Annotated in this window: 48 protein-coding genes and 1 pseudogene; 19 read left to right on the forward strand and 30 right to left on the reverse strand. The window is 67.2% G+C overall.

The annotated features are described in order from the left end of the window. Both msrA and Q7T84_RS05560 read left to right on the forward strand, forming a co-directional pair. Nucleotides 1-314 (forward strand): peptide-methionine (S)-S-oxide reductase MsrA (gene msrA / locus Q7T84_RS05555; protein WP_304806754.1); only part of this gene is annotated, 314 nt, incomplete at its 5' end. A 40-nt stretch (nucleotides 315-354) separates the two neighbouring features. Beyond that, entirely contained in the window at nucleotides 355-693 is a 339-nt protein-coding gene (locus Q7T84_RS05560) for an MmcQ/YjbR family DNA-binding protein (RefSeq protein WP_304806755.1), read from the forward strand. Here Q7T84_RS05560 and Q7T84_RS05565 read toward each other — a convergent pair. The 4 genes from Q7T84_RS05565 to Q7T84_RS05580 form a co-directional block, all read right to left on the reverse strand. Beyond that, nucleotides 690-1,397, reverse strand: a complete 708-nt coding sequence (locus tag Q7T84_RS05565) for a DUF599 domain-containing protein (protein WP_304806756.1) — start codon at nucleotides 1,395-1,397, stop codon at nucleotides 690-692. The two genes, Q7T84_RS05560 and Q7T84_RS05565, sit on opposite strands and share 4 nt — an antisense overlap. 4 nt (nucleotides 1,398-1,401) lie before the next feature. Beyond that, the gene (locus Q7T84_RS05570) at nucleotides 1,402-2,736 is read right to left on the reverse strand and encodes an MFS transporter (RefSeq protein WP_304806757.1); all 1,335 of its coding nucleotides are present in this window, start codon (nucleotides 2,734-2,736) and stop codon (nucleotides 1,402-1,404) included. Nucleotides 2,737-2,788: 52 nt separating this feature from the next. Further along, nucleotides 2,789-2,947: a DUF3309 family protein gene (locus Q7T84_RS05575; protein WP_304806758.1), complete on the reverse strand. Its 159-nt coding sequence runs from the start codon at nucleotides 2,945-2,947 to the stop codon at nucleotides 2,789-2,791. 86 nt (nucleotides 2,948-3,033) lie between these two features. Continuing rightward, complete coding sequence (locus Q7T84_RS05580; RefSeq protein ID WP_304806759.1) at nucleotides 3,034-3,411, reverse strand: DUF983 domain-containing protein; 378 nt, start codon at nucleotides 3,409-3,411, stop codon at nucleotides 3,034-3,036. 147 nt (nucleotides 3,412-3,558) lie between these two features. On the opposite strand from Q7T84_RS05580, the gene Q7T84_RS05585 reads away from it, so the two are divergent. Then, nucleotides 3,559-3,717: a hypothetical protein gene (locus Q7T84_RS05585; protein ID WP_304806760.1), complete on the forward strand. Its 159-nt coding sequence runs from the start codon at nucleotides 3,559-3,561 to the stop codon at nucleotides 3,715-3,717. Here the strand turns inward: Q7T84_RS05585 and Q7T84_RS05590 are convergent. Further along, a complete protein-coding gene (locus Q7T84_RS05590; RefSeq protein ID WP_304806761.1) occupies nucleotides 3,714-3,851 on the reverse strand; it encodes an entericidin EcnA/B family protein in 138 nt (45 codons plus the stop codon). The two genes, Q7T84_RS05585 and Q7T84_RS05590, sit on opposite strands and share 4 nt — an antisense overlap. Nucleotides 3,852-3,976: 125 nt before the next feature. Between Q7T84_RS05590 and Q7T84_RS05595 the strand changes: the two genes are divergently transcribed. Further along, a complete protein-coding gene (locus Q7T84_RS05595) occupies nucleotides 3,977-4,375 on the forward strand; it encodes a DUF2784 domain-containing protein (RefSeq protein WP_304806762.1) in 399 nt (132 codons plus the stop codon). On the opposite strand, the gene lepA is transcribed toward Q7T84_RS05595, so the two are convergent. After that, entirely contained in the window at nucleotides 4,344-6,149 is a 1,806-nt protein-coding gene (lepA, locus tag Q7T84_RS05600; protein ID WP_304806763.1) for a translation elongation factor 4, read from the reverse strand. The genes Q7T84_RS05595 and lepA overlap by 32 nt on opposite strands. A gap of 171 nt (nucleotides 6,150-6,320) precedes the next feature. Between lepA and Q7T84_RS05605 the strand changes: the two genes are divergently transcribed. Beyond that, nucleotides 6,321-6,947: a DUF1134 domain-containing protein gene (locus tag Q7T84_RS05605; RefSeq protein ID WP_304806764.1), complete on the forward strand. Its 627-nt coding sequence runs from the start codon at nucleotides 6,321-6,323 to the stop codon at nucleotides 6,945-6,947. Between the two features lie 99 nt (nucleotides 6,948-7,046). On the opposite strand, the gene pheT is transcribed toward Q7T84_RS05605, so the two are convergent. From pheT to rpmI, 5 genes are all read right to left on the reverse strand, one after another. After that, nucleotides 7,047-9,422 carry a phenylalanine--tRNA ligase subunit beta gene (pheT, locus tag Q7T84_RS05610; RefSeq protein ID WP_304806765.1) on the reverse strand — a complete coding sequence of 792 codons (2,376 nt, stop codon included), beginning with the start codon at nucleotides 9,420-9,422 and terminating at the stop codon, nucleotides 7,047-7,049. Beyond that, on the reverse strand, nucleotides 9,419-9,766 hold the full coding sequence (locus tag Q7T84_RS05615; protein WP_304806766.1) for an ASCH domain-containing protein: 348 nt from the start codon (nucleotides 9,764-9,766) through the stop codon (nucleotides 9,419-9,421). Before Q7T84_RS05615 ends, pheT begins: the two co-directional genes overlap by 4 nt. Before the next feature lie 59 nt (nucleotides 9,767-9,825). Beyond that, entirely contained in the window at nucleotides 9,826-10,929 is a 1,104-nt protein-coding gene (pheS, locus tag Q7T84_RS05620; RefSeq protein ID WP_304806767.1) for a phenylalanine--tRNA ligase subunit alpha, read from the reverse strand. A 117-nt stretch (nucleotides 10,930-11,046) separates the two neighbouring features. After that, the gene (rplT, locus tag Q7T84_RS05625) at nucleotides 11,047-11,403 is read right to left on the reverse strand and encodes a 50S ribosomal protein L20 (protein ID WP_304806768.1); all 357 of its coding nucleotides are present in this window, start codon (nucleotides 11,401-11,403) and stop codon (nucleotides 11,047-11,049) included. Between the two features lie 15 nt (nucleotides 11,404-11,418). Next, complete coding sequence (gene rpmI, locus Q7T84_RS05630) at nucleotides 11,419-11,619, reverse strand: 50S ribosomal protein L35 (RefSeq protein WP_304806769.1); 201 nt, start codon at nucleotides 11,617-11,619, stop codon at nucleotides 11,419-11,421. Between the two features lie 192 nt (nucleotides 11,620-11,811). Between rpmI and Q7T84_RS05635 the strand changes: the two genes are divergently transcribed. Beyond that, nucleotides 11,812-12,522 carry a DUF1345 domain-containing protein gene (locus tag Q7T84_RS05635; RefSeq protein WP_304806770.1) on the forward strand — a complete coding sequence of 237 codons (711 nt, stop codon included), beginning with the start codon at nucleotides 11,812-11,814 and terminating at the stop codon, nucleotides 12,520-12,522. Nucleotides 12,523-12,528: 6 nt separating this feature from the next. Here the strand turns inward: Q7T84_RS05635 and Q7T84_RS05640 are convergent, their stop codons facing one another. From Q7T84_RS05640 to Q7T84_RS05660, 5 genes are all read right to left on the reverse strand, one after another. Further along, a complete protein-coding gene (locus Q7T84_RS05640) occupies nucleotides 12,529-13,740 on the reverse strand; it encodes an MFS transporter (protein WP_304806771.1) in 1,212 nt (403 codons plus the stop codon). Continuing rightward, complete coding sequence (locus Q7T84_RS05645) at nucleotides 13,737-14,975, reverse strand: MFS transporter (RefSeq protein WP_304806772.1); 1,239 nt, start codon at nucleotides 14,973-14,975, stop codon at nucleotides 13,737-13,739. The genes Q7T84_RS05640 and Q7T84_RS05645 overlap by 4 nt, the downstream gene beginning before the upstream one ends. 165 nt (nucleotides 14,976-15,140) lie before the next feature. After that, on the reverse strand, nucleotides 15,141-15,662 hold the full coding sequence (gene infC / locus Q7T84_RS05650; RefSeq protein ID WP_304806773.1) for a translation initiation factor IF-3: 522 nt from the start codon (nucleotides 15,660-15,662) through the stop codon (nucleotides 15,141-15,143). 142 nt (nucleotides 15,663-15,804) lie between these two features. Continuing rightward, the gene (locus Q7T84_RS05655; protein ID WP_304806774.1) at nucleotides 15,805-16,779 is read right to left on the reverse strand and encodes a glycosyltransferase family 9 protein; all 975 of its coding nucleotides are present in this window, start codon (nucleotides 16,777-16,779) and stop codon (nucleotides 15,805-15,807) included. Continuing rightward, nucleotides 16,779-17,957, reverse strand: coding sequence for a glycosyltransferase family 4 protein (locus Q7T84_RS05660; protein WP_304806775.1), 1,179 nt, complete (start codon nucleotides 17,955-17,957; stop codon nucleotides 16,779-16,781). Before Q7T84_RS05660 ends, Q7T84_RS05655 begins: the two co-directional genes overlap by 1 nt. A gap of 84 nt (nucleotides 17,958-18,041) precedes the next feature. Between Q7T84_RS05660 and Q7T84_RS05665 the strand changes: the two genes are divergently transcribed. Together Q7T84_RS05665 and chrA are read left to right on the forward strand one after the other, a co-directional pair. Next, nucleotides 18,042-18,797 (forward strand): alpha/beta fold hydrolase, encoded by a 756-nt coding sequence (locus Q7T84_RS05665; protein WP_304806776.1) that lies wholly within the window; start codon nucleotides 18,042-18,044, stop codon nucleotides 18,795-18,797. 11 nt (nucleotides 18,798-18,808) lie between these two features. Then, the gene (gene chrA, locus Q7T84_RS05670; protein ID WP_304806777.1) at nucleotides 18,809-20,140 is read left to right on the forward strand and encodes a chromate efflux transporter; all 1,332 of its coding nucleotides are present in this window, start codon (nucleotides 18,809-18,811) and stop codon (nucleotides 20,138-20,140) included. Here the strand turns inward: chrA and Q7T84_RS05675 are convergent. Beyond that, nucleotides 20,128-20,994 (reverse strand): SDR family oxidoreductase, encoded by an 867-nt coding sequence (locus Q7T84_RS05675; protein ID WP_304806778.1) that lies wholly within the window; start codon nucleotides 20,992-20,994, stop codon nucleotides 20,128-20,130. The two genes, chrA and Q7T84_RS05675, sit on opposite strands and share 13 nt — an antisense overlap. A gap of 8 nt (nucleotides 20,995-21,002) precedes the next feature. Further along, nucleotides 21,003-21,872, reverse strand: a complete 870-nt coding sequence (locus Q7T84_RS05680) for a UTP--glucose-1-phosphate uridylyltransferase (RefSeq protein ID WP_304806779.1) — start codon at nucleotides 21,870-21,872, stop codon at nucleotides 21,003-21,005. Between the two features lie 193 nt (nucleotides 21,873-22,065). Between Q7T84_RS05680 and Q7T84_RS05685 the strand changes: the two genes are divergently transcribed. Then, on the forward strand, nucleotides 22,066-22,389 hold the full coding sequence (locus tag Q7T84_RS05685; protein ID WP_304806780.1) for a hypothetical protein: 324 nt from the start codon (nucleotides 22,066-22,068) through the stop codon (nucleotides 22,387-22,389). A 3-nt stretch (nucleotides 22,390-22,392) separates the two neighbouring features. Here the strand turns inward: Q7T84_RS05685 and glmS are convergent, their stop codons facing one another. Further along, nucleotides 22,393-24,210, reverse strand: a complete 1,818-nt coding sequence (gene glmS, locus Q7T84_RS05690; RefSeq protein WP_304806799.1) for a glutamine--fructose-6-phosphate transaminase (isomerizing) — start codon at nucleotides 24,208-24,210, stop codon at nucleotides 22,393-22,395. Nucleotides 24,211-24,320: 110 nt separating this feature from the next. Between glmS and glmM the strand changes: the two genes are divergently transcribed. Next, nucleotides 24,321-25,673: a phosphoglucosamine mutase gene (gene glmM, locus Q7T84_RS05695; RefSeq protein ID WP_304806781.1), complete on the forward strand. Its 1,353-nt coding sequence runs from the start codon at nucleotides 24,321-24,323 to the stop codon at nucleotides 25,671-25,673. A gap of 4 nt (nucleotides 25,674-25,677) precedes the next feature. Beyond that, a complete protein-coding gene (locus Q7T84_RS05700) occupies nucleotides 25,678-26,694 on the forward strand; it encodes an adenosine deaminase (protein WP_304806800.1) in 1,017 nt (338 codons plus the stop codon). A gap of 41 nt (nucleotides 26,695-26,735) precedes the next feature. Here the strand turns inward: Q7T84_RS05700 and Q7T84_RS05705 are convergent, their stop codons facing one another. From Q7T84_RS05705 to Q7T84_RS05725, 5 genes are all read right to left on the reverse strand, one after another. Continuing rightward, nucleotides 26,736-27,206: a hypothetical protein gene (locus Q7T84_RS05705; protein WP_304806782.1), complete on the reverse strand. Its 471-nt coding sequence runs from the start codon at nucleotides 27,204-27,206 to the stop codon at nucleotides 26,736-26,738. A gap of 66 nt (nucleotides 27,207-27,272) precedes the next feature. Beyond that, nucleotides 27,273-27,632, reverse strand: coding sequence for a hypothetical protein (locus Q7T84_RS05710; protein WP_304806783.1), 360 nt, complete (start codon nucleotides 27,630-27,632; stop codon nucleotides 27,273-27,275). A 398-nt stretch (nucleotides 27,633-28,030) separates the two neighbouring features. Then, a complete protein-coding gene (gene fabF, locus Q7T84_RS05715; protein ID WP_304806784.1) occupies nucleotides 28,031-29,299 on the reverse strand; it encodes a beta-ketoacyl-ACP synthase II in 1,269 nt (422 codons plus the stop codon). 5 nt (nucleotides 29,300-29,304) lie between these two features. Next, nucleotides 29,305-29,754, reverse strand: coding sequence for a helix-turn-helix domain-containing protein (locus tag Q7T84_RS05720; RefSeq protein WP_304806785.1), 450 nt, complete (start codon nucleotides 29,752-29,754; stop codon nucleotides 29,305-29,307). A gap of 76 nt (nucleotides 29,755-29,830) precedes the next feature. Continuing rightward, complete coding sequence (locus Q7T84_RS05725) at nucleotides 29,831-30,640, reverse strand: LytTR family DNA-binding domain-containing protein (RefSeq protein ID WP_304806786.1); 810 nt, start codon at nucleotides 30,638-30,640, stop codon at nucleotides 29,831-29,833. Between the two features lie 110 nt (nucleotides 30,641-30,750). Between Q7T84_RS05725 and Q7T84_RS05730 the strand changes: the two genes are divergently transcribed. The 4 genes from Q7T84_RS05730 to Q7T84_RS05745 all read left to right on the forward strand — a co-directional run bounded on the left by Q7T84_RS05730 (nucleotide 30,751) and on the right by Q7T84_RS05745 (nucleotide 34,206). Further along, complete coding sequence (locus Q7T84_RS05730; protein ID WP_304806787.1) at nucleotides 30,751-31,977, forward strand: acyltransferase family protein; 1,227 nt, start codon at nucleotides 30,751-30,753, stop codon at nucleotides 31,975-31,977. A gap of 101 nt (nucleotides 31,978-32,078) precedes the next feature. Beyond that, nucleotides 32,079-32,702, forward strand: coding sequence for a LemA family protein (locus Q7T84_RS05735; RefSeq protein WP_304806801.1), 624 nt, complete (start codon nucleotides 32,079-32,081; stop codon nucleotides 32,700-32,702). After that, nucleotides 32,699-33,511: a YgcG family protein gene (locus Q7T84_RS05740; RefSeq protein WP_304806788.1), complete on the forward strand. Its 813-nt coding sequence runs from the start codon at nucleotides 32,699-32,701 to the stop codon at nucleotides 33,509-33,511. Before Q7T84_RS05735 ends, Q7T84_RS05740 begins: the two co-directional genes overlap by 4 nt. Before the next feature lie 2 nt (nucleotides 33,512-33,513). Beyond that, a complete protein-coding gene (locus tag Q7T84_RS05745; protein WP_304806789.1) occupies nucleotides 33,514-34,206 on the forward strand; it encodes a TPM domain-containing protein in 693 nt (230 codons plus the stop codon). Nucleotides 34,207-34,341: 135 nt separating this feature from the next. On the opposite strand, the gene Q7T84_RS05750 is transcribed toward Q7T84_RS05745, so the two are convergent. Together Q7T84_RS05750 and gloB are read right to left on the reverse strand one after the other, a co-directional pair. Next, nucleotides 34,342-35,970 carry a Na+/H+ antiporter gene (locus tag Q7T84_RS05750; protein ID WP_304806790.1) on the reverse strand — a complete coding sequence of 543 codons (1,629 nt, stop codon included), beginning with the start codon at nucleotides 35,968-35,970 and terminating at the stop codon, nucleotides 34,342-34,344. Between the two features lie 27 nt (nucleotides 35,971-35,997). Further along, entirely contained in the window at nucleotides 35,998-36,762 is a 765-nt protein-coding gene (gloB, locus tag Q7T84_RS05755) for a hydroxyacylglutathione hydrolase (protein WP_304806791.1), read from the reverse strand. A gap of 78 nt (nucleotides 36,763-36,840) precedes the next feature. Here gloB and Q7T84_RS05760 point away from each other — a divergent pair, with 78 nt between their 5' ends. Next, entirely contained in the window at nucleotides 36,841-37,596 is a 756-nt protein-coding gene (locus Q7T84_RS05760) for a class I SAM-dependent methyltransferase (RefSeq protein ID WP_304806792.1), read from the forward strand. Between the two features lie 84 nt (nucleotides 37,597-37,680). Continuing rightward, nucleotides 37,681-38,025: a P-II family nitrogen regulator gene (locus Q7T84_RS05765; RefSeq protein WP_304806793.1), complete on the forward strand. Its 345-nt coding sequence runs from the start codon at nucleotides 37,681-37,683 to the stop codon at nucleotides 38,023-38,025. On the opposite strand, the gene Q7T84_RS05770 is transcribed toward Q7T84_RS05765, so the two are convergent. Next, nucleotides 38,022-39,353: a hypothetical protein gene (locus Q7T84_RS05770; protein WP_304806794.1), complete on the reverse strand. Its 1,332-nt coding sequence runs from the start codon at nucleotides 39,351-39,353 to the stop codon at nucleotides 38,022-38,024. The genes Q7T84_RS05765 and Q7T84_RS05770 overlap by 4 nt on opposite strands. 15 nt (nucleotides 39,354-39,368) lie before the next feature. Beyond that, nucleotides 39,369-39,710, reverse strand: coding sequence for a helix-turn-helix domain-containing protein (locus Q7T84_RS05775; protein ID WP_304806795.1), 342 nt, complete (start codon nucleotides 39,708-39,710; stop codon nucleotides 39,369-39,371). 175 nt (nucleotides 39,711-39,885) lie between these two features. Here Q7T84_RS05775 and Q7T84_RS05780 point away from each other — a divergent pair, with 175 nt between their 5' ends. Together Q7T84_RS05780 and Q7T84_RS05785 are read left to right on the forward strand one after the other, a co-directional pair. Then, nucleotides 39,886-43,017 carry an autotransporter domain-containing protein gene (locus Q7T84_RS05780; RefSeq protein ID WP_304806796.1) on the forward strand — a complete coding sequence of 1,044 codons (3,132 nt, stop codon included), beginning with the start codon at nucleotides 39,886-39,888 and terminating at the stop codon, nucleotides 43,015-43,017. A gap of 14 nt (nucleotides 43,018-43,031) precedes the next feature. Further along, nucleotides 43,032-43,310 carry a hypothetical protein gene (locus Q7T84_RS05785; RefSeq protein ID WP_304806797.1) on the forward strand — a complete coding sequence of 93 codons (279 nt, stop codon included), beginning with the start codon at nucleotides 43,032-43,034 and terminating at the stop codon, nucleotides 43,308-43,310. A gap of 37 nt (nucleotides 43,311-43,347) precedes the next feature. Here the strand turns inward: Q7T84_RS05785 and metW are convergent, their stop codons facing one another. Both metW and metX read right to left on the reverse strand, forming a co-directional pair. Next, a complete protein-coding gene (metW, locus tag Q7T84_RS05790; protein ID WP_370653622.1) occupies nucleotides 43,348-43,995 on the reverse strand; it encodes a methionine biosynthesis protein MetW in 648 nt (215 codons plus the stop codon). Nucleotides 43,996-44,003: 8 nt separating this feature from the next. Next, nucleotides 44,004-44,307 (reverse strand): annotated as a pseudogene (gene metX, locus Q7T84_RS05795) (homoserine O-acetyltransferase); the annotation flags it as partial.

Below are 44,307 nucleotides of genomic sequence, written 5' to 3' on the forward strand. Positions count from 1 at the left end.
TGAAGGTGTTCTGGGAGAACCACGACCCGACCCAGGGCATGCGCCAGGGCAACGACATCGGCACCCAGTACCGCTCGGGCATCTATGTCCACAACGACGCCCAGGCCTCCGCCGCCGTGGCCTCGCTGCAGGCCTATCAGCAGGCGCTGTCGGACAAGGGCTATGGCGCGGTCACCACCGAGATCGCCGAGGCGCCGGAGTTCTACTTCGCCGAGGACTATCACCAGCAGTACCTGGCCAAGAACCCGAACGGCTATTGCGGGATCGGCGGCACGGGCGTGACCTGCCCGATCGGCGTGGGCGTCCAGGCTTGATGCCGGGGAAGCTGCGCCGACGCGCGCCTAGCGGCCCGGCATGACCCGCGAAGAGGTGGAGGCCACGGCCTTGGCGCTGCCGGCCGTGACGAAGGTCGTCCAGTGGGGCGGCGCCGACGTTTACAAGGTGGGCGGCAAGGTGTTCGCGATCTGCGGCCTGGCTGGCGGCTTGTCGTTCAAGGTGACCGAGATCGGGTTCATGGTGCTGACCGATGACGGCCCGGGCCGTCAGGCGCCCTATCTGGCCAAGGGGAGTTGGGTGGTCGTGGATCTTGAAGACTTGCAGGCCGACGAGGTGGTCGGCTGGCTGACGACGTCTCACGAACTGATCGCGGGAAAGCTCACCCGCAAGCTGCGGGCGGAGCTCGGGCTCGCCTAGAGCTTCTCGATCATCCGCCGCAGGTCGCCGACGGCCTTGGCTGAGGGCGATTTGCGCTGCCGCGTGAATAACAAAGTCAGAGCGGCCAGGGTGGTGGCGATAAAGGCGCCAGGGCCAAACAGCCACGCGGCGGCGGCGAGCGCGAAGTAGTAACCCCTGACGCCTCGGTTGAATGACGACAACGCCGGGTTCAGCAGCCGGGCGGTGGTGTCGCCATAGGCGCGCTGGAGCGACTTGTCCTCGGTGTCGGGCGCGGCCCCGATGGCGGCCAGGCAATAGTTCATTTGGCGGATCGCCCAGATGAAATCGAGCAGGCCGCGCGCAAGCGCCAGCAGGACCAGGGCGATCTGGGCCTCGAACAAGAGGCGCGAGGAGGTCTTCAGCACCATCAGGCTGGAGGCGCTGCGAAAGGCGCCTTCGCCGCCGAACAGCACGCCCGCGGCGCCCGCGATCAGGATCAGGTTGGACGAGGCGAAGAACGAGGCCGAGTTCAGGGTGTGGCCGAGCAGTTGGCCGTCCATGAACTTGTTCTCGCGCCCGGCCATGTTCCGCATCCATGCGGCGCGGATCACGGTCATGTCGGTGTTGATCACACCCTTTCCTCTGGCGACCGCCTTCAGCATCGGCTCGTAGGCCGTCCAGGCGAGGATGAAGATCGCCAGGGCGATGATGTCGAGGGCGGTGAGGGCTTGGAGGAATTTCATGGCCTCAGTCCTCGGTGATCAAGCTTTCGCGGTTCGTATTGCGCAGGCGCAGCGCCACAACGAACGCTACGGCCATGATCGCCGAAACATAGATGTAGGAACTGCTTTCCATACCCTGCTGCTTGAACCACAGCGCAACATATTCCGCCGTGCCGCCGAACAGGGCGTTGGCGATCGCATAGGGTAGGGCGACGCCCAGGGCGCGCACGTGAGCGGGGAACAGTTCGGCCTTCACCAGGGCGCTGACCGAGGTGTAGCCGGACAGGACGACCAGCAGCAGGGTCATCAGGCCAAAGGCGACGAGGGCGTTGTCGGTCCCGGCGATGGCGCTCATGGCTGGATAGGTGAGCAAGGCGCCGGCGCCGAACGCGAAGGCGATGGTCCGATGCCGGCCGAGATGGTCCGACAGGTAGCCGAACAGCGGCTGGCAGCACATGAAGATGAAGAGCGCCGCGGCGGTGATCGTGGTCGCTGTGTTCTTGGAGAAGCCCGAGGTGTTGATCAGGAATTTCTGCATGTAGGTCGTGTAGGCGTAGAAGGCGAGCGAGCCGCCGGCGGTCAGGCAGAAGATGATCGCGCTCTCACGCGGGTGGTTCAGGAACAGCAGCATGGTGGTTGAGCGCGGCGCGCCGCTCTCCTTGGCCGCCAGGAACGAGGGGCTTTCGTCGAGGCTGCTGCGGATCCAGAACACCACCACCGCCAGCACCGCTCCGATGACGAACGGGATACGCCAGCCCCAGGCCATGAGGTCGGCCTTGTCCATCGTGTTTTGCAGGACGATCAGCACCGCCAGGGCTAGGAGCTGGCCCATGATCAGCGTCACGTACTGGAAGCTGGACCAGAAACCCCGGCGGGCGCGGCCGGCCATCTCCGACATGTAGGTGGCGCTGGCGCCGTACTCGCCGCCGACCGATAGCCCTTGAAGCAGACGCGCCATCAGCAGGATCACGGGCGCGGCGGCGCCTACCATGGCGTAGCTGGGGGCGACCGCGATGATCAGCGAGCCGGCGCACATCATCGCCACCGCCAATGAGAGCGCCGCCTTGCGGCCCACCCGGTCGGCATAGAGGCCCATCATCCAGGCGCCCAAGGGCCTGGCCAGGAAGCCGACCGCGAAGATCGCCGCCGCCTGCAGCAATTGGGCGGTCAGGTCGCCCTTCGGGAAGAAGTGATGCGCGAAGTAGAGCGTGAACGAGGAATAGGCGAACCAGTCGTACCACTCGACGAGATTGCCGGCCGAGCCTCCGAGGATCGCGCGCAGACGCTGCACGGGCGTGAGGCCCGGCGTTAGAATGTCACTCGGCGCCTGAGCGTCGACCCCCGTTTCCGCGGCCGTCATGCAATTCCCCCCGATATTTTGCGGGGATGCTAGGGGCCGTCGCGACAGAAGGCTAGATGCGTCCCATCAGCACCAGGATGAGCACGATCACCAGGACCAGGCCAAGGCCGCCGGAGGGAAAGTAACCCCACGAGCGTGAGTGGCCCCAGGTCGGCAAAGCGCCGATCAACAGCAGGACCAGGATGATGAGCAGGATTGTCCCAACGCCCATAATGGTTCGTCTCCCTTAGGAGGCCGGCGCCGTGTGGCCGGCCAGGCGAAACGAACGATCCGCCCTGCAGGCGGTTCCCTGCGGCCCTAGTCGGCGATGTCAGACGTGTGGATGGCCGCGTCGTTGTTCTTGATTTTCAGGGCGTAGAGCAGGCCGATGAACCAGCCCTTCACGACCGGCAGCAAAAGCAGGGTGGCGATCGCCAGCGGGATCAGCGTGGCCGGCAGCACGATCGCGGTCGGCGCCTCCCAGATGATCGGGAAAAACAACAGCGGGCCGACGATCAGGTGGCCGACGATGAGGATGGTGAAATAGGCCGGGCCGTCGTCGGCGGGGTATTTCGCCAGGTCATGGCCGCATTCGCCGCACCGCGGTTCAACCTTGAGGTAGCGCCAGAACAGCTTGCCCTCGCCGCAGGCGGGGCACCGACCCTTCAGGCCACGAAGCATAGAGCGGATAAACATCTATAGGGCGCCTGAAACCTGACCCGGTTCGTATGCGCCCTGGCGTGCGCCGAGGAAAGGGGGCTTGCCGTCGCAGGACTAGCAGCAACCCGGCGCGGGAACGCTCGGGCGACCTTAAGCCTTTCCTTTAGAACAAGGAACTTGGCCATGACCGACGAACGCCCGCCTCTGGAAAAGCTCCCTCATGGCCGCCTCGGCCCCACGACGCCGGCCGAGGAGAGTTCGCGAGACGCCGACCCGGCTGTAGTGCCGCCGAGCGAGAAGGCCAAGATCGCCGAGGCCGCGTCGCGCGAGGAGGACGCCTAGCGCTTCATGTCGTTGGCTACGCCGGACACCGCCGCGCCAGCGGCCTGGGCGTCGCGACCGATGCCGGCCACCGTGTTGCAGGCCGCCGTCAGCAGGGCGGCGGCGGTCACGGTGAGGATGATGATCTTGCGCATGGTGGTTCCCCCGAATGGTTCAGCCGCCTGATGGCCAAGCTTCACGGCGCTTTTTAGGCAGTTACAATAGGCCGATCAATCGGTTGCAGTCGTGCCGGCAAGGGTGCGACCTCTAGGCTAGGCCTATGAACCAAGTGCTTCTCGGCGGTGGGGTGTTGGCCGCGCACCTTGCGGTGATCGCCTTCAACCTATTTGGCCTAGTGGCCATCCCCCTCGGAGCGTGGCGGGGATGGAGCTTCGTGCGGCTGCGCTGGTGGCGGCTTTTGCACCTGGCCTCGCTCGCGGTCGTCGCGTTGCAGGCGCTCATGGGCCGCGCCTGCTTCCTGACCATCTGGCAGGACGAACTCTTCGGCGGCGCGAGCGGTGAGCCGTTGATCATGCGCATCGTCAACGACCTGATCTATTGGCCGCTGCCGATATGGGCGTTCACCGCGGCCTATGTCGCGGTGTTCGCCTACGTGTTGGCGCTGTGGCGGTTCGTGCCGCCTAGGCCTAGTCGGCGTCCATCTTCAGGGCGGCGATGAAGGCTTCCTGCGGGATCTCGACCTTGCCGAACTGGCGCATGCGCTTCTTGCCGGCCTTCTGCTTGTCCAGCAGCTTGCGCTTGCGGCTCATGTCGCCGCCGTAGCACTTGGCCGTCACGTCCTTGCGCAGGGCGCGGATGGTTTCACGGGCCACGATCCGGCCGCCGATCGCCGCCTGCAGCGGAATCTGGAACTGGTGCGGACTGATGAGGTCCTTCATCTTCTCGACCATGCCGCGGCCACGGGTCTCGGCGCGGTCACGGTGGACCAGCATCGAGAGCGCGTCCACCGGCTCGGAATTGACCAGGATCGACATCTTCACCAGGTCGCCGACCCGGTAGCCTTCGATGGCGTAGTCGAAGGAGGCGTAACCCTTCGAGACGCTCTTCAGGCGGTCGTAGAAGTCGAAGACCACTTCGTTCAGCGGCAGGTCGTAGACGACCAGGGCGCGGGAGCCGACATACGACAGCTCGCGCTGTTCGCCGCGCCGGTCCTGGCAGAGCTTGATGACCGAGCCCAGATACTCGTCCGGCGTCAGGATCGTCGCCTTGATCCAGGGTTCGCTGATGCTCTCGATCTTTACCGGGTCCGGCATGTCGGCCGGATTGTGCAGCTCGATCTCCGAACCGTCGTTCATGTGGATCTTGTAGACGACGCTGGGCGCGGTCGCGATCAGGTCGAGGTCGAACTCGCGGCTGAGGCGCTCCTGGATGATTTCCAGGTGCAGCAGTCCCAGGAACCCGCAGCGGAAGCCGAAGCCCAGCGCGGCGCTGGTTTCCATCTCGTAGGTGAAGGAGGCGTCGTTCAGGCGCAGCCGGCCGATGGCGGCGCGCAGGTCTTCGAAGTCGGCCGCGTCCACCGGGAACAGGCCGCAGAACACCACCGACTGGGCGACGCGGAAGCCCGCTAGGGCCTTTTCGGTCTGCCGCTTTTCCTCGGTGATCGTATCGCCGACGGCGGCGTCGGCGACCTGCTTGATCTGGGCGGTGATGTAGCCGATCTCGCCCGGACCCAGTTCGGCGACCTCGGTCTGCTTAGGGGTGAAGACGCCGATCTTGTCCACCTGGTGGGTGGCGCCGGCGTTCATCATCCGGACCTTCATGCCCGAGCGCAGGACACCGTCGAGCACGCGGACCAGGACCACGACGCCGAGATAGGGGTCGTACCAGGCGTCGACCAACAGCGCCTTGAGAGGCGCTTCGCGGTCGCCCTTGGGCGGCGGCAATCTGGCGATCACCGCTTCCAGCACCTCAGCGATGCCTTCGCCGGTCTTGGCCGAGCAGAGCACGGCTTCGGAGGCGTCGATGCCGATTACGTCCTCGATCTGCTGACGCACCCGTTCCGGCTCGGCGGCGGGCAGGTCGATCTTGTTGAGGACCGGGACGATCTCGTGATTGTTGTCGATCGCCTGATAGACGTTGGCCAAGGTCTGGGCCTCGACGCCTTGCGAGGAGTCGACGACCAGGATCGAGCCTTCGCAGGCGGCCAGCGAACGGCTGACCTCATAGGCGAAGTCGACGTGGCCGGGGGTGTCCATCAGGTTCAGGACATAGGTCTCGCCGTCCTTGGCCTTGTATTCGAGGCGGACGGTCTGGGCCTGGATGGTGATGCCGCGCTCGCGCTCGATCTCCATGTTGTCCAGCACCTGTTCGGTCATCTCACGCTTGGTGAGGCCGCCGGTTTCCTGGATCAGGCGATCGGATAGGGTCGATTTCCCATGGTCGATGTGCGCGACGATGGAGAAATTGCGGATGTGGGACAGAGGCGTCGTCATGGTCCGCTGCGTCTAGCACATTCACGCAAGATCGCGAGCGTGCGTCTTTTCCTCCATTCCCCAAGTGAGCGTCGTCATGAGCGCATGGTTAATCCGGCGTTAAGCCAGACCGCCGCATTCATGCCGCTTGGGGATGTGAGGCTTGTTCTAGCTTCAAGGATTTTGCGACACATGGATCGCCGTACGCTCATCGTTTCGGGAATAGCCACGCTTGGCGTAGCGGGCTGCGCCTCTGCTCAGCCGGCCGGTCCCGGTTCACCGCCATCGCCGACGCCCACCGCCACGGCCAATCCGAGCTATTCGGCCGGCAAGGCCGAAACCTATAACCGCGACGAGATCGTCAACAACGTCTCGGACTTCCTAGGCGTGGGCGCCGAGGCCGCGGGCGGCGCTATCGAGCGTGTGTTCCAGGACAACGGCAAACCCACCGCCTACATCGCCGGCGAAGAGGCCTCAGGCGCCTTTGTGGGCGGCGCGCGCTACGGCCGTGGTCTGCTCTATATGAAGAACCGCGAACCCATCGAGGTCTTCTGGCAGGGCCCGTCGATCGGGTGGGATTTCGGCGGCAACGCTAGCCGGGTCTTCACCCTTTGCTACAATCTCCAGTACCCGGAAGTGATCTTCCAGCGGTTCCCGGGCGTCGAGGGCGCGGCCTATTTCATCGCCGGCCTGGGGGTGAATTACCTGCGCTCCGACGAGGTCACCATCGCGCCGATCCGCACCGGCGTCGGTCTGCGCCTGGGCGCCAATGTCGGCTATCTCGGCTTCAGCCGTAAGCAGCGGATGCTGCCGTTCTAGCAACGCAACGCGCCTAGCCTCCCCGAGCGGTCGGGGAGCAGCGGCGCCTAGCGCACGGGATCGGCCTCTCCTCATTGGGGGCCGATCCCATGTCTGCGATCAAGTCCGGAGCTTGGCGCTCACGGCCTTTTCAGCGGCCGCCACGACCTTGGCCGACAGAGCCTCGATCTCGGCCTCGGTCAGGGTCTTCTCGCGCGGCTGCAGCACCACCTCGACGGCCACCGACTTGAAGCCCTCGGCCACGCCGGGGCCTTGATAGACGTCGAACACCCGGGCCTGGGTGATCAGCGCCTTGTCGGCGCCGGCCACGGCCTTGATCAGGTCCGCGGCGGCGACATCGACGGCGACCACGAAGGCGAAGTCGCGCGACAGCGGCATCAGAGCCGAGAGCTCCAGCGCCGGCTTGGTCTTGGTCGCCTTCTTCTTGGGCTCGGGCAGCGCGTCGACAATCAGTTCGAAGGCCAGGATCGGACCCTCGACATCCAGGGCCTTCAGGATGCGCGGATGGATTTCACCGAACTCGACGAGAGTGTTCTTGCCGAGACGAAGAGCGGCCGAGCGGCCCGGATGCCACCAGTCCGATTGACCGGACTGAGCGACCTGCAGCGACGTCGTCGGCGCCCCGAGATCGTCCAGCAGCGACATCAGGTCGGCCTTCAGCTCGAACAGGGCGTCGGGCTTGGCGCCGTCCCAGCGACGCGGGGCGTGCGGGGCGATGATGGCGGCGATGCTGGTCAGTTGGTCGGCCGGCTGGTCGCCCTTGTAGAGGGGGCCGATCTCGAACAGCGCCACGTCGGGGAAGCCGCGACGGGCGTTGCGGCCGGCGGCCTCGATCAGGTTCGGCAGGATCGAGGGACGCATGCAGTCCAGATCCGAAGCGATCGGATTGGTGACGACCAACTCGTCCTGGCCGCCGCCGAACAGGCGGGCGGTGTCACGCTTGGTGAAGCTCCAGGTGATGGTCTCGGCATAGCCCTTGGCGGCCATGGCGCGGCGGCCGGCGCGGATGCGCGACTGGCGCGCGGTCAGCACGCCGCCGGCGGTGGGCGGCATCTCCGGCAGCGGCAGGGCGGGCAGGGCGTCATAACCCTCGATACGCGCCACCTCTTCCACCAGGTCGGCCTTGCCCTCCACGTCACGGCGCCAGGACGGCGGCGCGACGACGTCGCCCTCGATCACGAAGCCGAGGTCGCGCAGAATATCGTCGATCCGCTTCGGCTGCAGGTCGAGGCCCGCCAGCTTCTTGACGTAGGCGCGGTCGAAGTCGATGGGCGCGGGCCGCGGCAGGGCCTCGCCGGTCACCGAGATTTCCGACGGCTCGCCGCCGCACAGCTCCAGGATCAGCTTGGTCGCCAGCTCCAGGCCCGGAACCAGGCTCTCGGGATCGACGCCGCGCGCGAAGCGGTACTGAGCGTCGGAATTGATGCCGGTGGCCCGGCCGGTCTGGGCGGTCTGGATTGGGTCGAACCAGGCGCTCTCGACGAAGACGTCGTTGGTGTCATCCGAACTGCCCGTGCTCAAGCCGCCCATCACGCCGCCCAGGCCGATGACGCCCGAGGCGTCGGCGATGACGGTCATGTCCGGGGTGATCGCATAGGTCTTGCCGTCGAGAGCTTCGAAGCTTTCGCCCTCGCGGCCGAGGCGCGCCTCGATGAAGCCGCCGCTTAGCTTGCTGGCGTCATAGACGTGCAGCGGCCGGGCGCGGTCGTAGGTGATCAGGTTGGTGACATCGACCAGGGCGTTGATGGGGCGCAGGCCGATCGAGAGCAGCTTCTGTTGCAGCCAGGCCGGGGAGGGGCCGTTCTTCACGCCCCGGATCAGCCGGCCGGAGAACTGGCGGCAAGCGCCGACGCCGTCCAGGCGGATCTCGACAGGGTTGGGGAACTTGCCCGGGACCTGCGCGACGCCGACGTTCTTCAGGGTTCCGAGGCCCGCTGCGGCCAGGTCGCGGGCGATGCCGACGACGCCCAGCCAGTCGGGGCGGTTGGGGGTAACTTCGAAGTCGATGACTGCTTCGAGGCCGAGCGCCTCGGCGGCCGGGGTCCCGACGGCCAGATCGTCCGGCAACTCCATGATGCCGTCTGATTCCGAGGCGGTCTCAAGCTCGGAGGCCGAGCAGAGCATGCCGTTGGAGACCACCCCGCGCACCGGCTTCTCGACCAGGGTGACGCCCAGGCCTGGCACATAGGCGCCGATTGGGGCGTAGATGGTGGTCAGGCCCACCCGCGCGTTCGGTGCGCCGCAGACGATCTCCTTGCGGCCGTCCCGCGTCTCGACCTGGCAGACGCGCAGGCGGTCGGCGTTGGGATGCTGGACCGCCTCGACAATCTTGGCGACCGAGAAGGCCGCCAGCTTGGTCGCGGGATCGTCCACGTGCTCGACCTCAAGGCCGGCCATGGTCATGGCGTCGACCAACTGTTGAGCGGTGGCGGTGGTGTCCAGGTGATCCCGGAGCCAGGAGAGCGTGAATTTCATTGATCGGCTCCTTCGCCGATAATCTCGACCAGGCGGAAGCGCTCGCACCAGAGCAGCATGTCGGGCGCGTAGGTGCCTTCGCGTGTGAAACAGTCTTCGTGAACGGTGGCCCAATGAGCCCGGCTGAGATCGCCTTCGCCTTCCTCGGCGGCGAAGGTGGGATCGACCTCATCGAAGCGGCGCTGGACCAGTTCGGTGGATTCGATGACGGCGCGGGGCTTGGCGGCCCCATCGAGCACGACATAACGCGCGCCGAGTTCGCTGCCTTTCAGGCCCTGGACCGCCGCCCAGCAGGTCGCGGTCTTCTTGCCCTCGAGAACCAGAGCGAGGAGCGCGTCGGCCATGGCCGGGCTGTCGCCGAAAGCAAAGTGCTCGAGCGATGCGTGGGCGGCGGACCCGCCCATCAGCTCAGACCCGTCGCCGGGCTCGGGGTGGCGTAGGGGCCAAAGCCGTAGTGTTCCAGCCAGCGGACGTCGCTGGCGAACATGTCGCGCAGGTCGGGCATGCCGTACTTCAGCACGCCGAGGCGGTCGACGCCGCAGCCGAAGGCGAAGCCCTGCCAGACGTCGGGATCAAGCCCGACGTTGCGCAGCACATTGGGGTGAACCATCCCGCAGCCGAGGATCTCCAGCCAGTCAGTTCCCTGGCCGATCTTCACCTCGCCGCCGGAACGGTCGCACTGGACGTCCATCTCGGCGCTGGGCTCGGTGAACGGGAAGTGGTGCGGCCGGAAGCGCGTCGTCACTTCCGAGGTCTCGAAGAAGCGGGCGATGAAGGTTTCCAGGGTCCACTTCAGGTGGCCCATGTGGATGGCCTTGTCGATCACCAGGCCTTCGATTTGGTGGAACATCGGCGTGTGGGTCTGGTCGCTGTCCTTGCGGAACGTCCGGCCGGGCACGATCACGCGGATCGGCGGCTCCTGGCCGTTGGCGATCCAGCCAGGCAGCTTCTCGTTCACCCGGTGCATGACGCGTACCTGGACCGGGCTGGTGTGGGTGCGCAGGACCTTGCGCTCGCCGTTGGCGTCCTCCGGCAGGAAGAAGGTGTCGTGCATTTCCCGCGCCGGGTGCTTGGGCGGGAAGTTCAGGGCGGTGAAGTTGTTGAAGTCGGTCTCGATGTCCGGGCCTTCGGCGACGGAAAAACCCATCTCGGCGAAGACGGCGATCATCTCATCCATGACCTGCATGGTCGGGTGGATCGAGCCGCGGCGGCGCGGCGGCGCCGGCAGCGAGAGATCGACACGTTCGGCCGCCAGCTTGGCGTCGAGTTCGGCGGCTTCCAGGGCGGCCTTCTTCTCGGCGATCGCGGCGGCGATCCGGTCGCGTAGGCCGTTGATCTGCGGGCCGCGCTCGCGGCGCTCGTCGGGGCTCATCGACCCCAGCGACTTCAACAGGTCAGAGACAGAGCCGGACTTGCCAAGCGCGGCGATGCGCACGGCTTCCAGCGCCGGCCCGTCGGTGGCGGCGTCGATGGCGGTGGTGATTTCGGCTTCGAGTTGGGCGGTCATGACGGGCTCGTCTAAGGGAACGGACGGGACGCGTGAAGAGGGCAGCAAATAGCCCTCCGGCGGTTCTCACCGGAGGGCTTCTCGAATGCTCAGTTAAGTCGTCGGACTCAAATGGCCTCAAGCCAGCGCGGTGCGAACCTTGTCGGCGATGGCCTTGAACCCGACCGGATCGTTGCCCGCGATGTCCGAGAGGACTTTACGGTCGATTTCGATCCCGGCCTTATCAAGGCCGTAGATAAACTGGGAGTAGGTGAAGCCTTCGAGGCGGGCCGCAGCGTTGATGCGCTGGATCCACAGCGAGCGGAAGTTACGCTTGCGGACCTTGCGGTCGCGGTAGGCGTACTGGCCGGCCTTGTCCACGGCGGCCTTGGCCGCGCGGATGGTGTTCTTGCGGCGGCCATAGAAACCGTTGGCCTGCTCGAGTACTTTTTTGTCCTTCGCGTGGGCGGTGACGCCCCGTTTAACGCGAGCCATGTGTCAGCGCTCCAATCAAAGGCCGTAGGGCAGGTAGGATTTGATCGTCTTCGAGTCCGAAGCGCTCATCACCTTGGTGCCGCGGTTTTGACGGATGTACTTAGCGTTGTGGCTGAGCAGCCGGTGACGCTTGCCCGCGACGCCAGCCTTAAGCTTGCCGGTCGCGGTCAGTTTGAAGCGCTTTTTGGCGCCTGACTTAGTCTTCAGTTTGGGCATTTCTCTTACGGAGCGTTAACCCCGTCCTCTGGCGTATTGACGAGTCGCCCTGGCATGCCTTTGGCCAGACGACTCCGAAGAGCGGGGCGTTTACGAGAAAGAGCGAAGGAAGGCAAGGGTTTGAGTCCCTAGGCCCCGCGAGCGCCGCGGTGCGATACACAAAACCGACCTGTCGACGAGGCGATCCACCGAATGACCCAAGCTCGTCCTGACCGTTTGCTGCCGGCCCCGCTGCGGCCCTGGATCGGGCCGTTCGTGAACCGGCCGCGCTTGCTGGCGGCGATCGGGGTCGGCGTCGGGGTCTGGATCCTATGCCTGTTCGCGCCTTGGCCCCTGAGCTGGTCGACGGCGGCGATCTTCGCATGGGACGCCGCCTGCCTCACCTTCATTCTAGCTGTGTTGGGGATGATGCGCGGCCGCGCGCCGGAGGCGATCAAGGCGATGGCCGCGACCCAAGACGAGGGGCAAGGCCTGATCCTGACCGTGGTCATCGTGGCGGCGGCCGCCAGCGTCTGGGCGATCAGTTCGGAGCTCTCCCTGGCCAAGCACGACGACGGGCTGATCCGCGCGGCGCGGATCGGCTTGGCCTTCGCGACCGTGGCGGCGTCCTGGCTGATCGTGCAGACGATCTTCGCCCTGCACTACGCCCATGAATATTACGCGCCTGACGAAGGGCCTTCGGACGACGTGGCTGGCGGGCTGATGTTTCCGGGGGGCGAGGAGCCGGACTACTGGGACTTCTTGCACTTCTCGGTGGTCATCGGCGTGGCATGTCAGACCGCCGACATTGAGTTCACCTCCAAGGGACTGCGCCGGATCGGCACCATCCACGGGGTGGTGGCCTTCGTCTTCAACACCGTGGTGCTGGCTCTGACGATCAACCTGCTGGCTGGACTGTTTTAAGCCGGGTCAGGTCCGGCGTGGGATCAGCTTCATGACCTGATAAGCCATGATCAGGGCGGGCAGGATCAGGAAGGCGCCCAGCGCGAACGGGGCGCCGGGCGAGACCAGCGAGAATAGCTGGCCCGCATAGATCGGGCCGCCGATCCGGGCGAGCGCGTTGTTGGACATGTTGAGGCCGAGCATCTCTCCCTGCCGGTCGGGCGGGCTGGAGAGCGAGATCAGCGCCACCAGGTTTGGGAAGCAGATCGATTGGCCAAAGCCGACGATGGCTAGGCCCAGCACCGCCATCTGCCAGACCTCCGACGAGAACTGCACCAGCATGCCGATGCACATCAGCGTCAGGCCGGCGATCAGGACGCGCGGCTCGCCGAACCGGCGCACCAGAGCCCCGGTGCCCATCCCTTGGGCGAAGGCGCCGATGACGCCGATCACCACGAAGGCGAAGCCGATCTCGCGCGGGCCCCAGCCGAACTTGGCTTCGGTCCAGAGGCCGTAGGTCGCCTCGATCCCGGCGAACCCGGAGACGATGACGAAGCCGATGATCATGACGCGCGAGATGATCGGGTCGGCGATGGCGTTCCGCAGGGCGGGCGAGCGTCCCTTGGGGCGGGCTTCGCCGGTCGGGGGGCGGGTCTCGCGGACGAACAGCGCCACGCAGACCGACGAGGCCAGGCCGAACGCGGCGGCGGCGAAGAGCGGGATGTGGAAGCCGATCGGGCCAAGCTCGGGATGGGCCAGCAGGCCGCCGAGCGCCGGGCCGGTCATGAAGCCCAACGAGAAGGCCGAGCCCATCACGCCCATGCGTCCGGCGCGTTTGTCGGGCGGGGTGATGTCGGCCATGCAGCCTTGCAAGGTCGAGATGTTACCGGCGAAGAAGCCGCCGGCGAAACGCGCGACGAAGGCCAGCCAGATGTTGGGTGCGAAGGCGAGCGCCACGTAGCAGAGCGCCGCGACCGCGATGGTGACGATCAGCACCGGCCGCCGCCCGATCCGGTCCGACAGGCGGCCCCAGAAGGGCTCGCCCAAGAACTGGCCGAAGGAGAACATCGAGAACAGCAAGGCGATCTGCCAGGCCGGGGCGTTCAGCGCCTTGCCGAAGAACGGCAGCAGCGGGATCACCAGGCCAAAGCCGGCGATGTTCAGGAAAATCACCGACAGCAGGATGACCAGGGCGCGCTTGTCGTCGTGCGGCGCCGGCGCTCCCACGGCCGGATTCATGACGTGGGCGCCGGTGTCTTGTCGGCCGCGAGCTGGGCGGCGGCGCGGCGACTGGCGGCCAGGGCCAGGAAGATGGCCGGCGCGACAACCAGGGCGCCCATGATGAAGGGGCCGTCCAGCAGCACCGGGAATATCAGGCCAGCGCAAAACGGCCCGACGACACGGGCCAGGGCGCCGGTGGCGTTGTTGAGACCCAGGATCTGCCCCTGGCGATAAGGATCGGCCGTCTGCGAGATCATGGCGCTGACATTAGGCCAGGCCACCGATTGGCCGATGGCTGTCAGGCACATCAGGGCGATGGTCACCCCGCCGCCTGGGGACAGAGTCTGTCCGGCCGCCGCCACCACGGTCAGGCCCATACCGATGGCCAGCATCTTCCCCGCGCCATACTTTTCGGAGAGCCGGCCGGTCAGGAAGGTCTGGGTCAAGGCCGCGGCCGCGCCGGTGAAGGCGAAGCAGACCCCGATCTCACGCGGACCCCACCCGAACTTGGCCTGCGACCAAAGGCCGAAAGTCGATTCGATACCGGTGAAGGCGAAGCCCACGAGGAAGGTCAGCAGCATCAACCGGCCGATAACCGGATGACCCACGGCGTCGCTGATCGCGGCCCAGCGGCTGGGGCGATGGGTGATCGCCTGTTCGCGGACGCGGCTTTCCTTGATGAACACGGCGATGGCCACCACGCAGAGCGCCGCCAGGCCCGAGGCCATGAACAGCGGGATGCGGAAGCCGACGGGGCCGGCGTCGGGGTGGGCGAACAGCCCGCCGACCATCGGGCCGAAGATCAGCCCGACGTTCCAGGCCGCGCCTTGATACGACAGCAGCCGCGCGCGCTTCTCAGGCGGGGTGACGTCGGCGATATAGCCCTGGACCACCGCGCCGTTGCCGGCCGCGAGGCCGCCAACCAAGCGAATCGCGAAGGCGACCCAAATGTTCGGGGCGAAGGCCAGCGCCAGGTAGCACAGGCAGTTGCCGGTGATCGTGGAGATCAGCAGCGGCTTGCGGCCGTACTTGTCCGACAGTCGGCCCCAGAACGGCTCGCCGAAGAAGGCGCCCACCGAATAGGCCGAGAAGATCAGCGCTATCTGCCATGCCGGCGCGTCGAACGACTTGGCATAGAAGGGCAGCAACGGAACGATGATCCCGAAGCCGAGCATGTTGATGAAAATGACGGCGATCAGGGACGGCGCCGCCAGCGGGGACGGGGCAGCCCGCTGGGGGGCGGTGTCGGACATGTGAACGCTGTTAAGCGGACCCGCGTTACGCTGCAAGTCCGAGCTCTGGGCTAGGTTGTTCTTCGTCGTGCAGGTGCGGCTGGAACGCCTCACCTACCATACCGCTCAAATGAAAACGGCCGCCCCGGAGGGCGGCCGTTTTGCAATCTAGATGTGGCCAGAAGCCTAGCGCGGGGCCAGGATCATGATCATCTGACGACCTTCCATGCGGGGCTCGTACTCGACCTTGGCCACCGGCTCGAAGTCGGCCTTCACCTGCTGGAGCAGCTTCATGCCCAGCTCAGGGTGAGCAAGTTCGCGTCCGCGGAAGCGCAGGGTGACTTTCACCTTGTCGCCTTCTTCGAAGAAGCGATGCATCGCCTTGGCTTTGACGTCGTAGTCGTGGGTGTCGATGTTCGGGCGGAGTTTGATCTCCTTGATCTCGACGACCTTTTGCCGCTTGCGCGCTTCGTTCTTCTTCTTCTGCTCCTGGAACTTGAACTTGCCGTAGTCCAGGATCTTGCAAACGGGCGGATCGGCGTTGGGCACGATCTCCACGAGATCGAGACCCGCTTCCGCGGCGGCCTCCATGGCGGACGAAGTCGGCATCACGCCCTGCTTCTCACCGTGTTGATCGATGAGCAGAACCTTGGGAACGCGAATGTCTTCATTGATGCGCGGTCCGTCTTTGACGGGCGGCGCCTGCATCGGGCGGCGAATAGGCTTTCGCTCCTAGAGCTGTTGTAACGGGAACGACCGGCAGCGCGGAGGCTCCGGTCTTCAAACCATATATGACGAAGGCGCAGCCGAGTATCAAGCGGCGCAACGTGTTCGTCTCACGCAATCGCCGTTATGCGGCCGGTAGCAGCGCGTTTGCGGCCTGTAGGACCGCCGAGACCGGCAGTTCCGCGAGGTTGTCGGCCCTCAGCACGGTCACGTGGCCGCGTGGCGCGGCCAGTTCGGGGTCCGAGGCGCTGGAGAACATCACCACGGTCGGGGCGCCCGTGGCCGCCGCGAGGTGCAGCGGCCCGGTGTCGTTGCCGACGACCAACGCCGCCTTGGCGCCCAGCATCGCCACCTTCGCGAAGTCGGTGCGGCCTGTGAGGTCACGGGCCTGACCCACGTATCGCTGGATCTGGCGGGCCAGGGCGCTCTCCTGCAGGCCCCCGATGATGACGATGTCGTAGCCGCGCTCGGACAGCATCTTGCCGAGTTGGCCATAGCGTTCGGCTGGCCAGCGCTTGTCCAGGCGGTGGGCCGAACCGCCGGGGATGAACAGCGCATAGGGGCGACGCCTCACGCCGCCCGGCACGGGGCGCAACTGTGAGGGCTTGGGCAACACCCAGGACAGGTCGGGGCCTGGCGCGGCGCCGGGCTCCGTCGGCGCGTCCGGCCAGATGCCGGCGTATTTCAGCTGGTCGGCCTGGCGCTCCAGGGTGTGCATGTGATTGCGGTCGGGGTTTTTGTGCGGCAGGGCGCAGCCGGCGGCGATCCCCGACCATTCCGGCGGGAAGGGCGCGAGCATATGGAAGATCCGCGCCGATTGAGCCGAGGTCTGCAGGTCGTAGACCCGGTCGTAGCGCGCCGCTTTGATCCGCTTGCGCAGCGCCATCCATTCGCCCAGGCCGCTGGGCCGACCGTCGGTCTCCACCGCGTTGAAATAGGGGCAGGCCTTGGCCAAGCCCTCGAAGGGCGGCGTGGTCAGAAGGGTGATATGCGCCCTCTTGTGCACCTGGCGGATCTTCTTCATCGCCGCCAGGGCCAGGACAAAATCGCCCAGGGCCGAGAGCTTGATGACCAGGATCTTTTTGATCTCGCGGGCCATCAGCGACTGAACTCCGAACGGCGCGCCGCCAACACGTGGGCGTAGGCGGCCAGAGTCGCCTCGCACATGGCGTCGACCGAATAGAGCCGGCGCGCCCGGTTGGCGGCGGACTGTCCCATGGCGGCCAACCGAGGCGGCCCCATGTCGATGGCCTTGGTCATGGCCTGTGCCCAGGCGTCGGGATCGTCCACCTTCACCAGCCAGCCGGTTTCGCCTGGCACCACGGTCTCGGTCGTGCCGCCGTGGTCGGAGGCCAGCACCGGCTTGCCCATCACCTGCGGCTCGACGGCCGTGCGGCCGAAGGATTCGGGCTTGGTCGTGGGCAGCATGGCGATATCGCAGATCTGGTAGGCGGCCGGCATGTCGTCGCAGTGGCCCACGATGCGGATCTGGTCGATGAGCCCGGCCTGGACGATCGCGTTCTCGACCTCATGGCGATAATCGGTCCGCCCCTGGTCGTCGCCGGCGAAGATGATCAGGAAGTCGTCGCGGCCCTGGGCCTTCATCCGGCGCGCGGCCTCGACGATCAGCAGGTGGCCCTTGATGCGGGTGAGGCGTCCGGCCAGCAGCAGTTTCGTGCGGCGGTCCCGGGCCTCGAGCCCCCAAGCGTCGCGCAGGCTCTGGACGCGTTCGGGCGTCACCCAGCTCGGATTGAACCGCTCCAGGTCGATGCCGCGCGGGATCGACACGATCTTGGCGGGGTCGAGGTGGTGTTCAGCCAGGACGTGGTCACGGGTGTAGTCGGAATTGGCGATCACCAGGTCGCCTCGGGTCATCACGGCGTTGTACCAGCGCTTCAGCTGGTTCTTGGCGTTGTAGACGCCGTGATAGGTCGCCACGAACGGCGTGCCGGTGACCTGGGCCGCCCACAGGGCCGAGAAGGCCGGGGCGCGGCTGCGGGCGTGGACGATGGAGACTTTTTCGCGCCGGATCAGATCGACCAACCGAGCGGCGTTGCCCAGCATGACCAGCGGGTTTTTGGTCTGGACCGGCATCTGGGCCAGGCGCGCGCCATCGGCCTCCAGCCTCGCGGCCATGCGACCTCCGCGGGTGGCGACCAGGGCCTTGCCGCCAATGCGCACGACCGCGTGCGCCACATCGATGGTGGTCTGTTCAGCCCCGCCGGTTTCAAGCTCGGGCACGACCTGGAGTAGGGTGAAGTCTGGGGGAAGCGTCACGCCGTTCTGCATAGCGTAAGCCTCGGTTTGGTAAACCCCGATGGCGTGCTGACGGTGTCACATCCTCGCGTTATGAGGGCGATCATGGATGAGACGACAGGTTTTCTGACGCGGCCGGATGGAGCGAGGATCGCTTGGCGGCGCGTGGACGGCGCCGGTCCGACGGTGGTCTGGCTGGGAGGCTTTCGCTCCGACATGGCCGGAACCAAGGCGCAGGCCCTGGCCGACTGGGCGGTGGCCCGCGGCAGGGCCTATGTCCGTTTCGACTATTTCGGGCATGGCGAGTCCAACGGCGACTTCGCCGATGGCACGATCACACGTTGGCGCGAGGACGCCCTGGCGGTGCTGGGCGAACTGGTCGATGGGCCGGCGGTGCTGGTCGGGTCCTCGATGGGCGGATGGATCTCCTGCCTGGTGGCGGGAGCCATGCCCGATCGCGTCCAGGCCCTGGTGCTGATCGCGCCCGCGCCCGACTTCACCGAGAAGTTGATGGCCCCGCAGATGACAGAGGCCGACCGCGCCGAGATGGCGCGGACCGGCGTCTGGCTACGGCCGTCGGACTATGGCGAGCCCTATCCGATCACCCGCCAATTGCTGGAGGACGGCGCGCGGTGGTCGATCCTGCCCCAGCCCGTGAACGTCCATGCGCCGGTGCGGATACTCCAGGGCGGCGCCGACCCGGACGTGCCGTGGCGCCATGCACTGGAACTGGCCCAGGCGCTGCAGAGCCAAGACGTGGTCTTCACCCTGATCAAGGACGGCGATCACCGGCTCTCGCGGCCAAAGGACATCGAGCGCCTGCTTGAGGCGCTCGACGAGGTGGTCGCCAGTCCGGAATGACGCCTCTCGCAATGCCCACGTTTTGGGAGGCGGCGCGGATCTGGGCGCGGATCGGGGTCCGTAGCTTTGGCGGCCCGGCCGGGCAGATCGCCGTGATGCACCGGATGCTGGTGGAGGAGCGGGGCTGGATCGGCGAGCGCCGGTTCCTCCACGCCTTGAACTACTGCATGCTCCTACCCGGCCCCGAGGCTCAGCAACTGGCGAGCTATATCGGCTGGCTGATGCACAGGACGGCCGGCGGACTGGTGGCGGGGATTTTCTTCATCCTGCCCGGCGCGCTGGTCATGCTCGCGCTCAGCGTCATCTACGTCCTCTATGGCGCCACGCCGATCATTGCGGCCCTGTTCCTGGGCGTGAAGTCGGCGGTGTTGGCGGTGGTGGTCGAGGCGGTGTTGCGGGTCGGGCGACGCGCGCTGAAGACACGGGCGGCCATCGTCATCGCGGTGGCGGCGTTCGTGGGTCTCTACCTGCTGAAGATTCCCTTTCCCATGATCATCCTGGCGGCCGGACTGCTCGGCTGGTTCGCGCCGCATCTCGTCGCGGCAGGGCCGGAAGCGGAATCCGAGGACCAGGCCCCCGGCCTGGTGGATCAGCTCATCGCCGAGGGCCGGGCCAGCCATCTGATCCCATCCCGGGGCCGGGCGCTGCGGGTGCTGGCGGTTTGGCTGCCGGTCTGGCTGGCGCCGCTCGTCGTCCTTTATCTAGTGTTTGGCGACGCCCACGTTTGGACCCAGCTAGCCGGGTTTTTCTCGACCATGGGCGTGGTGACGTTCGGCGGCGCCTATGCGGTGCTGACCTATGTCGCGCAGGCCGCGGTGGATGGCTTTGGCTGGTTGCAGCCCGGCGAGATGGCCGACGGCCTGGGCCTGGCGGAAACCACGCCTGGGCCGTTGATCCTGGTGCTGCAGTTCGTAGGCTTTCTGGCGGCCTATCGCGAGGCGTCGGGCCTGAACCCGTTGCTGGCCGGCGCGCTGGGGGCCTTGCTGACCACCTGGGTCACCTTCGCGCCCTGCTTTCTCTGGATCTTCCTTGGCGCGCCCTATGTCGAGGCGTTGCGCGGTCATCGGGCGGCGGCCTCGGCCCTGGCCGCGATCACCGCGGCGGTCGTGGGGGTGATCGCTAACCTCGCCTTATGGTTCGGGCTGCACGTGCTGTTTCGCGATGTGCACCAGATCACCGTCCTGGGTGTCGGCCCAGACGTGCCGAACCTGCTCAGCCTGGATTGGCGGCCGGCGGTCCTGACGCTGGCGGCGATGGTCGCCATGCTGCGCTTCAAGGTCGGCATGGGGCCGACACTGATGGCCAGCGCCATCGGCGGGCTGGCGCTGAGTTACCTGGTCTGATCCGCGGCCAGGATCGCGGCCAGGCCTTCGCGGTAGGTCGGATAGGCCGGTCTCCAGCCGAGCTCGGCCTTCGCCCGGGCGTTCGAGACGCGCTTGGTCTCGGCGTAGAAGCGCCGCGCCGGAGGCGACAGGGCGTCCAGGTCCAACGGCTCCTCTGGCGGGACGGGCAGGCCGATCAGGCGCGCGGCGTGGGCGATCACCACGCTGTTGGGAGCTGGCTCGTCGTCGCAGAGATTGTAGACGCCGCCTGCTCGCGGCTTGGCGATGGAGGCCTCCAGTCCAGCCGCCAGATCTTCCACATGGATGCGGCTGAAGACCTGGCCGGGCGTGGTGATGCGCCGGGCGCGGCCTTCACGCAGGCGCTCGAATGCTGAGCGGCCGGGGCCGTAGATTCCAGGCAGGCGGTGGATCGTAACCGTCAGGCCCATGCCGCGACCGACCTCCAGCCAGTCGCGCTCGGCGCCGACGCGGCGTGCGCCCTCGGGCGACTGGGCGGCCAAGCGGCTGTCCTCGAACGCCCAGCCTCCGCGCCGGTCGCCATAAACCCCAGTGGTGGAAAGGTAGCCGATCCAATCAGGAAAGGCGCTGGCCGTGGCGAGGGCCGGGACCAGGACCTGCAGCGCCGGGCAACCCTCTGGACCGGGCGGAGCGGTGACGAGGATGGCCTGTGTCTGGGCCAAGCGCGCCGCCACCGCCTCCTTGTCGAGGGCAGGGACGGGATCGACGCCCTCGGCCGTCATCCGCGCGATAGCGGCCTCGTCGCGATAGGTCGCCGAGACTTGCCATCCCTTGGCGGTCAGGCGCCGCGCCAGGGTGCGGCCGGCGAAGCCGTAGCCGTAGACGAAGAGGCGCATGCGATTTCCTAGAGCAGTTCCTTGATCGCGGCGCGGGCGGCGTCCCCGAGCTCCGGGTGGGCCAGGGCGAAGGCGATATTAGCCTTCAGCAAGCCGATCTTGTCGCCGCAGTCATAGGTGGTTCCATCGTATTCGAGGGCGTGGAAGTCCTGGGACTTCATCAGTTCGATCATGGAATCGGTGAGCTGGATCTCGCCGCCAGCGCCCTTGCCCTGGCGTTCCAGCAACGGGAAAATCTCCGGTTGCAGGATATAACGCCCCGAGATGATCAGGTTCGAGGGGGCGGTTCCTTGGGGCGGCTTCTCGACCATGCCGGTCATGCGGCCGATAGAGCCGTCGCGCTCATCGAGCGCGACAATCCCATATTTGTGGGTGTCGCTGTCCGCCACGGCCTCGACCACCACGATGTTGCCGCCGACCTTCTCATAGGCCGCCACGGTCTGGGCCATGGCCGGCGTCTTCGCGGCCATCAGCATGTCGGGCAGGATCACCGCGAACGGTTCGTCGCCGATGAGTTCGCGGGCGCACCACACCGCGTGGCCCAGCCCCAGCGGCGCCATTTGGCGCACGAAGCTCATCGAGCCGGGCGGCAGCAGGTCGCGTCGGACCTCGGCCAGGACATCGGTCTTGCCCTTGGCCTCCAGCGCGCCCTCGATCTCGGGATTGCCGTCGAAGTAATCCTCGATGGCGCCCTGGCCGCGGCTGGTGATGAAGATGAAATGCTCGATGCCCGCCGCGCGAGCTTCCTCGACCACATAGGACAGGATCGGACGATCGAAGACGTTCAGAAGGTTCTTCGGCGTCGCACGGGCGACAGGCAGGACACGTGTCCCCAAACCCGCCACCGGCAGCACCGCCTTACGCACACGTTTGGTCATTCAGCCCTCCCGATCCATCCTCGACTAGACGACGAAGGTTTCCAAATCCACCGTTACACTTCGGTTGCTCAGTAAACCGCCGTCGATTCGGCTGGTGAGGGGGCTTCTGGCCTAGATTGTGACCGGTAACCGGAACTCACGGGACCGTGAACGGTTGAGGCGACGGCACATGTTTCTGGAAAAAGGGCATCCCATGAAGTTCAGCACGATCTCAGCGCTAGCCACAGCCTCTGTGCTGGCGTTCTCGCTCTCGGCTTGCAGCAAGCCAGCCGAGAAGTCCGCCGCCAGCGACGCCGCAACTCCGGCCGACTCCATGACGGCGACGCCGCCGGCCGACTCCATGACGGCGACGCCGCCGGCCAACTCAATGATGGCGACGCCGCCGGTCGATTCCATGGCCGCCACGCCGCCCGCTTCGGGCTCAATGGCCGCGACCCCGCCCGCCACCGGTTCGATGATGGCGACGCCGCCGGCCCATGAAACGGCCCCGAACGGCGCCGCGGTTCCGCCGAAGTAGGCGCTACTCGACGGTCACCGACTTCGCCAGGTTGCGCGGCTGGTCGACGTCCGCGCCCTTCTGGACGGCCACATAGTAGGCCAATAGCTGGATGGGCGCGGCGAAGACCAGCGGCGCGATCAGCGGATCGCAGGTCGGCGCGATGATCACCTTTACGCCCGCAGGGGCGCGCCTCGCGCCTTCCTCGTCGGTGATCAGCAAGATGGGGCCGCCACGGGCCATCACCTCGCTCATATTCGACATGGTCTTTTCGAAGAGCGCGTCGGACGGGGCGATGACGATGACTGGGGTGGCTTCGTCGATAAGGGCGATCGGCCCGTGCTTCAGTTCGCCGGCGGCATACCCCTCAGCGTGAATGTAGCTGATTTCCTTGAGCTTCAAGGCGCCTTCGAGCGCCAGGGCCGACATGGCGCCCCGGCCGAAATAGAGCACGTCGCGGGCCTTGGCCAATTCCGGCGCCAGGGCGCGGATGGCTTCCTCGGCCTGGATGGATTCAGCGATCAGGCGCGGGGCTTCCAGCAGCAGCTTCGAGAGCCGCGCCTCCTCGGCCGCGTCGATCTTGCCGCGCGCGGCGGCGGCGGCCACGGCCAGCGCGGCCAGGGCCGTCACCTGGGCGGTGAACGCCTTGGTCGAGGCGACCCCGATCTCAGGACCCGCATGGGTGGGGAACAGGACATCGGCCTCGCGGGCCATGGTGGATTGATGGACATTGACCACCGCCGCGGTCATCAGCCCCTGGGCCTTGCACCAGCGCAGGGCGGCCAGGGTGTCGGCGGTCTCGCCCGATTGCGAGACGACGATCGCCAAGGTGTTCGGGGTCACTGGCGGTTCGCGATAGCGGAACTCCGAGGCGACATCGATATCCACGGGTAGGCGGGCCAGGCTTTCGAACAGATAGCGGCTGATCAGGCCCGCATAATAGGCGGTGCCGCAGGCCACGATCTGGATGCGGTCGACCTTGGCGAAGTCGACGCCGCCCGGGGCGGTCGCCTTGCCGGACACCGGATCGATATAGGCCGACAGGGTGTGCTGGCAGGCGTCCGGCTGATCATGGATCTCCTTTTCCATGAAGTGCCGGTAGTTGCCTTTCTCGACCAGGGCGGCCGAGGCGGCGACGATCTGCATCTTGCGTTCGACCGGCTGACCGGCCTGGTCGAAGACGCGGGCGCTGTTGTGGTCGATGGCGACATAGTCGCCCTCTTCCAGATAGGCGATGCGGTTGGTGAACGGGCCGACCGCCAGGGCGTCGGAGCCGATGAACATCTCGCCATCGCCATAGCCGACCACCAAGGGGCTGCCGCGGCGGGCGCCCATGACCAGGCTGTCCTCGCCCTCGATCAACACGGCGAGCGCATAGGCGCCGGTCAAACGGTCGAGGGTGGCCTTCAGGGCCGCCAGGGGTTCAAGCCCGGTGGCGATTTCGGAATCAAGCAGTTGGGCGATGACCTCGGTGTCGGTCTGGCTCTCGAACACTCGGCCGGCGGCTTCCAGTTCGTGGCGCAGCTCGGCGAAGTTCTCGATGATGCCGTTGTGGACCAACGTCACCTTGCCGGCCTGATGCGGGTGGGCGTTGGGGACCGACGGCGCGCCATGGGTGGCCCAGCGGGTGTGGCCGATGCCGACGGTCGCCACGAGGGGTTGTTCCGCCAAGACGTCTTCCAGGGCCCGGATCTTGCCCTTGGCCCGCCGGCGTTCGACCTTGCCGCCGACCACCCCGGCGACGCCGGCGCTGTCATAGCCGCGGTACTCCAGCCGCCTCAGGCTCTCGATCAACCGATCCTGGACCGGGGCCGTTCCGACGATTCCGATGATGCCGCACATGACCCGGAGTTCCTTTTGGCGCAGGAAGACGTGATAATCCTCAGCCGCCTTTAGCATTCGCAAACGCGGCGTCGATTAAATCTGAGTTTCGTATCGTTTCGAGAACCCGAATGACCAAGCGCGCCTATTTCGGAACTGACGGCATCCGTGGCCAGGCTAACAGCCACCCGATGACCGCCGAGGTGGCCCTGCGGGTCGGCCTGGCGGCGGGCAAGCTGTTCATGTCTCAGGACGAGCGCCGCCACATGGTGGTGATCGGCAAGGACACCCGGCTCTCAGGCTACATGGTCGAGCCCGCGCTGGTCGCCGGCTTCGCCAGCGTCGGCATGGATGTGCGCCTGCTCGGACCGATGCCGACGCCCGGCGTGGCGATGATGACGCGCTCGCTGCGCGCCGACCTCGGGGTGATGATCTCGGCCTCGCACAACGCCTATGTCGACAATGGCATCAAACTGTTCGGCCCGGACGGCTACAAGCTGTCGGATGCGCGCGAGCTGGAAATCGAAGCCCTGATGGATCAGGGTCTGGCCGACGGCTTGGCCGCGCCCACCATGCTTGGCCGCGTGGCGCGGGTGGACGATTCCCAGGCGCGATATGTCGAGATCGCCAAGGCGACCTTCCCGCGGCGGCTCAGCCTGGCCGGGCTGCGGGTGGTCATCGATTGCGCGAACGGCGCCGCCTACAAGGTCGCCCCGGTGGTGCTCTATGAACTGGGCGCGGAGGTCATCAAGATCGGCGTCGATCCGGACGGCACCAATATCAATGAAGAGTGCGGCTCGACCCATCCCGAGGCCATGGCCAAGGCGGTGAAGGAGTATCGCGCCGACCTCGGTATCGCGCTCGACGGCGACGCCGACCGGCTGTTGATCTGCGACGAGAAGGGCCACTTGGTCGATGGCGACCAGATCATGGCGATCATCGCCGACGCCTGGTCGCGCAGCAATCAGCTGACTGGCGGCGGGGTGGTGGCGACCGTGATGTCGAACCTCGGCCTGGAGCGGTTCCTGGCGGCGCGGGACTTGAAACTGGAACGCACCAAGGTCGGCGACCGCTATGTAATGGCCCGCATGCGCGAGGGCGGCTTCAACCTCGGCGGCGAGCAGTCCGGCCATATGATCATGTCCGACTACTCCACCACGGGCGATGGCCTGCTGGCGGCTTTGCAAGTGCTGGCGGTGCTGAAGGATTCCGCCCAGCCGATGAGCCTGCTGGCCCGTCAGTTCGTGCCGGTGCCGCAACTGCTCGAGAACGTGCGGTTCGCCGGCGGCAAGCCGCTGGAGACCGAGCAGGTCAAGGACGTGATCGCGCAGGCCGAGCATCGGCTGAACGGAACCGGCCGGATCGTGGTCCGCGCCTCGGGCACCGAGCCGCTGATCCGGGTGATGGCCGAGGGCGACGACGAGAAACTGGTCAGCCAAGTGGTCAAGGATATCGTGGTCGCGGTCAAGAAAGCGGCGGCCTAGCGTGATGGACCGGCTTGAGGAGTTCATTCGCGGGCTGCCTAAGGCCGAACTACATCTGCACATCGAGGGCAGCCTGGAGCCCGAGCAGATGTTCGCGTTCGCCCGTCGCAATGGGATTGAGCTGCCGTTCGCCGACGTCGAGGCTGTGCGCGCGGCCTATGCGTTCTCGAACCTGCAGGACTTCCTGGACATCTATTACCAGGGAGCGCGGGTGCTGCTGACGCAGCAGGACTTCCAAGATCTCGCCATGGCCTACTTCCGGCGGATCGCCGCCGATGGCGCGCGCCATGCGGAGATCTTCTTCGACCCCCAGACCCACACCGAGCGCGGCGTGGCCTTCCCGGTGGTGGCCGAGGGCCTGCTGGCCGGCATGGCGCAGGCGCAGGCCGAACTGGGCGTTTCGTCCAAGCTGATCCTGTGCTTCCTACGGCACCTGTCGGAGGACGAGGCGTTCGAGACCCTGTCGCAAGCCGAGCCCTATTTGGATCGCATCGTCGGTGTGGGGCTGGACTCCTCGGAGATCGGCCATCCGCCCGCCAAGTTCGCGCGGGTTTTCGCCGCGGCGCGCGCCAAGGGCCTGAAGACCGTCGCCCATGCCGGCGAGGAGGGGCCGCCGGACTACGTCTATCAGGCGCTCGACCTGCTGGAGGTCGACCGTATCGACCACGGTAACCGAGCGCTGGAGGACGACGCCCTGACCGAGCGGCTGGCGCGCGAGGGGATGACGCTGACTGTCTGCCCGCTCTCGAACCTCAAGCTCTGCGTGATCGATGATCTGGTCGTCCACCCGCTGAAGACGATGTTGGCCCTGGGCCTGCGGGCCACGATCAATTCCGACGACCCGGCCTATTTCGGCGGCTATCTGGGCCAGAACTGGACCCGGACGGCGGAGGCGCTTGACCTGAGCCGCGACGAACTCGTGACCCTGGCCCGCAACAGCTTCACCGGCTCGTTCCTCGCGCCCGACGAGATCACCGTGCATCTGGCCGAGATCGATCGGTACGTGGCGGGCTTCGCCTGACCCACGAGGCGACTGTCGGCGATCGTCAAGACCAAGCGGCGCTAGCCGTCCTCGCCGGAGTCTTCCTTCAGCAGATTGGCGCGGCGAACCGTGGAGATGAGGAGCAGCAAGTCGCGGCGGTTCTTCGCCACGATCTGGCGCATTTCGGGGCGTCGATAGGTGTCGGCGGGGATCATGACCCGCCGCCCTTGGACCTGGACGCAATAGCCGCGCTCCAGTAGGCGGGTGACGTGGCGCCGGGTGGTCTCGCGGGGCATCTGCAGCGAGTTGGCGATGGAGAGAACCGTCACCGGCCGGCGCAACTCGTCGGGAATGACGCCGTCACCGCCAAAGTCCCTGATTTCCCGGTGCAGTCCCAGATGGTCGGTCGCCGCCTGGCTGATCGCCATGAAGACGACGGCCTGAACCATGTCGCCGTCAAACGCCTCGGTCAGATTGGCGAGGACGCGCAGCAGGTAGTTGCTGCCCAGGCGCGCCAGAAACAGGTCGCCTTTGAAGTTTGGGTCGTGCAACCGGGCCTCCTGCATGAATGCTTTGAAAAGCAGGGGGGCTAGCGGTCGCGCACCCCCGAACCCGGTTCAATCGGCGAGATTTCGGAGACGCACTTCCAGCCCGCTTTCGGCGAGAGCGCTCCGGAACGATGCGCTGAACGCCCAGGCTTCCTGCTCGCCGGTTTGCACCCGCCGAAACGGCGTGAAGTCGGCGAGCGGGGTGGGCCCCGGTTCAGCGTAGGTGTGGAGGATCGCCTCAACGTCGTCCTTGAGCCGGGGCTGAAGGTCGCGGGCGAACCGGCGCTGGGCGTAGAGCGTCAACTCTTCGAGCGTCGAGGGCTCTCCCAGCATCCGCATGCCGCTGACGACGATCACCAGCATTCGGGCCTGTTCGGCCGCGGTGAGTTCGCGGTAGCGGCTATCGTGGGGGAATGGGACAACCGTCATATCCACCGTCCTCCCGCGTCGAACGAACGCCAGCAGAGCTTCGTAAGGCTGAGGAGGGGGCGCGTGAACACGCTTTGGTTGTATGCGCGACGCTCGTGCTTGGTCTTCGCGCTTCTGCGAATTCTCATCTGTCGATCAACCCCCTGGCGACGCCACGGGCCGATACGCGTTCCAGTATGCCTAACAACCTCTGAACGCGCCGAGGAGGTTTCCCCAATTTGGGGAAAGCTGAGATTCAGAGGCGGCTTTAGGCCAGATGAAGGCCTCTGGCGGGCCATTTCACCGCCGATTCAACGAACGGCGGTGTGCCGATATGGGGCAGTCGTGGCGCGAGCGATGGGGCCGGCCGGCTAACCGCCGCTTCCCCGTTGACTGAGGAAGCGGCGAGATTGACGGGCCTAGTCAGCCCACTTCTTGAACAGCACGCAGGCGTTGACGCCGCCGAAGCCGAAGCCGTTCGAGAGCGCGTAGTTGAGGTCGGCCTTACGGGCGGTCAAGGCCACGAGGTCGAGGCCGGCGGCCGCCTCGTCAGGGTTTTCGAGGTTGAGGGTCGGCGGGACCACGCCGTCGCGCAGGGCGAGCACCGTGAACACCGCTTCCAGTCCACCGGCGGCCCCCAGCAGGTGGCCGGTGGCCGACTTGGTGGAACTGATCGCCGGACCCTTGCCCTCACCGAACACCGCCTTGATGGCGGCGAGTTCGCCTTTGTCGCCGACCGGGGTCGAGGTGGCGTGGGCGTTCAGGTGGTCGACAGCCGCCGGTTCGACGGCGGCCTGGGCGAGCGCGATGCGCATGGCGCGGGCCGCGCCCTCGCCGTCCTCAGGGCCGGCGGTCAGGTGGAAGGCGTCGGCGCTGGTGCCGTAACCGACCAGTTCGGCGATCGGCGTCGCGCCGCGCGCCAGGGCGTGATCGAGGGCTTCGATCACCATGATGCCAGCGCCCTCGCCCATGACGAAGCCGTCGCGGGCCGCGTCGAACGGGCGCGAAGCCTTGGTGGGCTCGTCATTGAAGGCCGAGCCCAGCGCGCGGGCGGCGGCGAAGGAGCCGAGGCTGACGCGGTCGATGGTGGATTCGGCCCCGCCGCAGATGGCGATGTCGGCCTCGCCGGAGCGGATCAGCCGCGCGGCGTCGCCAATGGCCTGGACGCCGGCGGCGCAGGCGGTGACCGGCGCGCCCAGCGGGCCCTTGAAGCCGTGGCGGATCGAGACCCAGCCGGCCGCGAGATTGGCCAGGAACGATGGCACGGTGAACGGCGATAGGCGGCGGACGCCGCGCGTGTCGGTGATGCGAACGGCTTCCGCGATGGCCGGGAAGCCGCCGATGCCGGTGGCGATGATGGTCGCCGTGCGATTCTTCTCGGCGTCGGTTTCCGGCGCCCACTTGGCCTGGGCGATGGCTTCGTCCGCCGCGGCCAGCGCGAACTGGATGAAGCGGTCCATCTTCTTTTGGTCCTTGCCGGGAACGGCGGCGTCGAGATCGAAACCGGCCTCGACGTCCTCGGTCTTGGACTGGACGGTGCCGGCCACCTGGGCGGGCACGTCTGGGGCGAGGTCGGCGGGTAGGCGCCGCAAGCCCGACTGGCCCGCGATCAGCCGCGCCCAGGCGGCCTCCGTGCCCGTCCCGAGCGGCGATACGACGCCCATCCCGGTCACAACGATCCTACGCATAGAAGTCACCTTTCAGCTTTCTCAAGTCCCAACGCCGCCTGTTCCAGGTCGGCGAGGGCGGCACGGGTCGCATCGGCCGAGCCGCCGAGCGCCTGGGCGAGGTCCGACTGGGCTTTCACCCAGATCGGTACGCCCGATGTTATCAGGTCCAGCCCCGGCTGGGTGATCGCAATACGCCGCCCCCGACGGCCGCGGCCGCCGGTGATCGCGATCAAGCCGCGCTCTTCCAACAGTTTCAAGTTCCGTAGCAGGGCCGAGGGCTCCAGATCGATCTCCTCGGCCATCGCGGCGACCGAACGATCCACGCCGCGGGCGATGACGCCTAGCAGGATGAACTGACTGATGTTGAGGTTCAGGGGGCGGAGCCGCTGGTTGAACGCCCGGCTGACCGCACGCGCCGCGCGGCGGCTGCGATGGCCAAGGCAAAGGGCGTCCATTTCGGCGAGCAAAGCCATAATCGGGCATATACTGCTTTTTTAATCCGGTATCTACCGCTTTTAGATACTCCTTTCGCGGGGGGATTTGGTGTCGCTACCCAGCCCGCAGCCTAGCGAGCGCCTCGGGGAAGCGCCGGGACAGGGGCGCTTCCAGGCCTCCCAGGCCGACGGCGTAGTCGCCGGACTTCTCGGGGCGCAGTTCGGTGACGCGGGCGGCGTTGACCAACCAGGACCGGTGGGTGCGCACGAAGCCGAGGGGCGCCAACTCGGCCTCGATGGCGGCGAGCGAGGAGCGCATCAGCGGCTTTCGGCCATCGGCCAGGACGAACTCGACATAGTTGCCGGCCGAACTGACCGCCAGGATGTCGGCGACCGGGGTCCTGACCACCTTGGCGCCGTCACGGATGTCGAAGGTGGCCGGAGCTGTGGTCGAGGGCGAACTCGGCGGCCAGCCATAGGCGCGCAGGAGGGCCCAGAAGGCGGTGACGCCGATGAAGTACCCGAGCGCGTCCTTGCGGAGCTCATAGATGAAGCGGTCGGGAACCACGTACTGGTAGGGGATGTCCAAGGCCGCGAAGATCGGCAGCCGCAGGGCATAGAAGCCCAGGACGTGCACGCTCGAGAAAACCAGTAGGCCGGCGATATGCACAGCCAGGACCCGCCAGCGCGGCGTGCTGTCCAGCGGGGCGATGCGGTAGGCGACCAGGGCGATCGGCAGGCAGGCGATGGCGGTTAGCGCGCTCGTGTACTGCTGGATCACCGGATAGATCCAGTGAACGCCGGGCCGGTCCTGGATCTCCGTGAAGACGTTCACGGTGTTGAGCGCCAGGATGGTCACCGCGAACAGCGGGAAGGCGCGGCGCCAGAAGATCCCGTTCATCCCCGATAGGTCGCCGTTCGTCACGCCGGGTCCCCGCCTGTCCCGACGGCCGCGCCGCGCGTACCGGGGCGCTTTCCACACCGGGCCGATATCACCGAACACTGGCTGATCTCGTCCACCCCAGAGCTCACGCCATGACCTCCGCTGTCTCTTCAGAGCGCCGCCCCGATCTCGACTGGATCCGTGTGGGCGCCTTCTTCCTGCTGATTCTCTACCACGTGGGCATGTTCTATGTGCCCTGGGACTTCCACGTGAAATCCCCTCATCCGGTGGCGTGGCTGGAGCCGGTGATGATGCTGACCAACCCGTGGCGGCTGACCTTGCTGTTCCTGGTGTCGGGGGCGGCGACCCGGTTCATGGCGGACAAGGCGAGCGCAGGCGGCCTGGCCAAGGCGCGGGTGGCGCGGCTGTTTCCGCCCTTGGTGTTGGCGGTCTTCGTGATCGTGCCGCCGCAGAGCTATTACGAGATCGTCGAGAAGCTCGGCTATTCGGGCTCGTTCCTGGACTTCTACGGCAAGTACGTCACGGCGTCCGGGCACTGGCGGCCGAATGGTCAGCCCCTTATCACGCCGACCTACAACCACATGTGGTTCGTGGTCTATCTGCTGGCCTACAGCCTGATCCTGGCCGGCCTGCTGCGGCTGGCCCGGCCGACCCTGGCGAGCTTGCAGGCGGGACTGGAGCGCGGGCTCGGCGGCTGGGGTCTGCTGGTCTGGCCGGCCCTGTTCCTGGTCGCCTTGCGGGTGACGCTGTTTCCGGTCTTCGGCATCACCCACGCGCTGGTGGATGATTGGTACAACCACGCGCTGTCGTTCAGCGTTTTCCTGTTCGGGTTCCTGACCGCGAAGTCGGTGGTGGTGAAGGCCGCGTTCATCCGCGCCCGCTGGCCGGCCATCGCGATGGCGGTGGTGGGCTATGGCGTCTACGCCTTCGTGCGCTGGACCTATCGAGCCGATGACGCCGCGCCGTCTCTGGCCGTGCAGGCCTTGGCGCAGGTCGCCTACGGCCTGAACCAGTGGGGCGCGATCGCCGCGATCCTGGGCTTCGGCGCCAAACACCTGACGCGGGGCGGGCCGTTGCTGACCTACCTCACCCTGGGCGTCTTTCCGTTCTACATCATCCATCAGACCTTCATCGTGGTGGCCGGCCACCACCTGGCCCAGCTGGGCCTGCCGCAAGGGCTGGAGGCCCTGATCCTGGTCGCCGGGACCTTCGCCTGCTGCTTCGCCACTTATGAGATCGTTCGCCGGGTGGCGGTTCTGCGGCCATTGTTCGGGCTGAAGGCGGCTCCAGCTTCAAGCGGGACCAGCGGCCTAGGTATTCGTCCAGAGATTGCGCCAGGCCCCGCACCGGGCCAATGATGTCTCGGCCAAGCTCGGACTTGGCGCAGGCCTGGGAGCTTTCTCACGTGACCACTCTTCGCCATCGCTTTGCGCGCGCGGCCCTGATCGTGCTGGCGCCGATGCTGATCGCCGGCTGCGGGGTCAATACGATCCCCACCAAGGACGAGACCGCCAAGGCCCAGTGGGCGGAGGTCCAGAACCAGTATCAACGCCGCGAGGACCTGATCCCGAACCTGGTCGAGACCGTGAAGGGGTACGCCACCCAGGAGCGTGAGGTCCTGACCCAGGTCACCGAGGCTCGCGCCTCGGCCACCCAGGTCAAGGTCGACGCTTCGACCATCACCGACCCGGCGGCGTTCGAGAAATACGCCCAGGCTCAGGACCAGCTGTCCGGCGTGCTGGGCAGATTGATGATGATCCAGGAGCGTTATCCGGACCTGAAGTCGAACCAGAACTTCCGGGCCTTGCAGAGCCAGCTTGAGGGCACCGAGAACCGCATCGCCATCGCGCGGCGCGACTACAACGCCTCGGTTCAGGACTACAACACCGAGATCCGCACCTTCCCAGGCGCCTTGTGGGCCGGGACCGTGCATCGTTGGGCCAAGCCGATGGTGACCTTCGCCGCCAGCGCCTCGGCGCAGACCGCGCCGAACGTCAACTTCGGCGCGCCCGCCGCGCCTTCGGTCGCGGCGCCGGCGGCTCCCGCGGTCGCGCCCGCACCGGCGGCGGCCAACGCTCAATGACCAGGCTTGCGGGATCGCGGGGCGCTTTCAGCCTCGCGGTCCTGATCCTGCTGCTGAGCGTCGGCGTGGCGCTCGCCGCCGCGCCGAAGTTCCCGCCGCTGAGCGGGCGGGTGGTGGACAACGCCAACATCCTGTCGCCCGAGGTCGAGGCGAAACTCACCACCGAGCTGGCGACGTTGGAGACCCAGACGGGGCGGCAGCTGGTGGTGGCGACCCTGCCGGACCTGCAGGGCTATGAGATCGAAGACTATGGCTACCAGCTGCTGCGCACCTGGGGCATCGGCAGCAAGGAACGCGACGACGGCGCGATCCTGATTGTCGCGCCCAGCGAACGTAAGGTGCGAGTCGAGGTCGGGTATGGGCTCGAGCCGGTGCTGACCGACGCGCTGTCCAGCGTGATCATCAATCAGACCATCCTCCCGGCCTTCAAGGCGGGCCAGATGGAGCAGGGCGTCGTCGACGGGACGCAGGCCCTGGTCCAGCAACTGAGCTTGCCTGACGATCAGGCCCGCGCGGCGGCCGCGACGCCGGCCAAGGCGAGTGGCGGCGGCGAGAGCATCGGTCCGGCGGTGATCTTCGTCATCTTCATCATCTTCTGGCTGCTCAGCGGCGTGATGGGCGGCTTCGGCCGTCGTGGTCGCGGTCGCGGCGGTCGCGGCCTTTGGTGGCTGTTGCCGCTGCTGCTGAGCGGCGGCGGCGGTGGTGGTCGCGGCGGCTGGGGCGGCGGCGGAGGCGGCGGGTTTGGCGGCGGCGGCTTCAGCGGCGGCGGCGGGTCCGGCGGCGGCGGTGGAGCCTCGGGGAGTTGGTAGGCATGCTGAGCGACACAGACCGCGCGCGGATCGAGGCGGCGGTGAAGACCGCCGAACTTGGCACGACGGGCGAGATCTATTGCGTGGTCGCGGGCGAGTCCTCGGACTATCGCGAGGTGCCTATCGCCTGGGGCGCGATCGCGGCGCTGGCCGCGCCGGCGGTGCTGCTGGCGTTCGGCATCCATGTCACCGCGCCCGACGACTTCGGCCAGGGCTGGTCGGCGGCGCAGATGAGTTCGGCCGCCGAGGCGACGGCGCGGGTGGCGCTGAGCGGAGCGATCCTGCTGCAATGCGTGCTGTTCGTGATGGTGGCGGTCCTGGTGGCCATGCCGCCGATCCGCCGGCTGCTGACGCCGCGGCCGCTGAAGCGCGAGCGGGTCCGCCGGCGCGCGCACGAGCAGTTCCTAGCCAAGAACCTGCAGGCCACCCGTGAGCGGACCGGCGTGCTGATCTATGTGTCGGCCAGCGAGCACATGGCCGAATTGATCGCCGACGAGGGCATCGCCGCCAAGGTGGATGACGACGCATGGGACCGTGCGATGAAGCAACTGATGGCGGGCTTCAAGGCCGGCCAGCCAGCGCAGGGTTTCGAGGACGCCATCGCCCTGTGCGGCGCGATCCTGGCCGAGCATTTTCCGCCGCGCGACGACGGCAATCCCAACGAACTGTCCGACTCGGTGGTGGTGCTGGGCTAGAGCGACCCCTCCTCTCCCTAGGGAGAGGTTAGGTGAGGGGGCCGCGCAGCGGCGCTTTGCCGACGAACGACCATCGTGTGCGGAGGCCGTTAGTCCCCTCACCCGACCTCTCCCCAGGGAGAGGGGAAGTGCTTCCTAGCCGTACCGTGCTTCCAGCAGGTCGATCTCGCGGATCATCCTGCGGGCGGCCTCCTCGTCGAGTTGGCGATGGCGGGCCAGGCGGAAGATCTCGTCGCGTTCGGCGCGCAGGCCGGCCAGCCGCAGCTGGCGTTCGATCAGGTCGATCTTCTGGTTCTGGGCGGCGGCTTCCGGGGTCTGCTGGCGGCTGTCGATCCGCTGACGGTAGAGCTCCATGATCCTGGCCGAGGCGTCGGTATAGAGGTCTGCGTCGGCGCGGCCCTGGGCCATCACGTGCCGCGCCGTGTCGATGGCGTTGATCGCCGACTGGGCGGCGGCGACGCGGGCCTGGTCGATGGCGGCCTGGTGCGAGGGTTCGGGCGGCAGCTCCAGGTTTTTCAGCAACCGGGGCAGGGCGACGCTGGCGAGCACTAGCGAGACGATGATCACCCCGGCCGCCAGGAAGATGGCGAGGTTTCGGGCCGGGAAGGGCGTCCCGTCCGGCAGGGCGAAGGGGATGGTGAGCACGCCCGCCAGGGTGATCGCGCCGCGCACCCCGGCGAAGGACATGGCCGCGACCAGCCGCCAACTCATCGGCGGCGGGGTCACGCCGCGGCGGGCGGCGCGGAACATGTTCCAGCGCAGCGAGACCCACACCCACAGGAACCGCAGGGCCGCGAGCGCCGCGGTGATCGCCAGGACGTAGATGGCCAGCCACCAGGGTTCGTGGTGACCGGTGATGCGGACCGTCTCGGCGGCGCGGGCCATGATGCTGGGCATCTGTTCCCCCAGCAGCACGAAGATGATGCCGTTGAGGGTGAACTGGATGGTGTCCCAGACCGCGGTGCGCCGCACGCGGGTGATGCCGAGGGCCTGCCCGCTCTGCTCGGTGAAGCTCATGGTCACGCCGGCGGCGACCGCGGCCAGGATGCCTGAGCACTCGAAATGCTCAGCCAGCAGGTAGGCGCCGAATGGGATCAGCAGGCTGATCAGGATCTGGGCGCTGGTATCCTCGCCCAGTTTGGCGCTGACCCAGTTCTTGGCCTTGGTCACGGACCAGGTCACCCCGACCCCGATGACGAGCCCGCCGAGCGCAACCCAGAGGAAGGCGCCGAACGCCTCTTGAAGCGAGAAGACGCCGGTCATGGCGGCGGCGACGGCGAAACGCATGCAGACGAGGCCGGAGGCGTCGTTGAGCAGCGATTCGCCCTCGAGGATATGCATCATCCGTTTGGGGATCGGCGCCCGCGAGGCGATGGCTGACACCGCGATGGGGTCGGTGGGCGAAAGGATCGCGGCCAGGGCGAAGGCCACCGGCAGCGGCATGGCCGGGATCAGCCAATGGATCAGCAGCCCAACTCCGACCACGGTCAGGACCACTAGCCCCAGCGCCAGTTCCAGGACGATCGCGCGGTCGCGGAACAGGTCTTCCTTCGGGATCCGCCAACCGTCGAGGAACAGCAGCGGCGGCAGGAACAGCAGGAAGAAGATCGCCGGCTTCAGGTCCACGGTCGGCACGACCGAAATCGCGATCACGGCGCCCAGGCCGATCTGGACGAGCGGCAGCGGGAGGCGTGTCAGGCGGGCCAGCGTCCCGCTCATGACCACAGCCAACAGCAGGAACAGGATAGTGCTGATCGAAGCCAAGTGGTCTCCCGTGCAGCCCTGGGGGCCTTAGCCCTTGAAGCTGTCCTTGGCGGCGCGGACCGCGGCGAAAGCCTCGTGGTCCTTGGCGCCGGCCAGGCCCATGCGTTCGGCGAGTTGCGGCGCGCGCAGGAAGGGGTTGGTCGCCTTTTCCAGCCCGATGGTGGTGGGCACGGTCCACTCGCCGCGCTCGCGGGCGGCGAAGATCGCCTCGGCGCGGGATTTCAGGGCCGGTGCGTCATCGACCGAGAGGGCGAAGCGGGCGTTGGAGGCGGTGTATTCGTGGGCGCAATAGACCTTGGTGTCGTCGGGCAGGGCGGCCAAGCGTTGCAGACTGTCCCACATCTGCTCGGGCGTGCCCTCGAACAAGCGGCCGCAGCCGAGCGCGAATAGGGTGTCGCCGACAAAGGCGGCATGATCGGCGGCGTCGAAGAAGGCGATGTGGCCGAGTGTGTGGCCACCGCTCTCCAGCACCTCGAACCGGGTTTGGCCGAGGCTGACGCTGTCCCCGCCGGCGACCTCGCGGTCCGGCGCCTGGCCGATACGCTCGACTTCCTTGGGGCCGACGACGGTGGCGCCGGTTGCGGCCTTGATCTGGGCGTTGCCGCCAGCATGATCGGGATGCCAGTGGGTGTTGAGGATCAGATCGAGCTTCCAGCCGAGGCTGGCCAGCTCGCGCAGGATGGCGTCGGCGTCGGGGGTGTCGATACAGGCGGCCAGGCCGGTGGCGTCGTCGCGCACCAGGAAACCGTAGTTGTCCGAGAGACAGGGAAACTGATGGACGGTGATCGACACGTATCTCGTCTCCCCTAGGGACTTCTGAAGCCGTTTCCGATTTAAGGTCGGTCTTCAATCAAGTCGAGCATAAGCCAGATGCGTCGCGACGTCCTTGAGCTCCGTCAGTTTTATGCCTCTCCACTGGGGCGGGCGGCCCGTGAAATGGTCAGCCGCAAGGTGATCGAGACCTGGGGCGATGCACGCGACCTGGATGTGCTGGGCCTGGGCTACGCCACCCCGTTCCTGGGATCGATCCGCCCGTCGGCACGCCGCGTGGTCGCCGCCATGCCGGCTCAGCAGGGCGTCGAGCTTTGGCCCGCCGAGGCGCGCAACCTCGCCTGCCTGTCCGAAGAGGACAGCCTGCCGTTCCAGAACGCCTTCTTTGATCGCATCCTGGCCGTCCACGCCCTGGAGGAGAGCCGCGATCCGCTGGCGTTGCTGCGCGAGGTCTGGCGCGTCTTGGCCCCGACCGGCCGGGTGGTGGTGGTGACGGCGGCGCGTAACGGCCTCTGGGCCAATGCCGAGAAGACGCCGTTCGGGCATGGCCGGCCCTACACCCGCAGTCAGCTCGCTGAGCTCTTGCGCGAAGCCGAGTTGGAGCCGACCGGCTGGACGCGCGCGCTCTATGTGCCGCCGGTTCCTTGGATGGCGCGCGGAGCCGAAGGCTTCGAGCAGGCTGGTTCGCGGCTGTGGCCGGGCTTCGCCGGGCTGGTGCTGACGGAGGCGGTGAAGGAGACCTTCGCGGTCAAGGCCAAGGCCGTGCGGGTTCGGGCCTCGGTTGTGCGGCCGGGCCTGGCGCCGCTTCCGGCCAATCGGACGCCTGTTTCGCGGGCGCCGGAGCCTTCGCCTTAGCGAAGTGCTTGGATGGGGCGGCGGTTGGCCCTAGCCTTGGCCGCCGGGACGGTTCAGAAATCGAACGGTGTTGGGAGTTGCGCCATGAAGATGATCGTCGCGGTGATCAAGCCGAGCCGTTTGGACGCAGTGTTGGAGGCGGTCACCGAGGCTGGAGCCTCAGGTCTGACCGTCACCGAGGTGCGGGGCTACGGCCGGCAGCGCGGTAAGACCGAGGTCTATCGCGGCGCCGAGTACGAGGTGAAGCTGCTGCCGAAGGTGAAGCTCGAGATCGCCGTGCCCTCGGACATCGTCGAGACCGTCATCGAGGCGGTGGCCCGCACGGCCAACACCGGCAAGATCGGTGACGGCAAGGTCTTCGTGATGGATCTGGAGCAGGCCTTGCGGATTCGCACCGGCGACCGGGACTCCGCCGCTATCGCCGGCTAGGTGAGCAGGAAATCGCCTGACGGGGCCGGACTTTCCAAGGGCGGGACCGGCCCGTGGACGAAGACCAGGGTGGTGGTCGTCAGTTGGGGCAAGCCCTTCACGACGCCTTCGGCGAACTCAGGCACCTTGAGGCCGGGACCAGCCAGGAAGGCATAGCCGTCCTCTTGGCCGTCACCGTCGATATCCAAGAAGACCCGTTGACCCGGTTGCGGCGTGCGCGTGGCCAGGGATGCGAGGGTCTGCCCGCCCTGGGTGGGGTCGCCGTGTTCTGGCCGGGCAAGAACGTCCTTGCCTTGAGTGTTGACGAGCCGGTCGCCCTGTTCCGCGGAAAAGTCGAAGATCATGCCGAGCAGGCCGTCAGGCGCCGGCCGGTCGTGCAGCACGAAGGTGTCAGCGCCCGCGCCGCCAAGCGCCAAGGTGGTCGGGGCGAGCTCGATCTGGTCGTCGCCCTCGCCGCCGTCCAGCAGATCGAACTGGCCCACGGGCGCGCCGCCGCCGTCCAGGGTGTCGGCGCCCGCGCCGCCATAGAGGTGATCCGCGCCGGCTCCGCCTGACAGGCTGTCGTCGCCGTCGCCGCCCCGCAGGGTGTCGTCGCCGTCGCTACCTTTGATGACCTGTCCTGGCGTGCTCGCCGGGAGCGGCGCGGCCAGGGCCGCGACCACGGCTTCGTTCTCGCTGGGCGCCTCATCAGGCGCCGAGGTGTCCAGTGGCGCCGGCGCGGTCATCGGTTCGGCCGGCGGCGTACCTGCTTCGGGCGAAAGGCCCGCGGGCGCGGTGTCGCCGGCAGGGCCGTGTTGGAGGGCCAGCAGGTCCTGGCGCTGTTCCTCGGTCGAGGCCTGGGCGGCTTCCGTCGCCACCACCGAGACCAGATCGGGCGCAGGCGCCGCGGGCTCGTCCGAGGTGGTGTCGGGCGCGGCCTCGGCATGCTCGATGTCGTAGATAAAGGTCCCGGCGACCACCAGGGCGATGAAGGTCTGGACCTGACGGGCGCTCAGCGAGACGACCACGTCTTCGCGAATTTCGCGCCAGTCGCCGCCCAGCAGCCGGTCGCAGGCGCTCCACAGGGTGTCGCCCTCCTGCACGGCGTCGGCCGAGGCGTCGTGGATGACGAACTGGCCGTTGATCCGGGCGACGTGGATCAGAACTTCTTCGTTTTCATCCTTGATGACGCACCAGGGGTCGCCCTCGTCGGTCGTGCCGTAGACGACCTCGACCTTCGCGCCGTCCGCCGACAGGCGGTCAGCCAGATCGGACAGCCGCGCACGTTCGGCGGCGGTCCAACCCCCGCCGGCGCTGGGCCGGGGCTCGAACTGGAGGACGTTGGACATTACGACGTGGGTTCCTCAGCCCCTGCCCGCCAGGCGCGCGACCAGCGCATCCTGAGCGGCTTCCCCGAACAACAGCCGGTAGAGTTCCGGCTCGTAGTAACGCAGCAAGGTGCGTGCGAATTCGGCGGGATTGAGGCCGACGGCCTCCGCCCAAGCGCCTTGCGTCTCGATCGGGACGCGGCCGAGGCCGCTCTCCACCTGCGAGACGAAGGTGTAGTAGCGCAAGCCCACGCGTTCGGCCAGTTCAGCCTGGGTCAGGCCCGCGGCCTCGCGGCTGGCCTTCAACCAACGGCCCGCCTCCTGGCGCAGACTCTTGGTGACCGCCGCCCGCGCCGGATCAACCGCGCTTCTTGGCATCTCTGTACTCCTTACGCTCGCGGCGGATGTGCGCCGCCAAGCCATCTTGCGACATTCAGCGGCTGTATGTACAGTAATTACGAAACGTATTTATACGCGACGTGTAACGCCTCGTCGTCATCATAACATGGACCTGTGGCCGCAAGCCACGTCGTGAGGTCCGACCGGAGTGATCATGCGCCTTCGCTACGTCCTGTTCGCCGCCGCCTCACCGCTTTGCCTGTTGGCGGGCGCGGCTCAGGCCGAGACCGTCATTTCGACGACGACGTCCACGCCCGTCGCCACGGCGACGGCCGCCAATGGCGCCCGCGACGACATCAAGGTGTCGAGCGGCGGAGTGTTGCAGCCGAAGACGGCGGGCGCGGCGATCACATTGAACAGCAATAACAAGGTGACGCACGAAGGGGCGATCAAGATCCAGGACGTCAACGACGCCACCGGGATCCTGGTGCTGGGCGGCATGACCGGCGAGGTGAAGACCTCCGGCTCGATCACGGTTGACGAAAGCGGCGAGGCCAAGGACACCGATTCCGACGGAGACCTGGACGGTCCCTTCGCCACCGGCGCGCGCCGGTTCGGCGTCCGCGTGACCGGCCCCGGCGTCTTCCACGGCAGCGTCGTCCAGGCCGGCGGCACGATCACGGTCACGGGCAATGATTCGGCCGGCATCTCGGTGGAGACCGGGATCGACGGTTCGGTTCGGACCGCCGGCGCCATCGCGGTGACCGGTGATCGCTCGTACGGCGTCCATACCGTCGGCACGGTCGGCGGCGACGTCGCCATCCTCTCCAGCGTCGCCGCCCAGGGGCAGGGCGCGGTCGCGGTCGCGACGGACGACAACATCGGCGGCAAGCTGGTGCTGGGCAATTCGGTGGTCGCCACCGGGTTCCGCTACACAACCCGCCCGGCCGACGCGGCGACCGCCAAGCTCGACGCCGACGACCTGCTGATCGGCGGCCCCGCCGTTCGGGTGCGCGGCGACGTGCAGGGCGGAATCATCATCGATGCTCCGCCCGCGGACCTAGATCCCAAGGACGCCGACGAAGACAAGGACGGCATTCCCGACGCCAGTGAGACGACCGGAACGATCACTTCGTTCGGTTCGGCTCCTGGCATGTTGATCGGCTCCGAGAGCCGCGACGTCCAGGTGGGCGTCGGCGGCACGGGCTCAAACGCCTACGGCCTCAACATCAAGGGCACGGTGCAGGGGCTGGGCGTCTATGACGGCGTGGCGGCCAAGGCGATTCAGATCGGCGGTCTGGGCGGCAAGGTGAACATCGACGGCGGCGTCCGGGTCTCTGGCGGCGTCGCGGCGACGGCGGTGAAGGCCGGCGCGATCGGCCTGCAACTGGGCGCCGGCGTGACCACGCCGAAGATCCTGGTCGAGGGCGGTTCGATCAAGGCGAACTCCACATCGGCGGACGCCGTCGATGTGCGTGCGCTCCAGATCGATAGCGGCGCTTCGGTGAACTACCTCGGTAACTCCGGAACCATCGCCGCGGGCGTCAGCGGCGCCAAGGGTTCGGCGACGGCGGTCCTCGACGCGTCCGGTTCGTTGCGCCTGATCGAGAACGTCAACGCCATCACCGCGGTCGTCGCGCCGAGCGACTCCACAATCGTCACCGGCCGGGCCGTGGCCCTTGACCTGCGCGCCAACACCGCGGGCGTCACGGTCCGTCAGGGCCCCAACGCCGTCAGCACCGTCACCCCCACGATCATCGGCGACGTGCTGTTCGGTTCGGGGGCTGCTCGCCTGGAACTGTTGTCGGGAGTGCTGAACGGCGCCGTGGCCTTCGGTTCGGGCGCCGACACCCTGGTGATCGACGGCGGGGCGGCCATGACCGGCGCGCTCACCGACGCCGGCGGCGGTCTGACCGTCAACATCGCCAAGGGCCGGCTGACCGCCACCAACACCGGCGCCATCAATCTGACGTCGCTTAGCCTTGGCGCGACCGGGGAACTGGTGCTCACCGCCGATGCGGCTGCGGGCAAGTCGACAACACTCAACGTGGCGGGCGCCGCGAACCTGGCCACCGGTTCCAAGGTCGGCCTGCGCTTCGCCTCCAAACTCGACGCACCCACCACCTTCACACTGATCAAGGCCGGCACATTAACGGCCGGGGCGATCGACCAGAGCCTGCTGGGCTCGACGCCGTGGCTCTACAAAGCCGAGCTTCGGGTCGATGGCGCGCAGAACTCGCTGCTTGCCGACGTGCGCCGCCGCACGGCGAGCGAAGCTGGACTGAACAGCGCCGAGGCCGCCGCCTACGACGCGATCTACGCCAACTTCGATCGTGACGCGACGGTCAGCGGCGCCCTGCTGTCCAAGACCGACGGAACCAGCTTCGCCAAGCTGTACGACCAGTTCCTGCCGGACTTCTCGGGCGGCCTGTTCCACACCCTGGCCGCCGCGTCCGACGCCACCGGCCGGGCGGTCGACGAAGACAAGGGCGTCATGACCGACGAGGGCGTGCGCATCTGGACCCAGGAGATCGCCTTCCTGGTCAAGCGCGACATCGACCGGTCGGCTAGCTACGACGCCAACGGCTTTGGCCTGGCGGGCGGTGTCGAGGCCCCGAGCACTAATTTCGGCACGCTCGGCCTGATGACCAGCTTCGCGAACGTCAATGTCGACGACACCTTCGCCGCGGCGGCCGAAACGCTTGGCGGCCAGGTGTTCTCGGCCGGCGTCTACTGGCGCGACAGCGTCGGCGGGCTGACGGCCAATCTGGGCCTCACCGGCGGCTACGCCTCGCTGAAGAGCACCCGCGTCGTCTCCGACCCGGCCGCTGGCCTTAATCGCTCGGCGCGCTCCAACTGGAACGGCGGCACCTTCTCGGCCCACGGCGGCCTCAGCTACCTGCTGGGCGCCGGCCGGTTCTTCGCCAAGCCGCAGGTCTCGGCCGACTACTTCCTGCTGAAGGAAGACGGCCGGACCGAAAATGGCGGCGGCGACGCTGTAAACCTTCGTATCGACAAGCGTTCAAGCGACCAGCTTAGCGCCTTCGCGGGTGTCACCTTCGGAGCCAGATTTGGTGAGGAGAGCGCCTTTGTCTGGATTCCCGAGCTGACCGCCGGATGGCGTCAGGCAGCCGGCGACGGGGCAGGCGTCACGACCGCCAGCTTCGTCGCCGGAGGCCCTGCTTTCAGCCTGGAAGCCCCCGATCTTTCGGGCGGCGGACCGGTGGTGCGCCTGGGCCTTCGCGGCCAGGGCAAATACTTCGATTTCGCGGTCGAAGGTGGTGGTGAGTTCCGCGACGACTACGAGGCCTATGACGGCCGCGTCATCGTCCGGTTCCTGTTCTGACGGAGTAGCGTTTGATGACGATGTTGGCTGGAGGTCTGCTTGCGATCGCCGCGGTTTTGGTGAGCCTCGCACGCCGGACCTACGGTCGGCCGCCCCTCTGGCGCTCGCGCGCGGCCTTGGCCGGCTCGATCGCCTGCCTGGGGCTGGCGGCCGCCCTCGTCGCTTTTGACCCGAGGGCGTTGGTTGAAACGCCGGTCCTGTTCGTGGCCGCGTTCTGCCTCTTCGAAGGGAGCCTGGCGCTCCTCAGCCTCATGGCCGCCGCGGGACGTCCGCAGCCCAAATGGCTCTCGTGAGCGTTCAGGCGACTAAGTCCCCCACCGCCTGAACGGTCTAGTCGAAGAGGTCTCCCGGAGGCGGGGTCGGCGCAAGCGCCGGCTCCGCCTTTCGGCTGAGCAGGAAGAGGGCGGTCTCGGCCCGCCAGTTCTCGATCGCCCGCGAGGGATCGACCATCCGGGCGGGCCTGCCTGGGATCAGGACCGAGCAGGTTTCGATCCGCAGCTCCAGCACGTCGCACAGGTCGGTGAAGTCGCGCAGGGTGCAGAGGTGGATGTTCGGCGTGGACCACCACGGCTCGGGCAGGGACTTGGTTTCGGGCATGCGGCCGGTGGTCAGCAGCGCCCAGCGCACCCGCCAGTGGCCGAAGTTCGGCAGCGACACCACCGCGCGGTCGGCGATCCGCAAGAGCTCCGACAAGACGTGCTTGGGATCGCGGACCTGCTGCAGGGTCTTGGACAGCACGGCGTAGTCGAAGGCCTTGGTCGGGAAGTGGTCGAGGTCGCGGTCGGCGTCGCCCTGAACAACCGCTAGGCCGCGGGCCAGGCAGGCGCCGACGCCCTCGCCCGACAGCTCCAGGCCCTGGCCGTCGATCTGTTTTTCGCGGGTCAGAAGTTCCAGCAGTTCGCCCTCGCCGCAACCGACGTCGAGCACCCGCGAGCCTGGGCGCACAAGGCGCAGGATTTCCTTGAAGTCGTCGCGCATCGGCAGGCTCACGCCAGGCCTCGCTTTTCGGCGGCGGAAGCCAGGAAGCCGCGCAGCGCCGAATCGAGGGCCGGTTCGTCCAGGAAGAAGGCGTCGTGGCCCTTGTCGGTCTCGATCTCGGCGAAGCTGGCGCGGCAGCCGGCGGCGTTCAGCGCCCGCACCACGTCGCGGCTCTCGGCCGTGGAGTAGAGCCAGTCCGACGAGAAGGAGAGCACGCAGAAGCGCACGTTCCGCGCGCGGGCGAAGGCCTGCGCCAGCACCCCGCCATGGCTGGCGGCGAGGTCGAAATAGTCCAGGGCGCGCGTGACGTAG

The organism is Phenylobacterium sp. (assembly GCF_030654915.1).
GTDB lineage: Bacteria > Pseudomonadota > Alphaproteobacteria > Caulobacterales > Caulobacteraceae > Phenylobacterium.

What these genes read in the sequence shown, in the direction of transcription:
- Q7T84_RS05560 (WP_304806755.1), top strand. Translation starts at nt 355, where the DNA reads ATGACCCGCGAAGAGGTGGAGGCCACGGCCTTGGCGCTGCCGGCCGTG.
- Q7T84_RS05565 (WP_304806756.1), bottom strand. Translation starts at nt 1,397, where the DNA reads ATGAAATTCCTCCAAGCCCTCACCGCCCTCGACATCATCGCCCTGGCG.
- Q7T84_RS05570 (WP_304806757.1), bottom strand. Translation starts at nt 2,736, where the DNA reads ATGACGGCCGCGGAAACGGGGGTCGACGCTCAGGCGCCGAGTGACATT.
- Q7T84_RS05575 (WP_304806758.1), bottom strand. Translation starts at nt 2,947, where the DNA reads ATGGGCGTTGGGACAATCCTGCTCATCATCCTGGTCCTGCTGTTGATC.
- Q7T84_RS05580 (WP_304806759.1), bottom strand. Translation starts at nt 3,411, where the DNA reads ATGTTTATCCGCTCTATGCTTCGTGGCCTGAAGGGTCGGTGCCCCGCC.
- Q7T84_RS05585 (WP_304806760.1), top strand. Translation starts at nt 3,559, where the DNA reads ATGACCGACGAACGCCCGCCTCTGGAAAAGCTCCCTCATGGCCGCCTC.
- Q7T84_RS05590 (WP_304806761.1), bottom strand. Translation starts at nt 3,851, where the DNA reads ATGCGCAAGATCATCATCCTCACCGTGACCGCCGCCGCCCTGCTGACG.
- Q7T84_RS05595 (WP_304806762.1), top strand. Translation starts at nt 3,977, where the DNA reads ATGAACCAAGTGCTTCTCGGCGGTGGGGTGTTGGCCGCGCACCTTGCG.
- lepA (WP_304806763.1), bottom strand. Translation starts at nt 6,149, where the DNA reads ATGACGACGCCTCTGTCCCACATCCGCAATTTCTCCATCGTCGCGCAC.
- Q7T84_RS05605 (WP_304806764.1), top strand. Translation starts at nt 6,321, where the DNA reads ATGGATCGCCGTACGCTCATCGTTTCGGGAATAGCCACGCTTGGCGTA.
- pheT (WP_304806765.1), bottom strand. Translation starts at nt 9,422, where the DNA reads ATGAAATTCACGCTCTCCTGGCTCCGGGATCACCTGGACACCACCGCC.
- Q7T84_RS05615 (WP_304806766.1), bottom strand. Translation starts at nt 9,766, where the DNA reads ATGGCCGACGCGCTCCTCGCTCTGGTTCTCGAGGGCAAGAAGACCGCG.
- pheS (WP_304806767.1), bottom strand. Translation starts at nt 10,929, where the DNA reads ATGACCGCCCAACTCGAAGCCGAAATCACCACCGCCATCGACGCCGCC.
- rplT (WP_304806768.1), bottom strand. Translation starts at nt 11,403, where the DNA reads ATGGCTCGCGTTAAACGGGGCGTCACCGCCCACGCGAAGGACAAAAAA.
- rpmI (WP_304806769.1), bottom strand. Translation starts at nt 11,619, where the DNA reads ATGCCCAAACTGAAGACTAAGTCAGGCGCCAAAAAGCGCTTCAAACTG.
- Q7T84_RS05635 (WP_304806770.1), top strand. Translation starts at nt 11,812, where the DNA reads ATGACCCAAGCTCGTCCTGACCGTTTGCTGCCGGCCCCGCTGCGGCCC.
- Q7T84_RS05640 (WP_304806771.1), bottom strand. Translation starts at nt 13,740, where the DNA reads ATGAATCCGGCCGTGGGAGCGCCGGCGCCGCACGACGACAAGCGCGCC.
- Q7T84_RS05645 (WP_304806772.1), bottom strand. Translation starts at nt 14,975, where the DNA reads ATGTCCGACACCGCCCCCCAGCGGGCTGCCCCGTCCCCGCTGGCGGCG.
- infC (WP_304806773.1), bottom strand. Translation starts at nt 15,662, where the DNA reads ATGCAGGCGCCGCCCGTCAAAGACGGACCGCGCATCAATGAAGACATT.
- Q7T84_RS05655 (WP_304806774.1), bottom strand. Translation starts at nt 16,779, where the DNA reads ATGGCCCGCGAGATCAAAAAGATCCTGGTCATCAAGCTCTCGGCCCTG.
- Q7T84_RS05665 (WP_304806776.1), top strand. Translation starts at nt 18,042, where the DNA reads ATGGATGAGACGACAGGTTTTCTGACGCGGCCGGATGGAGCGAGGATC.
- chrA (WP_304806777.1), top strand. Translation starts at nt 18,809, where the DNA reads ATGCCCACGTTTTGGGAGGCGGCGCGGATCTGGGCGCGGATCGGGGTC.
- Q7T84_RS05675 (WP_304806778.1), bottom strand. Translation starts at nt 20,994, where the DNA reads ATGCGCCTCTTCGTCTACGGCTACGGCTTCGCCGGCCGCACCCTGGCG.
- Q7T84_RS05680 (WP_304806779.1), bottom strand. Translation starts at nt 21,872, where the DNA reads ATGACCAAACGTGTGCGTAAGGCGGTGCTGCCGGTGGCGGGTTTGGGG.
- Q7T84_RS05685 (WP_304806780.1), top strand. Translation starts at nt 22,066, where the DNA reads ATGAAGTTCAGCACGATCTCAGCGCTAGCCACAGCCTCTGTGCTGGCG.
- glmS (WP_304806799.1), bottom strand. Translation starts at nt 24,210, where the DNA reads ATGTGCGGCATCATCGGAATCGTCGGAACGGCCCCGGTCCAGGATCGG.
- glmM (WP_304806781.1), top strand. Translation starts at nt 24,321, where the DNA reads ATGACCAAGCGCGCCTATTTCGGAACTGACGGCATCCGTGGCCAGGCT.
- Q7T84_RS05700 (WP_304806800.1), top strand. Translation starts at nt 25,678, where the DNA reads ATGGACCGGCTTGAGGAGTTCATTCGCGGGCTGCCTAAGGCCGAACTA.
- Q7T84_RS05710 (WP_304806783.1), bottom strand. Translation starts at nt 27,632, where the DNA reads ATGACGGTTGTCCCATTCCCCCACGATAGCCGCTACCGCGAACTCACC.
- fabF (WP_304806784.1), bottom strand. Translation starts at nt 29,299, where the DNA reads ATGCGTAGGATCGTTGTGACCGGGATGGGCGTCGTATCGCCGCTCGGG.
- Q7T84_RS05720 (WP_304806785.1), bottom strand. Translation starts at nt 29,754, where the DNA reads ATGGCTTTGCTCGCCGAAATGGACGCCCTTTGCCTTGGCCATCGCAGC.
- Q7T84_RS05730 (WP_304806787.1), top strand. Translation starts at nt 30,751, where the DNA reads ATGACCTCCGCTGTCTCTTCAGAGCGCCGCCCCGATCTCGACTGGATC.
- Q7T84_RS05735 (WP_304806801.1), top strand. Translation starts at nt 32,079, where the DNA reads ATGCTGATCGCCGGCTGCGGGGTCAATACGATCCCCACCAAGGACGAG.
- Q7T84_RS05740 (WP_304806788.1), top strand. Translation starts at nt 32,699, where the DNA reads ATGACCAGGCTTGCGGGATCGCGGGGCGCTTTCAGCCTCGCGGTCCTG.
- Q7T84_RS05745 (WP_304806789.1), top strand. Translation starts at nt 33,514, where the DNA reads ATGCTGAGCGACACAGACCGCGCGCGGATCGAGGCGGCGGTGAAGACC.
- Q7T84_RS05760 (WP_304806792.1), top strand. Translation starts at nt 36,841, where the DNA reads ATGCGTCGCGACGTCCTTGAGCTCCGTCAGTTTTATGCCTCTCCACTG.
- Q7T84_RS05765 (WP_304806793.1), top strand. Translation starts at nt 37,681, where the DNA reads ATGAAGATGATCGTCGCGGTGATCAAGCCGAGCCGTTTGGACGCAGTG.
- Q7T84_RS05770 (WP_304806794.1), bottom strand. Translation starts at nt 39,353, where the DNA reads ATGTCCAACGTCCTCCAGTTCGAGCCCCGGCCCAGCGCCGGCGGGGGT.
- Q7T84_RS05775 (WP_304806795.1), bottom strand. Translation starts at nt 39,710, where the DNA reads ATGCCAAGAAGCGCGGTTGATCCGGCGCGGGCGGCGGTCACCAAGAGT.
- Q7T84_RS05780 (WP_304806796.1), top strand. Translation starts at nt 39,886, where the DNA reads ATGCGCCTTCGCTACGTCCTGTTCGCCGCCGCCTCACCGCTTTGCCTG.
- Q7T84_RS05785 (WP_304806797.1), top strand. Translation starts at nt 43,032, where the DNA reads ATGACGATGTTGGCTGGAGGTCTGCTTGCGATCGCCGCGGTTTTGGTG.
- metW (WP_370653622.1), bottom strand. Translation starts at nt 43,995, where the DNA reads ATGCGCGACGACTTCAAGGAAATCCTGCGCCTTGTGCGCCCAGGCTCG.